54 protein-coding genes, 2 tRNA genes, 1 pseudogene and 1 riboswitch are annotated in these 55358 nt (G+C 57.7%); of the genes and pseudogenes, 34 read left to right on the top strand and 23 right to left on the bottom strand.

What is annotated here, in order from left to right; all coding sequences use genetic code 11:
• The first annotated feature begins 21 nt into the window (after nucleotides 1-21).
• On the top strand, nucleotides 22-960 hold the full coding sequence (locus AB4Z35_RS20820; protein ID WP_442099116.1) for a LysR family transcriptional regulator: 939 nt from the start codon (nucleotides 22-24) through the stop codon (nucleotides 958-960).
• A gap of 3 nt (nucleotides 961-963) precedes the next feature.
• On the opposite strand, the gene AB4Z35_RS20815 is transcribed toward AB4Z35_RS20820, so the two are convergent.
• Both AB4Z35_RS20815 and AB4Z35_RS20810 read right to left on the bottom strand, forming a co-directional pair.
• Nucleotides 964-1329 carry a 5-carboxymethyl-2-hydroxymuconate Delta-isomerase gene (locus AB4Z35_RS20815; protein ID WP_442099114.1) on the bottom strand — a complete coding sequence of 122 codons (366 nt, stop codon included), beginning with the start codon at nucleotides 1327-1329 and terminating at the stop codon, nucleotides 964-966.
• A gap of 57 nt (nucleotides 1330-1386) precedes the next feature.
• Complete coding sequence (locus AB4Z35_RS20810; RefSeq protein ID WP_442099113.1) at nucleotides 1387-2313, bottom strand: LysR substrate-binding domain-containing protein; 927 nt, start codon at nucleotides 2311-2313, stop codon at nucleotides 1387-1389.
• Between the two features lie 358 nt (nucleotides 2314-2671).
• Here AB4Z35_RS20810 and AB4Z35_RS20805 point away from each other — a divergent pair, with 358 nt between their 5' ends.
• The 4 genes from AB4Z35_RS20805 (at nucleotide 2672) to AB4Z35_RS20790 (ending at nucleotide 8649) form a co-directional block, all read left to right on the top strand.
• The gene (locus AB4Z35_RS20805; protein WP_442099111.1) at nucleotides 2672-4213 is read left to right on the top strand and encodes a tyrosine-type recombinase/integrase; all 1542 of its coding nucleotides are present in this window, start codon (nucleotides 2672-2674) and stop codon (nucleotides 4211-4213) included.
• Between the two features lie 1914 nt (nucleotides 4214-6127).
• Nucleotides 6128-7387 (top strand): primase-helicase family protein, encoded by a 1260-nt coding sequence (locus AB4Z35_RS20800; protein ID WP_442099110.1) that lies wholly within the window; start codon nucleotides 6128-6130, stop codon nucleotides 7385-7387.
• Nucleotides 7388-7701: 314 nt separating this feature from the next.
• Nucleotides 7702-8202: a hypothetical protein gene (locus AB4Z35_RS20795; RefSeq protein ID WP_442099109.1), complete on the top strand. Its 501-nt coding sequence runs from the start codon at nucleotides 7702-7704 to the stop codon at nucleotides 8200-8202.
• 174 nt (nucleotides 8203-8376) lie between these two features.
• A complete protein-coding gene (locus AB4Z35_RS20790; RefSeq protein WP_442099108.1) occupies nucleotides 8377-8649 on the top strand; it encodes a hypothetical protein in 273 nt (90 codons plus the stop codon).
• Between the two features lie 333 nt (nucleotides 8650-8982).
• Here the strand turns inward: AB4Z35_RS20790 and AB4Z35_RS20785 are convergent, their stop codons facing one another.
• On the bottom strand, nucleotides 8983-9942 hold the full coding sequence (locus AB4Z35_RS20785) for a hypothetical protein (RefSeq protein ID WP_442099107.1): 960 nt from the start codon (nucleotides 9940-9942) through the stop codon (nucleotides 8983-8985).
• Between the two features lie 22 nt (nucleotides 9943-9964).
• On the bottom strand, nucleotides 9965-10168 hold the full coding sequence (locus AB4Z35_RS20780; protein WP_097139791.1) for a hypothetical protein: 204 nt from the start codon (nucleotides 10166-10168) through the stop codon (nucleotides 9965-9967).
• Nucleotides 10169-10271: 103 nt separating this feature from the next.
• On the opposite strand from AB4Z35_RS20780, the gene AB4Z35_RS20775 reads away from it, so the two are divergent.
• The 3 genes from AB4Z35_RS20775 (at nucleotide 10272) to AB4Z35_RS20765 (ending at nucleotide 12062) form a co-directional block, all read left to right on the top strand.
• Nucleotides 10272-10490, top strand: coding sequence for a helix-turn-helix domain-containing protein (locus AB4Z35_RS20775; RefSeq protein WP_442099105.1), 219 nt, complete (start codon nucleotides 10272-10274; stop codon nucleotides 10488-10490).
• A gap of 399 nt (nucleotides 10491-10889) precedes the next feature.
• On the top strand, nucleotides 10890-11597 hold the full coding sequence (locus AB4Z35_RS20770) for a recombinase family protein (protein WP_442099104.1): 708 nt from the start codon (nucleotides 10890-10892) through the stop codon (nucleotides 11595-11597).
• A 246-nt stretch (nucleotides 11598-11843) separates the two neighbouring features.
• Nucleotides 11844-12062, top strand: coding sequence for a hypothetical protein (locus AB4Z35_RS20765; protein WP_442099103.1), 219 nt, complete (start codon nucleotides 11844-11846; stop codon nucleotides 12060-12062).
• 129 nt (nucleotides 12063-12191) lie between these two features.
• Here AB4Z35_RS20765 and AB4Z35_RS20760 read toward each other — a convergent pair whose 3' ends face one another.
• Nucleotides 12192-12545 (bottom strand): NUDIX hydrolase, encoded by a 354-nt coding sequence (locus AB4Z35_RS20760; RefSeq protein ID WP_442099101.1) that lies wholly within the window; start codon nucleotides 12543-12545, stop codon nucleotides 12192-12194.
• A gap of 207 nt (nucleotides 12546-12752) precedes the next feature.
• Here AB4Z35_RS20760 and AB4Z35_RS20755 point away from each other — a divergent pair, with 207 nt between their 5' ends.
• Entirely contained in the window at nucleotides 12753-12944 is a 192-nt protein-coding gene (locus AB4Z35_RS20755; RefSeq protein ID WP_097139784.1) for a DUF1508 domain-containing protein, read from the top strand.
• A gap of 88 nt (nucleotides 12945-13032) precedes the next feature.
• On the opposite strand, the gene AB4Z35_RS20750 is transcribed toward AB4Z35_RS20755, so the two are convergent.
• From AB4Z35_RS20750 to dapA, 5 genes are all read right to left on the bottom strand, one after another.
• Nucleotides 13033-13122: transfer RNA gene (locus AB4Z35_RS20750), tRNA-Ser, on the bottom strand.
• A gap of 83 nt (nucleotides 13123-13205) precedes the next feature.
• The gene (gene purC, locus AB4Z35_RS20745) at nucleotides 13206-13919 is read right to left on the bottom strand and encodes a phosphoribosylaminoimidazolesuccinocarboxamide synthase (RefSeq protein ID WP_007944067.1); all 714 of its coding nucleotides are present in this window, start codon (nucleotides 13917-13919) and stop codon (nucleotides 13206-13208) included.
• A gap of 28 nt (nucleotides 13920-13947) precedes the next feature.
• Entirely contained in the window at nucleotides 13948-14706 is a 759-nt protein-coding gene (locus tag AB4Z35_RS20740) for an MBL fold metallo-hydrolase (RefSeq protein WP_007984759.1), read from the bottom strand.
• Nucleotides 14707-14710: 4 nt separating this feature from the next.
• Nucleotides 14711-15826 carry an outer membrane protein assembly factor BamC gene (gene bamC / locus AB4Z35_RS20735; RefSeq protein ID WP_442099098.1) on the bottom strand — a complete coding sequence of 372 codons (1116 nt, stop codon included), beginning with the start codon at nucleotides 15824-15826 and terminating at the stop codon, nucleotides 14711-14713.
• A gap of 17 nt (nucleotides 15827-15843) precedes the next feature.
• A complete protein-coding gene (dapA, locus tag AB4Z35_RS20730; protein WP_007996203.1) occupies nucleotides 15844-16722 on the bottom strand; it encodes a 4-hydroxy-tetrahydrodipicolinate synthase in 879 nt (292 codons plus the stop codon).
• A gap of 328 nt (nucleotides 16723-17050) precedes the next feature.
• On the opposite strand from dapA, the gene AB4Z35_RS20725 reads away from it, so the two are divergent.
• Both AB4Z35_RS20725 and AB4Z35_RS20720 read left to right on the top strand, forming a co-directional pair.
• Nucleotides 17051-17611: a glycine cleavage system protein R gene (locus AB4Z35_RS20725; protein WP_007984753.1), complete on the top strand. Its 561-nt coding sequence runs from the start codon at nucleotides 17051-17053 to the stop codon at nucleotides 17609-17611.
• 10 nt (nucleotides 17612-17621) lie between these two features.
• Nucleotides 17622-18095, top strand: a complete 474-nt coding sequence (locus AB4Z35_RS20720) for a peroxiredoxin (protein WP_442099096.1) — start codon at nucleotides 17622-17624, stop codon at nucleotides 18093-18095.
• A 144-nt stretch (nucleotides 18096-18239) separates the two neighbouring features.
• Here the strand turns inward: AB4Z35_RS20720 and AB4Z35_RS20715 are convergent, their stop codons facing one another.
• The gene (locus tag AB4Z35_RS20715; RefSeq protein WP_442099094.1) at nucleotides 18240-19310 is read right to left on the bottom strand and encodes an AI-2E family transporter; all 1071 of its coding nucleotides are present in this window, start codon (nucleotides 19308-19310) and stop codon (nucleotides 18240-18242) included.
• Between the two features lie 31 nt (nucleotides 19311-19341).
• Nucleotides 19342-19581, bottom strand: coding sequence for a sulfurtransferase TusA family protein (locus AB4Z35_RS20710; RefSeq protein ID WP_442099092.1), 240 nt, complete (start codon nucleotides 19579-19581; stop codon nucleotides 19342-19344).
• A gap of 98 nt (nucleotides 19582-19679) precedes the next feature.
• Here AB4Z35_RS20710 and AB4Z35_RS20705 point away from each other — a divergent pair, with 98 nt between their 5' ends.
• Entirely contained in the window at nucleotides 19680-21113 is a 1434-nt protein-coding gene (locus AB4Z35_RS20705; RefSeq protein ID WP_007996209.1) for a M48 family metalloprotease, read from the top strand.
• A gap of 81 nt (nucleotides 21114-21194) precedes the next feature.
• Here AB4Z35_RS20705 and AB4Z35_RS20700 read toward each other — a convergent pair whose 3' ends face one another.
• The 4 genes from AB4Z35_RS20700 to rpoE all read right to left on the bottom strand — a co-directional run bounded on the left by AB4Z35_RS20700 (nucleotide 21195) and on the right by rpoE (nucleotide 24966).
• Entirely contained in the window at nucleotides 21195-22619 is a 1425-nt protein-coding gene (locus AB4Z35_RS20700; RefSeq protein WP_007996210.1) for a DegQ family serine endoprotease, read from the bottom strand.
• 178 nt (nucleotides 22620-22797) lie between these two features.
• Nucleotides 22798-23757 (bottom strand): MucB/RseB C-terminal domain-containing protein, encoded by a 960-nt coding sequence (locus AB4Z35_RS20695; RefSeq protein WP_442099090.1) that lies wholly within the window; start codon nucleotides 23755-23757, stop codon nucleotides 22798-22800.
• A gap of 8 nt (nucleotides 23758-23765) precedes the next feature.
• Entirely contained in the window at nucleotides 23766-24353 is a 588-nt protein-coding gene (locus AB4Z35_RS20690) for a sigma-E factor negative regulatory protein (RefSeq protein WP_007996213.1), read from the bottom strand.
• 31 nt (nucleotides 24354-24384) lie between these two features.
• Nucleotides 24385-24966 carry an RNA polymerase sigma factor RpoE gene (gene rpoE / locus AB4Z35_RS20685; protein ID WP_003172477.1) on the bottom strand — a complete coding sequence of 194 codons (582 nt, stop codon included), beginning with the start codon at nucleotides 24964-24966 and terminating at the stop codon, nucleotides 24385-24387.
• Between the two features lie 552 nt (nucleotides 24967-25518).
• Here rpoE and nadB point away from each other — a divergent pair.
• On the top strand, nucleotides 25519-27135 hold the full coding sequence (nadB, locus tag AB4Z35_RS20680) for an L-aspartate oxidase (protein WP_442099087.1): 1617 nt from the start codon (nucleotides 25519-25521) through the stop codon (nucleotides 27133-27135).
• Here the strand turns inward: nadB and AB4Z35_RS20675 are convergent.
• On the bottom strand, nucleotides 27104-27556 hold the full coding sequence (locus AB4Z35_RS20675; protein WP_442099085.1) for a protein YgfX: 453 nt from the start codon (nucleotides 27554-27556) through the stop codon (nucleotides 27104-27106). The two genes, nadB and AB4Z35_RS20675, sit on opposite strands and share 32 nt — an antisense overlap.
• Complete coding sequence (locus tag AB4Z35_RS20670; RefSeq protein WP_003184348.1) at nucleotides 27540-27794, bottom strand: FAD assembly factor SdhE; 255 nt, start codon at nucleotides 27792-27794, stop codon at nucleotides 27540-27542. Before AB4Z35_RS20670 ends, AB4Z35_RS20675 begins: the two co-directional genes overlap by 17 nt.
• 149 nt (nucleotides 27795-27943) lie before the next feature.
• Here AB4Z35_RS20670 and ygfZ point away from each other — a divergent pair, with 149 nt between their 5' ends.
• Together ygfZ and AB4Z35_RS20660 are read left to right on the top strand one after the other, a co-directional pair.
• Nucleotides 27944-28885, top strand: a complete 942-nt coding sequence (gene ygfZ / locus AB4Z35_RS20665) for a CAF17-like 4Fe-4S cluster assembly/insertion protein YgfZ (RefSeq protein WP_442099083.1) — start codon at nucleotides 27944-27946, stop codon at nucleotides 28883-28885.
• A gap of 27 nt (nucleotides 28886-28912) precedes the next feature.
• A complete protein-coding gene (locus AB4Z35_RS20660; RefSeq protein ID WP_442099081.1) occupies nucleotides 28913-29734 on the top strand; it encodes an HDOD domain-containing protein in 822 nt (273 codons plus the stop codon).
• A 114-nt stretch (nucleotides 29735-29848) separates the two neighbouring features.
• On the opposite strand, the gene AB4Z35_RS20655 is transcribed toward AB4Z35_RS20660, so the two are convergent.
• Nucleotides 29849-31237 carry a sensor histidine kinase N-terminal domain-containing protein gene (locus AB4Z35_RS20655; protein WP_442099079.1) on the bottom strand — a complete coding sequence of 463 codons (1389 nt, stop codon included), beginning with the start codon at nucleotides 31235-31237 and terminating at the stop codon, nucleotides 29849-29851.
• Nucleotides 31230-31901 carry a response regulator gene (locus AB4Z35_RS20650; RefSeq protein ID WP_007979804.1) on the bottom strand — a complete coding sequence of 224 codons (672 nt, stop codon included), beginning with the start codon at nucleotides 31899-31901 and terminating at the stop codon, nucleotides 31230-31232. The genes AB4Z35_RS20655 and AB4Z35_RS20650 overlap by 8 nt, the downstream gene beginning before the upstream one ends.
• 237 nt (nucleotides 31902-32138) lie before the next feature.
• Here AB4Z35_RS20650 and AB4Z35_RS20645 point away from each other — a divergent pair, with 237 nt between their 5' ends.
• Genes AB4Z35_RS20645 through AB4Z35_RS20625 form a run of 5 tightly spaced genes read left to right on the top strand, consistent with a single transcriptional unit; the run spans nucleotide 32139 to nucleotide 37619 of the window.
• Nucleotides 32139-33428, top strand: coding sequence for an OprD family porin (locus tag AB4Z35_RS20645; protein ID WP_442099077.1), 1290 nt, complete (start codon nucleotides 32139-32141; stop codon nucleotides 33426-33428).
• Nucleotides 33429-33467: 39 nt separating this feature from the next.
• Nucleotides 33468-34445 carry a Bug family tripartite tricarboxylate transporter substrate binding protein gene (locus AB4Z35_RS20640; RefSeq protein WP_007996223.1) on the top strand — a complete coding sequence of 326 codons (978 nt, stop codon included), beginning with the start codon at nucleotides 33468-33470 and terminating at the stop codon, nucleotides 34443-34445.
• Nucleotides 34446-34503: 58 nt separating this feature from the next.
• Nucleotides 34504-34962 carry a tripartite tricarboxylate transporter TctB family protein gene (locus AB4Z35_RS20635; protein ID WP_007996224.1) on the top strand — a complete coding sequence of 153 codons (459 nt, stop codon included), beginning with the start codon at nucleotides 34504-34506 and terminating at the stop codon, nucleotides 34960-34962.
• Nucleotide 34963: 1 nt separating this feature from the next.
• Nucleotides 34964-36478 carry a tripartite tricarboxylate transporter permease gene (locus AB4Z35_RS20630; RefSeq protein ID WP_007996225.1) on the top strand — a complete coding sequence of 505 codons (1515 nt, stop codon included), beginning with the start codon at nucleotides 34964-34966 and terminating at the stop codon, nucleotides 36476-36478.
• Nucleotides 36471-37619, top strand: coding sequence for an AbrB family transcriptional regulator (locus tag AB4Z35_RS20625; protein WP_442099074.1), 1149 nt, complete (start codon nucleotides 36471-36473; stop codon nucleotides 37617-37619). The genes AB4Z35_RS20630 and AB4Z35_RS20625 overlap by 8 nt, the downstream gene beginning before the upstream one ends.
• On the opposite strand, the gene ung is transcribed toward AB4Z35_RS20625, so the two are convergent.
• On the bottom strand, nucleotides 37520-38212 hold the full coding sequence (gene ung / locus AB4Z35_RS20620; RefSeq protein WP_007996228.1) for a uracil-DNA glycosylase: 693 nt from the start codon (nucleotides 38210-38212) through the stop codon (nucleotides 37520-37522). The two genes, AB4Z35_RS20625 and ung, sit on opposite strands and share 100 nt — an antisense overlap.
• A gap of 132 nt (nucleotides 38213-38344) precedes the next feature.
• On the opposite strand from ung, the gene AB4Z35_RS20615 reads away from it, so the two are divergent.
• Complete coding sequence (locus AB4Z35_RS20615) at nucleotides 38345-39457, top strand: enoyl-CoA hydratase/isomerase family protein (RefSeq protein WP_442099072.1); 1113 nt, start codon at nucleotides 38345-38347, stop codon at nucleotides 39455-39457.
• Between the two features lie 129 nt (nucleotides 39458-39586).
• Here the strand turns inward: AB4Z35_RS20615 and AB4Z35_RS20610 are convergent, their stop codons facing one another.
• The gene (locus AB4Z35_RS20610) at nucleotides 39587-40030 is read right to left on the bottom strand and encodes a hypothetical protein (RefSeq protein ID WP_442099070.1); all 444 of its coding nucleotides are present in this window, start codon (nucleotides 40028-40030) and stop codon (nucleotides 39587-39589) included.
• Between the two features lie 167 nt (nucleotides 40031-40197).
• Nucleotides 40198-40473 (bottom strand): hypothetical protein, encoded by a 276-nt coding sequence (locus AB4Z35_RS20605; protein WP_442099068.1) that lies wholly within the window; start codon nucleotides 40471-40473, stop codon nucleotides 40198-40200.
• A 282-nt stretch (nucleotides 40474-40755) separates the two neighbouring features.
• A riboswitch (guanidine-I (ykkC/yxkD leader) is annotated at nucleotides 40756-40856 on the top strand.
• A gap of 60 nt (nucleotides 40857-40916) precedes the next feature.
• Between AB4Z35_RS20605 and AB4Z35_RS20600 the strand changes: the two genes are divergently transcribed.
• The 13 genes and pseudogenes from AB4Z35_RS20600 to AB4Z35_RS20540 all read left to right on the top strand — a co-directional run.
• On the top strand, nucleotides 40917-41984 hold the full coding sequence (locus AB4Z35_RS20600) for a putative urea ABC transporter substrate-binding protein (protein WP_442099066.1): 1068 nt from the start codon (nucleotides 40917-40919) through the stop codon (nucleotides 41982-41984).
• Between the two features lie 15 nt (nucleotides 41985-41999).
• Nucleotides 42000-42815, top strand: coding sequence for an ABC transporter permease (locus AB4Z35_RS20595; RefSeq protein ID WP_442099064.1), 816 nt, complete (start codon nucleotides 42000-42002; stop codon nucleotides 42813-42815).
• Nucleotides 42812-43600 (top strand): ABC transporter ATP-binding protein, encoded by a 789-nt coding sequence (locus AB4Z35_RS20590; RefSeq protein ID WP_442099062.1) that lies wholly within the window; start codon nucleotides 42812-42814, stop codon nucleotides 43598-43600. The genes AB4Z35_RS20595 and AB4Z35_RS20590 overlap by 4 nt, the downstream gene beginning before the upstream one ends.
• 13 nt (nucleotides 43601-43613) lie before the next feature.
• Nucleotides 43614-44339, top strand: a complete 726-nt coding sequence (locus AB4Z35_RS20585; protein ID WP_442099060.1) for an urea amidolyase associated protein UAAP1 — start codon at nucleotides 43614-43616, stop codon at nucleotides 44337-44339.
• Between the two features lie 11 nt (nucleotides 44340-44350).
• Nucleotides 44351-44992 (top strand): urea amidolyase associated protein UAAP2, encoded by a 642-nt coding sequence (locus AB4Z35_RS20580; RefSeq protein WP_007996701.1) that lies wholly within the window; start codon nucleotides 44351-44353, stop codon nucleotides 44990-44992.
• A 304-nt stretch (nucleotides 44993-45296) separates the two neighbouring features.
• The gene (gene uca / locus AB4Z35_RS20575) at nucleotides 45297-48938 is read left to right on the top strand and encodes an urea carboxylase (RefSeq protein WP_442099057.1); all 3642 of its coding nucleotides are present in this window, start codon (nucleotides 45297-45299) and stop codon (nucleotides 48936-48938) included.
• 25 nt (nucleotides 48939-48963) lie between these two features.
• Nucleotides 48964-50742, top strand: coding sequence for an allophanate hydrolase (gene atzF / locus AB4Z35_RS20570; protein ID WP_442099055.1), 1779 nt, complete (start codon nucleotides 48964-48966; stop codon nucleotides 50740-50742).
• Nucleotides 50743-50933: 191 nt separating this feature from the next.
• Complete coding sequence (locus tag AB4Z35_RS20565) at nucleotides 50934-52427, top strand: sensor domain-containing diguanylate cyclase (RefSeq protein WP_442099053.1); 1494 nt, start codon at nucleotides 50934-50936, stop codon at nucleotides 52425-52427.
• Nucleotides 52414-52632 carry a cysteine-rich CWC family protein gene (locus tag AB4Z35_RS20560; protein WP_007996694.1) on the top strand — a complete coding sequence of 73 codons (219 nt, stop codon included), beginning with the start codon at nucleotides 52414-52416 and terminating at the stop codon, nucleotides 52630-52632. The genes AB4Z35_RS20565 and AB4Z35_RS20560 overlap by 14 nt, the downstream gene beginning before the upstream one ends.
• A gap of 33 nt (nucleotides 52633-52665) precedes the next feature.
• Nucleotides 52666-53358, top strand: coding sequence for a pseudouridine synthase (locus tag AB4Z35_RS20555; protein WP_442099051.1), 693 nt, complete (start codon nucleotides 52666-52668; stop codon nucleotides 53356-53358).
• A 313-nt stretch (nucleotides 53359-53671) separates the two neighbouring features.
• On the top strand, nucleotides 53672-54556 hold the full coding sequence (locus AB4Z35_RS20550; RefSeq protein ID WP_442099049.1) for an alpha/beta fold hydrolase: 885 nt from the start codon (nucleotides 53672-53674) through the stop codon (nucleotides 54554-54556).
• A 181-nt stretch (nucleotides 54557-54737) separates the two neighbouring features.
• A tRNA-Gly gene (locus AB4Z35_RS20545) sits at nucleotides 54738-54811 on the top strand.
• Between the two features lie 221 nt (nucleotides 54812-55032).
• Nucleotides 55033-55197: pseudogene (locus AB4Z35_RS20540) on the top strand (transcriptional regulator); the annotation flags it as partial.
• Between the last annotated feature and the right edge of the window lie 161 nt (nucleotides 55198-55358).

Here is a 55358-nt window from a genome sequence, read left to right as displayed (position 1 = left end):
GGGCACAGCGAGACGCAATGGATGCTGAACAGTAATTCGCTTAGAAAACTCGACATGCAGGACCTGATGGTGTTCGTCGCCGTGTACGAGCAAAACAGCGTCACCGGCGTATCCGAGACGCTTTGCGTCAGCCAGTCCACGGTGAGTTACTGCCTGAAAAAACTGCGCACCTGTTTCGAGGACGAACTGTTCATCAATACCCGCACCGGTGGCATGCAGCCCACCTGCAAGGCCGGCACGATGTACCCTCACGTGCTGAAAATCCTGGAAAGCATCAACCTGTGTCACGCCGGCTCACCGACGTTCGACCCGGGCCTGCAACCCGTGACTTTCAACATCTGCGCACCGGAGTATTTCGAGCAACTGATCCTGCCGCGCTTGTTGAAAACCTTTGACCTCGCCGATCTTCCGGTGATGGTCAATGTGTTCAAACTCGAAGCCGATATCCCTGCCCAAGCGCTGCGCGACGGCAGCCTCGACCTGGTGATGTGTTTTGGCCCGAACTTTCATCGCAGCCACGTCGATTTCAAATCGATGACGTTGCTCGAAGACGATCTGGTCTGTGTTTTCGACAAGCGCGCCACGCCGGCGGAACCACGCTTGAGTCTGCAAACCTACGTCGAACGTCGACACGTGTTCCCGACACCCTGGACGTCCGCCACCAACATGGTCGACGGCTGGCTTGCGCAACAGGCACGACAGCGCCAGATTATCGCGCGCGCCAACAGCTACAGCGCAGCGCTGAAGCTGATTACCGGAACCGACTATGCCCTTACCCTGCCCCGCCGCATCCAGCAACTACTGGCCAGCGCAGACACCTTCAATCACTGCGAAGCACCCGAAGGCTTGCCGGGTTTCACTCTCGATATGCAGTGGAGCCAAGGCGTTGATCAGGACAGCGCCAACACCTGGCTACGAGAGCAAGTGATCCAGGCCTGCACCGAGCAGGAAACGGCCTGATATTCAGTTGCTGATGGCGGTCTTGCTGTAGGAATCGCGATCGATATCGAGAATTTCCACGCACAGCTGAACCTCAATACCGCTCGGCCATTCGCACAACTCCCGAACCACCTCCAGCAGGCTTTCGGAGAGCTGCTGCTTGATCTGTGCGGAACGACCACTCAACAGCGCCAGCTTCACATGCACGAACGCCCGCTCAGCCAGTGCCGTGCCAACCTTGAACGTCTCGACCTTGACCGCACGGCTCTTGATGTCGAATTCGGCAGCAAACTGACCGGAAGCCACCAGCGTATTGTTCAACCGCATCAATGCCACATCGGCATTCAGATCAGTCAGGTTGGCGGTGTATTCCATGTGCAGGTGAGGCATGAGTCGGTTCCTGTCAGTGGGTGGAAAGGTCGTACATATAACACAGCGCCGCCCTGTTCATTCGGGCAGCGGCAAAACGGCACGCTCACTCATGAACGCCTCCAGGCGCGAACGTAACCAGCGCTCGGCAGGGTCGGTATCGACATGACTGAGCCAGACCATGGACAAATCCAGGGTGGGCGTCTTGATCGGAAAGGGTTCCTTGAACAGCATTCCCGATGCAGCCATCGCCTCGGCGGTGTAGTCCGGCAGGCTGGCAATCAGGTCCGTCCCGGCGAGCAGGGCCGGCAACGCACTGTATTGCGGTACCGAGAGCACCACCTGGCGCGTGCGGCCGATTTCCGCCAGCCACTCGTCGGCGTAGCCGCTGACGTTGGCGGTATGGGACACCAGCACGTGCGGTCGCGCGCAATATTCATCGAGGGTCAGCAGTGTGTCTGAGGCATCGGCGCGCAAAATGCTGGGCTGGATGTGCCGCAGCAACTTGCGCTTGGCATTGGCCGGCAAGCCACGAGTCTGGCTGATACCTACCGTGATATCGCCGGACGCCAGCAAGTCGGGAATCCGCCAGTAATCGACATGCTGCACCACAAACACCACGTTGGGCGCTTCCTGGCGCAAGACTCGCAGCAATGGAGGCAACAGCCCGAACTCGACATCGTCGGACAACCCGATGCGGAACGTCATCGTGCTGCTGGCCGGGTCAAAATCATGGGTCAGGCTCAAGGCCACGGACAGGGAGTCCAGCGCCGGCGACAGGTGCTTGATGATTTCCTCTGCCCGCGCTGTCGGCTCCATGCGATGACCAACGCGTATGAACAGCGGATCATTGAACATTGCACGCAAGCGGTTGAGGGCAGAGCTGATGGTCGGCTGACCGAGAAACAGCTTCTCCGCCACCCGAGTGACATTACGCTCAAGCATCAGCGTTTCGAATACCACCATCAGGTTGATATCCGCCTTGCGAAGTTCGTTGCGATTCATCCACTGCCCCCGATCCCCAAATCTGCTGACAGTTTAGGTAGCTGGTGCGACTGCCGTCTATCCAACTCAGGTTCAATAGCCTGATGCGGTTCACGTTTAAGCAACCGGATTTCCTTGATCGAGGTCTGTTCGCGGCCCCCCTTGATCAGATGTCGGCAGCGATAGCCCACTGAAAAAGCTTCAGAAACGAAAAAGCCCCGTAACTTTTCAGCTACGGGGCTTTTTCTATGTAATGGCGGAGAGATAGGGACTCTCGAAAACCACCCACCAACCCCAGAAACCACGGCATTACAGGGCCTTAAACTCGTATAGTAGTAGAAAATAGTAGTAGAATCAGCCCCTCATCCGAGGGCGACTCATGGCAGACCATATTTTCCAGAAGAAAGGCGAATCCACTTGGTATGTACGTCTCGACATTCCTAAAGACGTGCAGTTAGCCTTTGACAATCGCAGGGTGCTAATCCAATCGTTGAAGACAGGCCTACGCTCTGAAGCCATGGAACGCCGCCTAGCTTGGCTCGCAAGATGGAAAGCAGATATCAATGCTGCCAGAGACAGGAAGCTATCAGAGCGGGATGAATGGAAAGAGGAAATCCAAGAGCTGACCCGACGAAATCAAGCAAGCAAGGCAAAATGGATTCCTACGCTGTTTGCTCCCCGCTCAAAGGATAATGCTCCACCAGCAGATGTCTTGGCATACACGCAGTCCATTGCTCCAATTCTCAAGGAGCTTTACGAAGGCGGCATGGAAGGTCCGGTTGCAGCATTCATTGAGACCTACAACGAATACCTCGAAGGCTTAAAACACAAGATGTCGCCGGGTGAAGGTGCCGAGCTTGGGGTGAAAATCTCAGATGCTTTTGCCAAGCTTCACATGGAAATCACAGCCGAGTATTACGACCTGTCGCCGGATGAGCGTCAGGACATGCAAGAGCTTGCCGCCGATCCTCAAAGCTATAGGCCCAAGTCCCCTATTACGCCTGCCCGTATTAAGAAGCTCAGAGCCTTCTTAGAGAAGGTCGGTAAAGACCCGAAGACAATTGACACTCTGGTAAAGCGTGTAGAGCTATTCAGTGCCTATGTACGTGAGAAAGGGCTACCGATTAGCTTTGACCTCGTGTCTGCTTACCTGGACCAGCTAACTGACGCTAAGGGCGTGCCACTTACCTCTAAGACCAAGAAGCAGCATATATGGGCAGGTAACACGTTCTGGAAATGGGCCATCAAATATGATGAAGACTGGCGTCAGCAGTACAAAGGCCAGCCCTCTCCATTTGAAAAGCACGACCTACCCGTGGTCAAAGGTGAGTCAGTCAGTTGGGCTGTATTCACTCGTACGGACGTAGAGCGATTGCATGTCGCAGCCTTGGAGAAGGAAGACAAGCCACTGGCTGACCTGATTGTTCTAGCAGCCTACACAGGGGCAAGGCTTGAGGAGATAGGCCGAGTCCACCGCGACACCATCACCCTCAAAGATGGCGTACCGATTGCGTTCTCAATTTTAGAGAGCAAAACAGACGCCGGCGTCCGTCAGGTTCCAATCCATACCGCCATTGCCCCGCTTGTCCAGTCGCTACTAGATGCATCAGAAGACGGATACCTGCTAAAAGGTCGAGCGCTTGGGGAAACCAACAAATATGGCAACCGACTAGATGCTGTAGGAAAACGCTTTGGACGTCTAAAGACTGCTGCAAAATTTGATAAATCATTTGTGCTGCACTCAATTCGCAAAACCGCGATCACTGAGGTGCATCGGGCTGGAGCAGATGTTTCAGTGATGCCTGCATTGTTTGGTCATGAAACCGGAATGATCACCTTCGACCTATATTCGGCAGGGCCAAGCCTTGAACAAAAGGCCAAAGTGATTGAGCTACTTTCGTACAAATTTGATTTGGCGTGATACCTCCCTCATAGCACCCTGCAAATTGATTCAGGGCAGATCGTTACGAAATTGAACAAGGGGCCGTGCTTTTAAACGTATGCAATCACGGTATTTCGGGGGAGTTTTTAAGGGTTGGAGACGTTTCCAGCTTAAACCCGTGTCCGTGGTTGGTTTTGAGGTTAACGTCGTTTTGAAGGCCAGTTCTTCCGCCGAAACTTTATTTTGACTAATTCATTCCCGCAACTTGTTTAATACTGTAGAATAGACGCCCTCGCTAGTTTTTCTTTCGTATTGGCGGGCCTTTTTGTGGTTTGGCTAGATACTTGTCCTCAAGAAGTGGTTACACAGTCGCCGTTACAAAGCATGACGGTGCATGCATGAAGTTGCCGACGCAAGTCGGTTCCGGTGAGGCTGCGGGTGATTGAGCTTGTCAAGTCAGTCAGGGAGCCGGACTACCATCTAACCTTGTGTTAGGTACAGCCTATAAGCTGTGATCATTCTCGTCTCAAGTGCAGAGCAGGCCCTAGCCTATGGCACTGGATCAGAAGGTTGTGTAGACCTTGGAGATAAGGCTCTGCTCTTTTGAGTATTCCTATCCCCCTGGGGAAGTTCTACCAATTTTCTGAACTCAGTGCAGAGTATCTATAACAGATTTACAATCTCTACTCTTCACAACATCCAAATACACTTATAATTCAAACAAGCCTATTAATTGTCGTGCATTAGCAATTAGTTGTCGCACTTAGATAAGCAATTAAGAATTAAGTTTGATATCCTATCTTCATTGGTAGCTATGCCAGCTCCACCAACATTCAAACTACACACAAATCACACTAACACACAACTGTACTGCTAATATAAATGCAACTTTCTGCAACTGTACCTATACAATTGTCAGTTTTATTTGATAGTATTAGATAACAAATAAGAGAAAGCGGGCCTGAAAGAAAAAGAAACGCACTTCTATTTGATAGTTAATCAGCTTCACCCTCTCGCATACCTCTCTTTCCAAACAGAACTACCATAACCGGCATCTTCCACCATTGGTGGCCGCATTGGTCGTTCGCAAGTCCGAGTCTACCTCCTCGGCATTAAAGGTTGAATAGCTATTTACTGTTCAACCTTTTCTATTAAATACCAACCCACAATTTAAGGTTTTCATTTCGCCTTGTTGTGGGTTTTTTGTGCATTAAATTTCTTACTCTTGAATATTCCAAAACAATAATGGACGGCACCGTAATATCTATGAAATTGATAAAACAATGTAAATGGTGTGGAAGTGAAATGCTAACCACACGAAACACTAAGATTCTCTGCTCTCAGAAATGCCATAACCAGATGCATTATTGGCGACATAAAAACCATCCCGGAGAAGGACCAGCCGTAGCATTCAAATCTATTGATAACTGGTTGCGTGAAGGAACACATCCAAACCCAAATCATCCTATCAACGTAAGGGAGGAACTAAAAATTACGCCTGACGATTAACAACCAAAGCTGTAGCTGCACAAACAATAATTAAACGCTGTGAAGCCAATACGGCAAACAAAAAGGAAAATAGAAATGAACGAATGTTTAGTCTGTAACAAAAGCTTTGATCCTACCGACAAACGCCACAAATACTGTAGCAACCTATGCGTCGTCAAAGTTTACTCCTTACGTAAGAAGGTGCGACTTCAAATCAATGCAGCGTTGAAGCTTCTGAAGACTCCTGATGACATCAAGGACTTCGACAACTCACTACAAGACGTACTGGAAGGAGTGTTGCAATGAGGACAAACCTTAACCAACGCTCCAGCTCTGAGTTGCTTGAAATCATGCAGCACTATGGCTACACATCAACCAATCACACACTAAACATAATTATTTCTACATTATACGAATCACTATTTAATCCATCCCATAAAAACCCATCAGATGAGGTGAACACCAATGACAAACGCAGCACCAGCAATCGATAAAAAAGCAATCGAAGCGCTAAAGAAACGCTTTATTCTTGTACCATCTAAAAGTCAATCCGCTCAGTTTCGGGACTTAATTACAAACACTGATCAAGGGTATGCCGGAATCCTTCGTGACTTCTATAAGAAGAATGGGGGGAACAGTGATGTTGACCCGGCGTATCTACTTGGCTGTTTGGATTTTGCATATGGTGAAGGCTTTCAACCCAATGGCCCGCGCTTTCTACCGGGCTCTCTCGTAAACACTTGGATACCTCACAAGCATCAGTTTTCAGGCCAATGTGTAAAAGCTGAAGAGGTTGCCCCCTTCCTTGAGTATATGGAAAGGATGTTTCCGGTTCTGGCTGAGCGTGAATATATGTTGTGGTGGATCACGCATGCCGTTATCAAACCAGAGCAAAAGATAGTATCCACTCCCGTGCTTCGCTCAAAGCAGGGCATTGGTAAGACGTTCCTAGTGGGTACGTTGCTCAGAGGGATCATGGGGCCGAGTGCTGACGTTTGTGGCCTGAGCGATATCGTAGGCACCTTCCAAGACGCTTTGATCGGCAAGACTGTCCTTCTCCTGGACGAATGCTACGTAGATAAGCGCCGCACCACCAATGTCCTGAAGGTCTATCAGAGTAACGAAACAATCATGGTAAATCGTAAACATCTGCCCACCATTACCATCGATAACAAGCTCAATTTGATTGTGGCAAGTAATGATTATGATCCAATTTATTTTGAATCATCGGATCGCCGCTTTTTCTTTCCTCAGTTTATTGAATACAAGGTTAGCCAAGCTGAATCAAAGCAATTCATTGGTATGTTCGCGGACTGGTTAAAATACGGCGGCTATCAGAAGGTGCGTGACTATCTAGAAACAATAGACCTGAAGGCTTTCAGCCCTTATGACCCAGCGATCATGACCGAGTCTAAACAAGCTCGATTAGGCTGGTCTTTGGAAGATAAAATTTCTGAGCAAATTGAGCAGCTAATAGAATCTGAGACGGTGGTTAATGTAGCATTGGTTAAACAGCAGCTAACAGATGTTGAAAGCCGCCAGCCAATATCAGACCGCAAGATTGCTGCTATTCTTGAGCAACTTGGATGCATGAGCAGACGCATTACCGCTGGAGTTCTTCACATTACTCCTTTTGGGGTGAGCCAAGGCTTTTCCAAAGAAACAGCGCCAAAGCAGTTAGAAGAAGAATTGAAGAAAGCTAAGATTAGGTCTCAGGCGTTCTAATCTATGCAGCTTCTATGTATGTTATGTAGGATTGAATGTATGGTTTATGAACATCCTACATGGCTGTACGCCACATATCTAAAGGGGGCTGTAGCTTTATGTAGGTTATGTAGGGTCGCTAAGCGTTATCTATATAATAGATTACAGTAAGTCAAAAGAGCGCAGCGAATTTGACGCAAGGGATCTTCGATAGAAGTCCCGCAAGATGTTTCTCCCGCCTTTCCAAAGACAATTTAAATAAACAGTATTCGCTCCTAACAAGAGCAAATCAACGGACGCTATTGTCCAAATAAAACTAAAAGGTAATAAAAATTATGACAGCCACTAAGACCAAAGTAACCATCCCCGCTTCCTTCTCACAAGAAGAGTTGGATCTTCGGAAAGAAAAAGCCAAATACAATTACGTCAACGGGTATGTTCGCCGATCAGAATACGGCTCTTCCTTTGTATTGGAAAGCTGCTTTACGTTTCATGCCCAGACTTTGGAATTGTTCGTAGATGGGTTGATGCAGCTAGCACTCAACGGGCAAGCTCGCCACCAATACAGCAACATCGTCAGTGGCGTAGGCTATCACTCTGCCCACGTGTATAAGACAAAGGAAGAGCAAGATGAAGATCTTCAAACAATCCTTAAGGAAGTGGAAGAAAACTATCTGAACGAGCTTGCCGAAGAGAAACAGAAACAAATCGAGGCACTCGCAGAGCAACACCTGCAAACACACCTGCGAAAAGAGGCAGAGAAAAAAGAGAAAGAACTCTCATCTCTGAAAACCAAATACCTTCAAGAGGCTCAAGATTTCTTTAAAGATAAATAATTAAGCAGGTATATAAGACTGTCATCTGTGCAAGCATTTTCTCCACCCGAGCATCACAACACCTGATTGTATGCCGCTGATACCGAGTCAATGCTTAGCACGGGGTCGCCTCGCCCTTGTATATACAACTAAAATACAACAAACCAACCTCAAACATTTTTAACAAGGATTTTTATGCTAGCCGATACAAAAAAGTGTCGTCTGAACACAACCCTTTTGACTTTTAATGCAATCGCTCTCCTGGTCATTTGTTTTCTTCTCCATGAACTTCGTCCCTTGCAAACAGATCCAGCTGCGATTCAAGACAGAATTACAAATCTGAATATTTATTCAGAGCAAAGACACAACAACCTTTCTGCCAGTCATGATCAGTTAAAGAACGATCTAGAAAGCCGAATGGGGATTCTCGAAAATCGAGTAAAACTTCTGCAAGGTCGTATCCAGTGACCTATTTCTATTGGTTTATATTGAAGGCTTCAGCAGACAGCCCAAACAGCAACACAAAGCCTTCTATCGACTCGTTCTCACCGGTTAGAGAGCAATGGCAGTACCTGGAGCACACCGGGCGTTGGTCAGTGCAGATCGAGTCTGAAGTCCCTCCTAGCCAAGCCGTAGGTTTATATTACGACCTTACGGCAATGTCACGTAGCTGGATCAACGGTGCCGTGTTCGTTAATGGCATAGCCGTTGGTGGGCCTTGGGACTCAGAGGCATTCCCTGCATTTGTGGCGGGATATGCACTCACTTATGCTCAATCCCTTCTCAACCCATTGTGAGTAATTAAATACGGTAGCGAATCAAATAGAATATGAACAAAGCGCACCAAAGCACGACATCCGCCACAGCTAGAGCAATTGCTTGACTAAGCCATGGTTGAGCCGCCATGCGAGCATACGTAGTTGCCCCGGCGAGTATAGTCAATAAGACGGGACCACCTATCACTGCCAACCATTGCCAGAAATCGGATAGACATTGCCATCTGAATTTCAAATCCGTAAGGAGCGGTAATCGGGTAGTTGTGAACTCTTTTTTCGTTATTTCATAAGCAACGCTTCGCTCTTCAGCTTCCTTGGCAGCGAGTTGAAGATATGCTTTTTGTTTGGCCGACTTTTCTTGTAGAAGATTTACAGTTGCGGTTTGTTCGCGAAGGGAGTCTTGAATGTTTTTGGGAGATGATCCGTAAGCATTTATCAAATCTCTCAGCTCCCTGAATCTGTCAGCATAACCCGAGTGAGCCAAGACGGACCAAGCATAGCCAGGCCCCGTGATTTGCAATTCCACTTGTCGCGTGTCTACCTGTTGGACATGGGTACTAACTTTACTTTTCCGTGTCGCCAACACACCAGCGGCAGCCCCCAATGGCCCAAAAATCAGGCCGCCGACAATGCCGCCACCTAACCCACTCTTGCTGGTACTGCTGACGTTGCTGACATGTTGCAGACTGCCATGCATTATCATTTCGGCTTTTGCCTTCTGAATACTCCCTTTATAACCGGGAATACTCAGCCAAAATTCAAAAACCTCTATGTCAGGCGCTGAAGCAAGCTTTTTTCCTCTACCGGATTTGAGCTCATCTAAGCGACTGGCCGCATACTTCAGCTCTTCACCTACCGCCGCTACAGTGCTAGTGATTTCACGATGTTTTGCATTGGCTTCCTTGAGGTTGATTTTCTTCGAACGCATATCTGTGCGAAGCAGCATTGCAGAGTCTTGCCGAAGCTCAATTTCTTGGCTGTCCATCAATCAATTCCTTGTGTCTTGATTAACGCAATCCCTTCGATGCAGTAATTTTCTTCAGCTCGTCATAAATCCCGCTAAGGACAAGCCAGAACCCAGCCATCACCGCTCCAGCTATGAATCCACCGATTGCCCCCCATTCGCCATAGATTGCGTAACCCGCGAACGCAACGGCAACAATGGCAAAGTAACAAAGGTAGTCGTTGAGTCTAATGATGCCGTCCTTCATCCCTGTTTCTCCTTCATCTGCTGACTGAGTAGCAGGTGATCTATTCAGTCAATGTCACGATTAGTGTGTTCACGATTAGAGCACATCAGCCCACGATACGGGAATGCCTTCTCCCTCCCTCCGCCATCGCTTCGGCCATCGAATTCGTGAGCTTCGTCTTGCTACCGGCATGACTCAAGAAGCCTTCGCGGACAAGTGCGGGTTCGCTAGGACGTACATGAGCCGCATTGAAACCGGTGGAGCCAATCCAAGCTTAGACGCTATCAAGGTTCTCGCTGACGCGCTGGAAACCGAGTTGTCTGAGTTGTTCAAAAACATCTAACCCCTGCCTGCCCACTCCGATACTGCACCGCTGGTCTACGCTTGCACCTTCCATCCTAAGAAGACAAGCGGCCTCCAATGAGTAAATTCGCGGTATTAGATGACTACTGTGTAAAGGTCGAATCAGGCCACCCCCGTCAAATTGCTGAAGCTATGGCAGGCCTTTCTCTAATTGTCCCGCTCAAAGGCATAGACCCCGAGTGGAATGTCTACGCATGTACTGACCAACAGGAGGCGGAACTGTTGGGACTACAAACCTATGAAGAGGAATCGGCATACTGCAAAGAGCGGCTTGAATGGTTGATCGGGTTCTCCCGCCCCTAGCCATATCATTCCATTGACGTTCGTCAGCGTTATGATATGATGGACCCATCAACAGGAATTGACGGGAATTACCACCATGAAAGTAGTCAGCTATCTTCGAGTCAGCACAGTCAAGCAAGGCGAGTCGGGCTTGGGTCTGGAAGCTCAGCGTGACTACATCGCCCTTGCAGCTAAGGCGAAAGGCTGGGAGATCATCGCGGAATTCGTCGATACAGCATCGGGCACGATAGCGCCAACGGATCGCCCTGAATGCATCAAGGCAATGAATGCTGCTAAAGAGACAGGTGCAATCCTCGTAGTGGCAAAACTTGACCGTATCTCTCGTGATGTTGAACACATTGCGGGCCTGATGAAACGGGCTTCCTTCAAGGTTGCGACGATGCCCGACGCCGACGCTTTCCAACTCCACATTTACGCCGCACTCGCACAGCAGGAACGAGAGTTCATCAGCCAACGCACCAAAGACGCTCTAGGCTCGCTGAAGCAACGTGCTGAAAATGGAGATGTATCGGCTCAGGCCAAGATTGAACGGCGTGATGCTGGTCGTAAGGAGGCTCATAAGGTTGGACCTAAGGCAGCAACAGCAGCCAAGGTAGAGAAGGCAGACGTTTACGCTCAGACTGTTAAAAACCACATCAAGGCGGCAAGCTTCGACGGAATCAAAACTCTTGCAGGGGTAGCAGCCTATCTCAACAATCAGTCGATCAAGACTAGCCGTGGTGCTGAGTTCACCCCCATGACAGTGAGCCGATTGGTTCAACGTCTCGGCATCACCTTCCCCTAAGTCGAAACGGGCTATTACAAGGGCCTTTACACCCTTCTGAGGCGCTCTAGCGTCTCGCCCCTCTCTGAGTCAGGGGTAGCCTCAAACGCCCTCAAAGCCACGATATTTCTACATCGCATTGATGATATTACTTCGCATTTGTATTTGGCCTTAACGATGGTGCCCTAGCGCCAAGATTTGCGAATACCCAGCCCTCTTCTAAGCTAGCTACCATCGAAACGTCACAAGCATGCAAGGGAAGGCGCCATGGCTCACGAAGTAAAGATCAATCTTCAATCTATGCTGGTGCAGCGTCAGGACGTAGAAATTGAAGTGAAAAAAGATGGTGGCAAGCTCGGCACTATTCTCATAAGCCAGGGCAACATCGAATGGCTGCCATCAGGCAATCATGTAAATAAATACAATCTCACCTGGACTCAGTTCTCTGACTTTATGGCAGAGCACGGCATGCCAAAGAGGATGTAATGTTTCCTCTTCGTATGTGAGCCCTGCGTGCAGGGCTCTCTTGACAGCCCTCACGCTGAGGAGATGTAGGCATCAGGAAGGTGTGTTGTCCGGACGGTTACGCTCTGGGAGCTATTGCTTGGCGAGGTTCTAGGCGTACGACTTTACTATCGACTTGGTTGCTGGACTGGATTTAAGGTCGTTAACATTTTTGGCGGGCTTCCATTTACAAGCCGCAATCTCGTTCTGTGGAGATGCTTCGTCCGAGGCCCCGACGACGGTCATAAACACATGATGCAGGATTTTGTCTTTTTCAAATTCAGCTAAAAAAACCATATCTTGAGCTACAAGCCCGGTTTCCTCGCATAACTCGCGAATAGCCGCTTGCTCAGGTGTTTCGCCTTCCTCGACCTTTCCACCGGGGAGAGCCCATCTCGAATTTTGTTTGCGAACGTAGAGAACACTATCATCTCGCTTGCAAATCACTGTTGCTCTCACTTTCATGGTTTACCCCAACACTCACCGTCTAGTCACGGTCGGCTTTCACACTGCATTTTAGATTATGAAGACCAGGCATCTCGCCCCGTCACAATTTCTTCACATTCAAAATTAAGCATTAGATGTGCCAATGGCGGTGGGGCTTGCCCGAAACCAAGACTCGCCTACGCTTCACGCTGGACATGGTGTCCGCCTGAATAGAAGGAGTAGGAAATGGGTGAGGTTACGTATCCGTGCTACTGGCAGAAAAAAGACAACTCTAAACAGTGGTACTGGATCTATTACGCCAAAAATGGAGAAGCAATCGCTCGAAGCAGCGAGAGCTACGTGAATCGATCAGACTGCACTCACTCAATTAATCTGATGCAAAATTCATCTGCATCAAAGATCTTCTACACAGAGTAAATCTGAGGTGTTGAGTAGTAGAAATGAGTAGTAGAACCAGAAACGAAAAAACCCCGTAACTCATTGAATTACGGGGCTTTTCTATGTATGGCGGAGAGATAGGGATTCGAACCCTAGGTACCGGTGAAGGTACAACGGATTTCGAATCCGTCCCATTCGGCCACTCTGGCATCTCTCCAACGGCGCGCATCATAACAACACTTTCGCTGGAAGCGAACCCCCCAGGCGAAATATTTCTGTGCTTTCAGATGCTTGCGTCGATTAAAGCGGTACGCCCAGACGGTTGGCAACTTCTTCGTAGGCTTCGATGACATCACCGAGGCCCTGACGGAAGCGGTCCTTGTCCATTTTCTTGCCGGTGGCCTTGTCCCACAGACGGCAGCCGTCCGGGCTGAATTCGTCGCCCAGCACGATGGAACCATCGTGGAACACGCCGAATTCCAGTTTGAAGTCGACCAGCAGCAGGCCGGCGTCGTCGAACAGCTTGCTCAGGACTTCGTTGACCTTGAGCGACAGTTCTTTCATGCGAACCAGTTGCTCGGCGGTGCCCCAGCCAAATGCCACGACGTGGGATTCGTTGATGAACGGATCGCCCTTGGCGTCGTCCTTCAGGAACAGCTCGAAGGTGTAAGGGTTGAGCTTCATGCCCTCTTCGACACCCAGGCGCTTGACCAGGCTGCCAGCGGCATAGTTACGCACGACGCACTCGACCGGAATCATGTCGAGCTTTTTCACCAGGCATTCGTTGTCGCCCAGCAGCTTGTCGAATTGGGTCGGCACACCAGCAGCTTCGAGCTTCTGCATGATGAAGGCGTTGAACTTGTTGTTCACCATGCCTTTGCGGTCGAGCTGTTCGATACGCTTGCCGTCGAACGCCGAAGTGTCGTTGCGAAACAGCAGGATCAAACGGTTAGCGTCGTCGGTCTTGTAAACCGATTTGGCTTTGCCGCGGTAGAGTTCTTCACGTTTTTCCATGATGGGCTCCGCTTGCTAAGTAGATGGGCTAGGCGATGTGGCGCCAGTCGAGCCCTGAATCTTGATCGGCCAGTTGCAGCCAGTCCGGGTCGCACCCGAGGGTGTCGACAAAACATTGCCGGGCCAGCTGCGGCAGGTTGTTCTTGCTGCTCAGATGGGCCAGGACCAGGTGTTGCAGGTCTTTCCAGCCCAGCTCGGCCACCAGGAATGCCGCCTGATGGTTATTCAGATGTCCCAGTTCACCGCCCACCCGCTGCTTGAGAAAGTACGGGTAATGACCGCGAGCCAGCATGTCACGGCAGTGATTGGACTCGATCATCAACGCATCGAGGTCCCGATAGCCGTCCAGCACCTTGTCACAATACGAACCCAGGTCGGTCAACAGGCCGAAGCGCCGCTCACCGTCACTGAAAACATATTGCGTCGGTTCTTGTGCATCGTGGGCCACGGCAATGACACCGATGCTCAAGTCGCCGATTTGCAACTGCTCGCCGCCGGCCAGAAAGCCTGCGGGTTCAATCGGTTTGCGCATCCCGCGCAAGGTCCCGCGACTGAGGTAGACAGGCAGATTGTAGCGCCGAGACAGCAAGCCCACGCCATGCACGTGGTCGGCATGTTCGTGGGTCACGAGTATCGCGCTCAGCTGCGCTGGGTTCACACCCAGGCGCAGCAGGCGTTTTTCGGTTTCCCGCAGGGAGAAACCACAATCCACCAATACGTACGTATCAGCGCTGGCTATCAGCGTGCCGTTCCCTTGACTGCCGCTGCCGAGAACGGCAAAACGCATAGGATCAGCCCAGGTTGTCCTGAATCTTGCTCAACACTTTACGCGCCACGTCTGCTGGCGCCACGGTGTTGATGTTTTTCTCGACGGTGACCTGGACGTTCTCGCCAACCTTGCTCAGGCGAACCTGATAACGCTCGGCGCGGGCGTCAAGCTCTTCCTTGCTCGGCGCACTGCCGAACAGGCTGCTGAAGAAGCCTGGCTTGTCGTCTTTCTTCTCGGCTTTTTCGGCCAGGTTGATGTAGTACAGGCCCAGGCTGCGGTTGATGTCTTCAACACGCCATTCGCCTTGTTCCAGCGCACGACCGACGCTCGACCAGGCACGATCCAGGTCGGTACCGACGTTCAGCACAGGGTTGCCGCTGCCGTCCTCGCTCAGGCTGACACGACCTGGCGCATCGAAATCACGCGATGCCAGCATGGAGACCGAACCGCCCTTCTCCGAAATACGGCTCATGCTCGCGAGCATGTCGTCGACCAGTGCCGCGTCCAGGCCAGTGTTGACCGAACGGTTGGTGAAGGCCACGTCAGCGGTGCTGCCGGCAGGACGCTCGGCGCTGACCACATAGACTTCACTGGTGTTGCGCTGCACGCCCGGCTCAATGCGCACCCGCACGCGGGTTTCGCTGTCTGTGCCGACACCGGCCGCGCTCAGGCGCTTGGCCATGGCCGCGGACAGTTCGTCGGAATGCTGCCAGGTCGTGGTGAATTCGCCGGTTTGCGGACGCTGTTCATCCAGACGGAAACCGTTGTCCTGGAAGAACTGAACGGCCACAGGCCAGACTTCAGCCGGCGGGTTCTGCGCCAGGATGGAGCTGGAGCCGCCGCTCTTCTGCAGGGAATAGGCACTGGCATCGGCACCCGCCGTCAGCGGCTGCGGCCGAGGTACGACGTATTCGCCCTTGACGGTGTCATCGGCCACGTTGCGCGGGATCGGCAACAGCGGATCCAGACGCTTGGCGGTACGGACATCCTGCGGTACTTGCATCGGTGCAGTCTGTTGCGCTTCCAGGTAATCGCTACCACGGTCACGGAAATAACCTTCCGGGCCCCAGATCCATCCGCAGCCACTGGTGCTGGAGATAATCAAGGCAAGTGCGGAAAGTCCGGCCATTCGCTTCATGCGTTGTACTTCCTCAATTAAACCAGGACGCCGCACTGGCGCAGGGCCGTGCGCAGCGTTTCGTGACAGGGTGCGCTCAGCCAGGTCAACGGCAGGCGAATGCCTTCGTGCATCAGGCCCATTTCAACCAAAGCCCACTTCACCGGAATCGGGTTGGCTTCGATGAACAGGTCCTTGTGCAGCGGCATCAGTTTTTCGTTGATTGCCCGTGCAGTCTCGGCATCCCCCTTGAGGGCGGCCTCACACAGATCGGCCATTTCACGCGGAGCGACGTTGGCGGTAACGGAGATGTTGCCCTTGCCGCCCATCAGGATCAGCTCGACGGCAGTCGGATCATCACCGGAAAGGACGATGAAGTCCTTGCTTACGCCATCGAGGATGGCTTTGGCGCGCTTGAGGTCGCCGGTCGCTTCCTTGATACCGATGATGTTCGGCACGGTGGACAGGCGGATCACGGTTTCGGCCTGCATGTCGCAGGAGGTGCGGCCGGGAACGTTATAGAGAATCTGCGGGATGTCGACCGCTTCGGCAATGTGCTTGAAGTGCAGGTACAGGCCTTCCTGGGTCGGCTTGTTGTAGTACGGCACGACCAGCAGGCAGGCATCGGCGCCGGCTTCCTTGGCATTGCGGGTCAATTCGACGGCTTCGCGGGTCGAATTGGCGCCGGTACCGGCAATCACCGGAATGCGACCATTGACCTGCTTGACTACCGCCTTGATGACGGCGATGTGTTCATCGACATCAAGGGTTGCCGACTCGCCGGTGGTACCGACGGCGACAATGGCATGGGTGCCGTTTTCAAGGTGGAAGTCCACGAGTTTGCTGAGGCTGTCCCAGTCAAGACGCCCCTGTGCATCCATGGGTGTGACCAGTGCCACCATACTGCCCGCAATCATGAAACCGCTCCTGCCGGAAAAAGAGAGCCGTAATGGTACTGGCGCCAAGATGCTTGCACAAGCGAAGTACTGTGCTGCCGCCATTCCCCTTGGCGCCGGTTTTCGCTACCCTTCAGACTTTGATCGGTACGGACAAGCTCGTCCGTCGGGTTTCAGCCTCCATTTTCGGCATCACAAGCCCTGATCCAGCGTTGCCGCCTCTCGCTCCCGCCCTGCCGGAGCACGTTGCAACCTGCCGCTTGGGGTTTTCTGAATTCGCATCCGCAGGCTGGCTCCCGGCAAAACGCCCTTTGGACGTATCGACCGCTCATCGCTTTAGGAATGCTGCATGTCCACCCCCACAGTTCGCGAACAATTCCTTGTTATCAGTGCCCTCGGCGCCAACCCCATGGAGCTGACCAACGTCCTGTGCCGCGCCAGCCATGAAAACCGCTGCGCCGTTGTCACCTCTCGCCTGACCCGGCATGGCGAATGCAGTGCGCTGGTGCTGGAAATTTCCGGTAGCTGGGATGCCCTGGCGCGCCTGGAAGGCAGCCTGCCAGTGCTGGCCAAGCGGCATGCGTTCACGGTGAACGTGGTGCGCAGCGCCGCCCTGGAAAACCGCCCCCAGGCCCTGCCGTACGTCGCTTATGTCAGCTCGGCCTACCGCTCGGACATCATCAACGAGCTGTGTCAGTTCTTCATGGACCACAATGTCGAACTGGAAAACCTGACCTGCGACACCTATCAGGCTCCGCAGACCGGCGGCACCATGCTCAATGCCACGTTTACCGTGACCTTGCCGCCTGGCGTGCAGATCAGCTGGCTGCGCGATCAGTTCCTGGATTTTGCCGACGCGCTGAACCTCGATGCCCTGATCGAACCCTGGCGCCCACAGAACCCAATGTAAGGAAGCTTTCATGGCCGTTGCCATCGACCAACCGGTTGCCGATTTCGAAGCCCCCGCCACCAGCGGGCAGACCGTCAGCCTCGCCGGCCTGAAAGGCAAGCAGGTGGTGATCTACTTCTACCCCAAGGACAGCACGCCGGGCTGCACGACCGAGGGGCAAGGCTTTCGTGATCAGTATGCTGCGTTCAAGGCCGCCAATACCGAAGTGTTCGGCGTGTCTCGCGACAGCCTGAAATCCCACGAGAACTTCAAGTGCAAGCAAGAATTCCCCTTTGAGCTGATCAGCGACAAGGACGAAGCCATCTGCCAGCTGTTCGACGTGATCAAGCTGAAAAAGCTCTACGGCAAGGAATACATGGGCGTGGATCGCAGCACGTTCCTGATCGACGCCAAAGGCGTGCTGCGTCAGGAATGGCGCGGTGTGAAGGTACCAGGGCATGTTGATGCGGTTCTGGCGGCGGCTCAGGCCCTCGACAAAGCCTGATTCATATAGCGCCTATCCGGACGCTTTCGCGGGCAAGCCCGCTCCCACATTGGACCTTGTTCGCCTGAACAACTCGGTCAACTGTGGGAGCGGGCTTGCTCGCGAAGGCGTTCCGACGAAGAGGCCATCAGCCTCACCGAAGAATTAAAGCAGCGGCGCCACTTCCGGCTCTTTACGCGGCCAGGCATCCAGCACCGCCTTGAACAGCGTCGCCAGGGGAATCGCAAAGAACACGCCCCAGAAGCCCCACAACCCGCCAAACAGCAGCACCGCACAGATGATCGCCACCGGGTGCAGGTTGACCGCCTCCGAGAACAGCAATGGCACCAGCACATTGCCATCCAGCGTCTGGATGATCCCGTAGGCCGCCATCAAGTAAATGAACTGATCGCTCCAGCCCCACTGGAACAGTGCAATCAGAAACACGGGAACGGTCACCACCACGGCGCCGACATAAGGCACCACCACCGAAATCCCTACCAGCAATGCCAGCAGCGCCGCGTAGTTGAGCTCAAGAACAACAAAGGCGATGTAGGTCACGCCACCGCAAATGAAGATTTCGATGACCTTGCCGCGAATGTAGTTGGCGATCTGCCGGTTCATTTCATGGGCGACCCGGGTGATCAACGCCCGTTCACGGGGCAGGTAGCCGCGCACCCACTGGCCGATCATGGCCCGATCCTTGAGGAAGAAAAACACCAGGATCGGCACCAGCACCAGGTAGATCATGATGTTCACAAGCAATGGCAGGCTCGACAGCGAGAACGTCAGTGCCCACTGACCAAACTTGCCGATTTCGCCCCGCGCCACTTCGATGGCCTGAAGCACTTGCTCATCAGACACCAGATGCGGATAGCGCTCCGGCAGCAGCAGCAACAGTGACTGCCACTTGGCGAGCATGCCGGGCAACTCGTTGAACAGGGTGATCAGTTGATGCCAGAGCAATGGCACGACAACCACGATGAATACCAGCAACAACCCCATGAACAATGCAAAGACCAACCCCACCGCGACCCCGCCCGGCACCCGCAGGCGCTCGAGGGTCACCACCAGCCCCTGCATCAGGTACGCCAGCACCATCCCGGCGAGCACCGGCGCCAGCATACCGCCCAGGGTCAATACGGCGGTGAACGCCAGAAACAGCAGAACAGCCAGCACCACCGCTTCTTCATCGGAGAAATAGCGCTGAATCCAGTCGCGTAACACTTTGAACATCAATAATCCTTAGGAACAAACGCAGCCGATTTCAGGCTTTTTTCAACCAGTAGCGGTAAACACCCGCGTCATCTTCTTCACGAAGCAGGGTATGACCGGCCAATCGGGCAAAGGTGCGAAAGTCGCGCTGCGAACCCGCATCAGTGGCGATGACCTTGAGTACCGCACCACTGTCCAGCCGGTTGAGCTCCATCTTGGCCTTGAGCAACGGCAACGGACAATTCAGGCCACTGGCGTCCAGTTCAACGTCATGCTCTACAGCGTCGGTCATTGCATCACTCCGGGTCAGGTGGTTGAGTTGCCTAGAATATCTGGTCGCAACGCCGGTGTCCGGCTACAGTAAGGTCTTTGTCGACTAAGGCTTTGTGCATGACATTTCTGCGCCCTACCCTGCTGACGCTCGCTTGCCTGCTCGCCTCACCGGGCTTCGCCGACGACCTGCCGTCACTCGGCGACGCCAGTTCTGCCATTGTCTCACCGCAACAGGAATACCAGCTCGGCCGCGCCTGGCTGGCAATGTTGCGCAGTCAGGTTTCGCAGCTCAACGATCCACAACTCAAGGATTACGTGGAATCCAGCGTTTACCGACTGGTGGAGACCAGCCAGGTCACTGACCGGCGCCTGGAATTCATCCTGATCAACAGCCCGCAACTCAACGCCTTTGCGGCGCCGGGCGGGATTGTCGGGGTTAATGGTGGTTTATTCCTGAATGCCCAGACCGAAGGCGAATACGCCTCGGTACTGGCGCACGAATTGGCTCACTTGTCGCAGCGCCACTTTGCCCGGGGCGTCGAAGCGCAAAAACGCATGCAAGTGCCGATGATGGCGGCATTGCTGGCCGGGATCGTGGTTGCAGCCGCCGGCGCCGGTGACGCAGGGATCGCGGCCATTGCCGGCACACAGGCAGCGGCCATTCAGGAACAGCGGCGCTTCTCCCGTCAGAACGAACAGGAAGCCGACCGTATCGGCATTCTCAATCTGGAAAAGGCCGGTTACGACCCCCGGTCGATGCCCACGATGTTCGAGCGTCTGATGCGCCAGTACCGCTACGATGCCAAGCCACCGGAATTCCTGCTGACTCACCCGGTCACCGAATCGCGTATCGCCGACACCCGCAACCGCGCCGAACTGGCACCACAGGGCGGTATCGAAGACAGCATGCGTTATCAACTGATCCGCGCGCGCGTCCAACTGATCTATGAAGAAACCCCGGGGCTCGGTGCCAAGCGCTTCCGCGCCCTGCTCGACGAGAACCCGAAAAACGACGCGGCGCGCTACGGCCTGGCGATTGCCCAGATCAAGGGCGGACAACTGAACGAAGCCCGGGAAAACCTCAAGCCGCTACTGGCCAAGTCACCCAACGAAATCATCTACAACCTGGCTCAGGTCGATCTGGACATCACCAATAATCGCCTGCCGGATGCCCAGTCCCGGGTTGACCGGTTGATGACCCAGTACCCTGGCAACTATCCGCTGAATCAGGTGCGCGTCGACCTGCTGCTCAAGCAGAACCGCGCTGGCGATGCGGAGAAAGCCCTGGAAGGCCTGCTCAAGTCTCGCCCGGATGATCCGGACGTGTGGTATCAGGTTGCCGAGACGCGCGGCCTGTCGGGCAATATCATCGGCCTGCATCAGGCTCGCGCCGAATATTTTGCGCTGGTCGGGGACTACAAACAGGCCATCCAGCAACTGGACTTCGCCAAACGCAAGGCAGGCAGCAACTTCCCGCTGTCTTCGCGGATCGACGCGCGGCAACGCGAGCTGATGGAACAGGAGCGCATGATCAAGGACATGATGGGCTGACGCCCCCCGGAGACAAAAAAAATCCGGACAAAAAAAACCGCCTCTCTCGAGGCGGTTTTTTCTATTCAACCAACAACCGGGCTATTCAGCCAGTTTGAAGGTGATGAAGCTCGCACGCCCCTGACGCAGTACCCGCATCGATACCGAGCGGTTCTTTGGCAGCGCCTTGGCGATGTCCGCGAACTCCTTGGTGGAACCGATGGCCTGGTTGTTCAGGTGGGTGATCACATCACCCGGCTGCAAGCCGATCATGGCGGCAGGACCGTCCTGGACTTCCTTGATCACCACACCACCTTTGAGGTCGAAGGTTTTCTTCTGTTCGTCCGTCAGCTCGACCACGGAGACACCGAGGCGATTGCTGCTGCGCTCGATGCTGGATTTTGGCTCGGCGCCCAGCTCCTTACCTTCTTCCGGAATGGCACCAACGGTCAGCTCGACATTCTTGCGCTTGCCGTCACGAATCACTTCCAGATTGGCTTTTGCACCAGCCTTCAATGCGCCAACGAGGTGCGGCAGGTCGGCCGACATAACGATTGGCTGACCGTTCATGCTCAGGATCACGTCGCCCACTTGCAGGCCACCCTTGGCAGCCGGGCCATCATCCTGGATCTGGGCAACCAGCGCACCCGCCGGTTTTTCCAGACCGAACGACTCGGCCAGGTCCTTGCTCACTTCCTGAATCACGACACCCAGCCAGCCACGGCTGACCTTGCCACCGGATTTCAGCTGATTGGAAACATCCATGGCCACGTCGATCGGGATAGCAAACGACACACCCATGAAGCCACCGGAGCGGGTATAGATCTGCGAGTTGATCCCGACCACCTCACCGTTCAGGTTGAACAGCGGGCCGCCCGAGTTACCCGGGTTGATCGGCACGTCGGTCTGGATGAACGGCACATAGTTTTCGTTCGGCAGGCTGCGACCAACGGCACTGACGATGCCTTGGGTCACCGTGTGGTCAAAGCCGAACGGCGAACCGATCGCGACAACCCATTGGCCGGCCTTCAGGTCCTGGGATTTACCGAGCTTCAACACCGGTAGATCCTTGCCTTCGATTTTCAGCAGCGCCACATCGGAACGTGGATCAGTACCGACCAGCTTGGCTTTCATTTCGCTACGATCAGCCAGGCGAACGAGGATTTCGTCAGCATCGGCGATCACGTGGTTGTTGGTCAGGATGTAGCCATCGGAAGAAATGATGAAACCCGAACCCAGGGAGGTTGCCTCACGCTGACGGTCGCGAGGTGAACGGGATTGTGGTGGCATGCCCCGTTCGAAGAATTCGCGCAGCATCGGCGGCAAACCTTCGAGGTCGGGCATTTGCTGGCTGACTTTGCGATCCGGCAGCTTTTGCGTGGTACTGATGTTCACGACCGCAGGCGAAGCCTGTTCGACCAGTTGCGTAAAGTCAGGCAGTTCGACCGCTTGGGCGGTGACCGCCTGACCGAGCACCAGCACGGTGGCAATAATGGAAAGGTAGGACTTCAAGCGTGGTATCGACATACGGCTCCCGTTACGACGAGCAGGGTTAAGCGATATGGAGCAAGGAACACCGGGAACAATACGCCGGTATTTTTGTTCCGGGAACAACAAACAAGGCCAGAGCCGAGGGGCTCTGACCTATAAGAAATTTACGGGCTTTTTGCAAATTGAAATGCTCACGAAACATTTCGAATTCAGCTCACTGCTTGGTTGCAGCGGCGTCGGTACGCATCGAAAGCGCTATCCGTTCAGCAGTACCGACCGGTATCTCGCCGACGACAGTCACCATCATGTCACCCTGTGCCGTGGTCAAGCGCCGGGAAACCGCAACGGTCGGCCCCAACTGAGTGCGGGTATCAGTGACTGTTGCGCCGTTCAATGGTTCGAGGAATACCGAAAAGCGCGTCAGGCCATCGTCATACATGAGGCTGTTGACCTGGGTCTTGGTTTCCGGATCCTTGCGAGCGGTGCTGCTGGTCAGCTCGAAGCCGGGCGGCAACCAGTCGGAACGCCAGACCTGGGCAGACTTGACGGCAGAAGCCTTGTCACTCTCGAGGTTGACCGGCTTGCAATCATTAGTGGCCTGCAGGTCTTTTTCGGAAGGAACGTCGGCGGTATCCAGTTGCGTGAACTGGAAGCGCTCCAACAACCGCCCCTTGTCGTCCAGTAGCAAGGACTTCAAAGGCAGGCCGGTCTCTTTGTCCAGATGCAGTTCAAAACCGTAGCGGTGCTGATCGCGGGGTGTCAGCGATACGATCACCGCCGAACGCCCGGCGACACGCGACTTGCCGATGACGGCGAGGTCATACCAATTCTTGAGCTTTTGAGGATCGAGTGCACGGGCAGCGGAGTTCGGGGAGTCCCCAAGCCCTGCTATCAACGTGCCGCTGACGCATTGGGTTTGCCCATCAATGCGAACGACTTCCTGAGCGGAACCGTCGAGCTGGATCAATCGCTCGCGGACGTTTCCATCCTGGACGCGGTGCCAGATGTTATGGGTAGAAAAACTACCGTTACGCTCGTAGACGAAAGTACCCTGAAAGCTTTGCTGTTGCTCTGCCTGGCCCAGGCGGGTCAACCAGTCCTGGGCATCATCGGCCTGGGCTGGAACGATGAACCAGCCGCTGAGCAGAAGCGAAAGTAGAGGTATGGCGCGCATGATCCTCCTTAACGGTTTTCCAGACTTGCGGCACGAGCGTACGGCAGAGCGCTCTCAGTGCCTTTCAGTGCAGCCTGTTGTGCATGTTGGCGCAAGTAACCTGGCAGACGCTGATCGTGCCAGCCTGGCTGACCTTGCAAAACGCCGTTGGCCATTGGGCCAGTAGCTTGCGAACTCTCATTGTAGCCTGCCAGAACAGCAGGGCCTTTTACTTGAGGAACGGCCAGCGCGGGTTGACTGGATTGCTGGGCCAATTCGACACCGGCGATCTCATCCTGGTTGTACAGACGCACACCGGCCAGCACCGCCAGGGTCACGGAAGCTGCGACCGCCAGACGACCCAGGCTGCGCCATGGACCACGGGAAGGTTTTGCCGGTACGGCTTCGTCAGCCAGGGCAGCAGAAACAGCCGCAGCGATGTCCAGACGTGGAAGCAGCAGATCCTTGTGCATCACTGCCCGGGCGATCTGATAACGAGCCCATGTTTCACGGGTTTCAACATCGTCACAGGCATTCAATACCCGACGCAATTCCAATTCGTCCGCTTCGTTATCCATCACTGCGGACAGCGATTCCTGCAGGGCTTCACGACTCATGGCGTTCCTCTCTTGGCTGTCGCCGCTGTCTTTAGTTTTCCTGCAACAACGGCTGCAGGGCTTTGTCGATGGCCTCCCGGGCGCGGAAAATCCGGGAGCGCACGGTGCCTACCGGACATTGCATGACACTCGCAATGTCCTCGTAACTCAGACCATCAAACTCACGTAAAGTTAAAGCCGTACGCAAATCTTCCGGCAGTTGCTGAATGGTTCGATGGACGGTGCCTTCGATCTCATCCCGCAGCAAAGCCCGTTCTGGCGACTCGAGATCCTTGAGGCCATGATCGCCATCGTAGAACTCTGCATCCTCGGAACTGACATCGCTATCCGGCGGCCGACGGCCGCGTGAAACCAGATAGTTTTTCGCCGTGTTGATGGCGATGCGGTAAAGCCACGTATAAAACGCGCTGTCTCCGCGAAAATTTCCAAGTGCACGGTACGCCTTGATAAAGGCTTCTTGTGCCACATCCTGGGCTTCATGGGTGTCGTGCACGAAACGCACGATCAACCCGAGAATTTTGTGCTGGTATTTCAGCACTAGCAGATCGAAAGCACGCTTGTCGCCGCGTTGAACGCGCTCGACCAGTTGCTGATCCTCTTCCTGGGTTAGCATGAACACTCCTCGATGAGCTCGGAGGAGGCTTGCAGAACTAAACGACTAGACTTGCAAACATAGACTCGGGCTTTTCGCAAAAGTTCTCCCCCTCCAGGCAAGTTTCCTGCGGGCTCTGATTTGGCACGCACGAAAAGCGCAGCGCGAGTTGACCCGGCTGCGCGAATAATCTTGTCATCGGTTTCCTGGGCAAGGATCGAACTGCAATCCCGCACTGAAGCCGACACTGTCCCTTGTTTCAGGCAACCGTCTATTGATCTTGGCACTTTGGCAAAAGTTCCAAATATTTATAGCTGTGCCGACCCGACATTGTGCAACCGTGTAGGGAAAAAGACTGTTAAATCGGCGATACAGTCATTCTCGCGCCCAACGGGCAGAAAAACATCCGACGAAGCGTCCGATATTTTGCGTCACAGTAGTTTCACAATGCCATGCTGGCTCGGGTATTGTGCCGCTCCCCCCCTCTATATACTAGTGGGCTGTGCTGCTGCCTTGACTCGCCTGTCCAGCTGCACCACCCCCGACCCGGGTCGCTTTGAGCGGAATCCTGAAATGAGCCAACAGTTTCAACACGATGTTCTGGTAATTGGCAGCGGTGCTGCCGGCTTGAGCCTTGCGCTGACCTTGCCCGGTCATTTGCGCATTGCCGTTCTGAGCAAGGGCAACCTCGCCAATGGCTCGACTTTCTGGGCCCAGGGCGGCGTTGCGGCCGTGCTGGATGACACCGACACCGTTGAATCCCATGTCGATGACACGCTCAATGCCGGCGGCGGCCTGTGTCATGAGGACGCCGTGCGCTTTACCGTCGAGCACAGCAAGGAAGCGATTCAATGGCTGATCGACCAGGGCGTGCCCTTTACCCGTGACGAACAGTCGGGTAACGAAGATGGCGGGTTCGAGTTCCACCTGACCCGCGAAGGCGGTCACAGCCATCGACGCATCATCCACGCCGCCGATGCCACCGGCGCTGCCATTTTCACCACCCTGCTCGACCAGGCCAGGAAACGACCAAACATCGAACTGCTGGAACAGCGGGTCGCGGTTGACCTGATCACGGAGAAACGCCTGGGACTCGAAGGTGATCGCTGCCTCGGTGCCTATGTACTCAATCGCGGCACCGGCGAAGTCGACACCTATGGCGCGCGCTTTGTGATCCTCGCCTCAGGTGGCGCGGCCAAGGTTTACCTGTACACCAGTAACCCTGACGGCGCCTGCGGCGATGGCATCGCCATGGCCTGGCGCTCGGGCTGCCGGGTGGCGAACCTGGAATTCAACCAGTTCCACCCCACTTGCCTGTATCACCCGCAAGCCAAGAGTTTCCTTGTCACCGAAGCCCTGCGGGGCGAAGGTGCGCACCTGAAGCTACCCAACGGCGAACGCTTCATGCAGCGCTTCGATCCACGGGCCGAGTTGGCGCCACGGGACATCGTCGCCCGGGCCATCGACCATGAAATGAAGCGCCTGGGCATCGATTGCGTCTATCTGGACATCAGCCACAAGCCCGAAGCCTTCATCAAGACGCACTTCCCGACGGTGTACGAACGCTGCCTGGAATTTTCCATCGACATCACCAAACAACCGATTCCGGTGGTACCGGCGGCGCACTACACCTGCGGCGGCGTGATGGTCGACCAACAGGGCCGTACCGATGTGCCGGGGCTGTACGCCATTGGCGAAACCAGTTTTACCGGCCTGCACGGCGCCAACCGCATGGCCAGCAACTCACTGCTGGAATGTTTCGTTTATGCCCGCTCGGCGGCCGCGGACATTCTCGAACAACTGCCCCGGGTTCCGCTGCCAGCCCCCCTTCCCGCCTGGGATGCGAGCCAGGTCACCGATTCCGATGAAGACGTGATCATTGCGCACAACTGGGATGAGCTGCGGCGATTCATGTGGGACTACGTCGGCATCGTGCGCACCAACAAGCGCCTGCAACGGGCACAACACCGCGTGCAACTGTTGCTGGATGAAATCGACGAGTTCTACAGCAACTACAAGGTCAGCAGGGATTTGATCGAACTGCGCAACCTGGCCCAAGTGGCCGAGCTGATGATTCTGTCAGCCATGGAGCGCAAGGAAAGCCGTGGCCTGCATTACACTCTCGACTATCCGAACATGTTGCCGGTCGCGCTGGACACTATTCTGGTGCCGCCCACCTACGTCGGCTGAATTTGAGCCGTACCCGCAGGCGTCGGTGCACATCCGCCGCCTGCGCATCCCGGGGCACGCAAATGGCCCTGACCCGGCGCTCGCCACGCAGACGAAAACGCAACACCACAATCAACGGCAGCGCCAGGCTGTCCGGCCTTAATTGCACGGGCTGCCAACCCTTGGCCCGACTCCACAACTGCCAGCCATCGGCATCGCGCCGCAAGCCGCAAAATGCCTGCGGGTGCGTCAGCAGGATTTGCCGGGGCAACAGCCAGACTCCGTGAGCCACGCACAGCACGATGCCGAGCGAGCTGGCCCAGAGCGGAATTGACAGTAAAAACAACGAACCCAACGCGAACAGCTGGGCCAAAAGATACGCCGCCAGCAATTGCCGTGAGGCATGCCAGCGGCATTCGAACGAATTACTTGGGCTGGACACGGTCCAGGATCATGCGAACCATGCGTTGCAGTTCAGGATCTTCGGATTCGCTGCGTTCCATGAACCAGCCGAACATGTCCTGATCTTCGCATTCGAGCAACCTGACGTAGCAGGCGCGATCAACCTCGTTGAGGTGCGGGTAAACCTCTTTCACAAACGGCACCAGCAACACGTCAAGCTCGAGCATGCCGCGGCGGCTGTGCCAGTAGAGGCGGTTCAGTTCAACATCTTCGACCATGGAGCGCTCCTCAAATAGGCCGCAAGTATACAGGCCCGCGCCCGGTCGAACAGTCGGCTTTGGTCGGGCACCGGTGATCCTTTGTGAACTACCCATTTCCAAGGCGTCCCCTTATGATGTCCGCCAGACTCTTTACCCTGCGATGACCCATGGCCGATTCTGCTTTTTTCTGCACCCTTTCTCATGAGGGTGTTCTCGCGGTCCGCGGCGCGGACGCCAGCAAATTCCTGCAAGGCCAACTGACCTGCAATCTCGACTACCTGAGCGATTCCCGGGCCAGCCTCGGTGCGCGCTGCACCCAAAAAGGCCGGATGCAATCGAGTTTCCGCATCCTGCTCGAAGGGGACGGTGTAGTCCTGGCCATGGCCACCGAATTGCTCGAACCACAACTGGCGGACCTGAAAAAGTACGCGGTGTTTTCCAAGTCGAAACTGACCGACGAAAGTGCCGCCTGGGTCCGCTTCGGCATTGACCATGGCGACGCCGCACTGGCCAGCCTCGGCCTGGACCTGCCGGCAGAAACCGACAGCGTCGTGCGCAACGATGGGTTGATTGCCATCCGTGTCTCGCCTGAGCGCGCCGAGTTGTGGGTCGCCGCAGGTCTTGCCGATGCGGTCAAGAGCAAGCTATCGGCGTTGCTGAGCGAAGGCGATCTGAATCAATGGCTGCTGGGTCAGGTCCGCGCAGGGATCGGCCAGGTCATGCCGGGAACCCGCGAGTTGTTCATCCCGCAGATGCTCAACCTGCAAGCGGTCGGTGGCGTGAGTTTCAAGAAAGGTTGCTACACCGGGCAGGAAATCGTCGCGCGGATGCAGTACCTGGGCAAACTCAAGCGCCGCTTGTATCGCCTGCAACTGGCTGCCAGCGAACTGCCTGAACCGGGTATACCGCTGTTTTCCCCAACCCACGGCAGCTCCATCGGCGAAGTGGTGCTGGCTGCCAGCGCCGGACAGAACATTGAACTCCTGGCTGTGTTGCAAGCCGAAGCAGCAGAAAGTGGAGACATCCACCTGGGCGCGCTCGAAGGGCCGTCCTTGCAGCTGCTCGACCTGCCTTATGAACTGGACCGCGATCGCGAAATCCAGCAATAACGGCAGCACTTGGCCTAGAGAGACTAAATGAGCGAGCTGGCGGAAAAGGTCCAACAGGATTTGGTTGAGGCCATCAATAACGATGACCTGGTTCTGCCAACGTTACCGGAAGTGGCCCTGCAAATCCGCAAGGCCGCAGAAAACCCGGAAGTCAGCGTCAGCACCCTGAGCAAAGTGATCGGCCGTGATACCGCGCTGTCGGCACGCCTGATCAAAGTGGTCAACAGCCCACTGTTGCGCGCGACCCAGGAAGTGACCGATCTGCATACCGCGATCACCCGCCTGGGCATCAACTACAGCTGTAATCTGGCGATCGGCCTGGTCATGGAGCAGATTTTCCATGCCCGCTCCGACGCGGTGGAACAGAAGATGCGCGATGTCTGGCGTAAAAGCCTGGAAATCGCCGGCGTCAGCTACGCCTTGTGCCGCCGCTACACCCGACTCAAGCCCGACCAGGCGGCCCTTGGCGGGCTGGTGCATCAGATCGGCGTGCTGCCGATCCTGACCTACGCTGAAGATCACTATGAGCTGCTGTCCGACCCGGTCAGCCTCAACCATGTGATCGACCAGATTCATCCGCTGATCGGCGAAAAACTGCTCAGGGTCTGGGAATTTCCCGACATGCTGGTGCAAGTGCCGCGGCTATACCTGAACTTCCAACGCCAGTCTGCGCAGGTCGATTATGTGGATCTGGTGCAGGTGGCCAGTCTGTATTGCCACAAAGATACTGACCATCTGATCTCGAGCATCGATCCCTTCAGCGTACCCGCTTTCGTCAAGCTCGGGATCGATCCGGACAACACGGCGATGTGTGCCGATCTGGAAGAAACGCGCTCGATGTTTTACTGATCAAAGACCGCGTCGCCCCCATCGCGAGCAAGCTCGCTCCCACATTTGATCTGCGGCGACTCGGTTCAATGTGGGAGCGGGCTTGCCCGCGAAGGGGCCTGAACAGACGCTGCATCAATCCCCTGCAACAAAGCTCACCCGCACCTTCAATCCCGCGTGCTCGCCATCGTGCAGGCTGATCTGGGCCAGATGCGCGCGGCAGATCTCACCGACAATCGCCAAACCTAATCCCGAACCGGCCACTTGCTGATTGCGTCGGTAAAAGCGCTCGAATACCCGGCCGCGCTCCTCCAGAGGAATGCCGGGACCATCATCTTCGACTTCCAGCACGGCGGGCGCCGAGACGCGCAAAATCACGTTGCCACCCGGCGGCGTGTGGGCCAGTGCGTTATCCACCAGATTGCTCAGCAGCTCGTTCAATAGCGTCGGCTCGCCCCGCAGCCAGACGGGTTCATCCGCCTCCAGCGCCAGCGCGATACCGCGCTTGTGCGCCAACGGCGCCATGGCCATGCCCAGCTCCCGGGCCAATTGACTCAGGTCCAGCAACTGCGCGCCGCCCTCGGCAATCGCCCTGGCACCATTTTCGACCCGCGCCAGGGAAAGCAACTGATTGGCCAGGTGGGTCAAGCGATCAGTACCCTGGGCCGCGGTCTCCAAAGTGCTGCGCCAGGTATCGGGCTCGGCTGAGCGCATGCCCAGTTCCAGTCGCGCCTTGAGCGCCGCCAGAGGCGTACGCAGTTCATGGGCCGCATCGGCGATGAATTGCGCCTGTTTCTCGAACTGTCCGCGCAGGCGCTCGGTAAAGTGATTGAGTGCACGCACCAACGGCCATAATTCGCGTTGCACTTCCACCAGAGGCAAGGGGCGCAGATCGTCCGGCTGGCGTTCTTCCACCGCCGTGCGCAAGCGCTCCAGCGGGCGCAATGCGGCACTCACCGCAAACCACACCAGCATCAATGCCCCGACTGCCAGCATACCCAGGCGTAACAAAGTATCCGCCGCCAGACTGCGGGCCATGCTCACTCGCGCTTCATCGGTTTCTGCTACGCGTATTTCCGCCATGCCGTTCATGTTCGGCTCGCTCACGGGTTTGAGCAGGCTCACCACGCGCACGTTCTGCCCGCGATACTGGGCGTTGTAAAAACGTGCCAGCGCCGGATAGTCATCGGTGCGCGGCGTTCCCGGCGGTGGCGCCGGCAGATTTTCGTAACCGGAAATCAGCTTCTGATTGATGTCGTTGACCAGGTAGAAAATCCGCCCGGCGCTGTCGTAGGCAAACGTATCGAGGGCCACATAGGGCACGTCGGCACTCAGGGTGCCGTCGCGCTGGGAGATGCCAGCGGCGATGGTCCGCGCCGAGGCCAGCAAGGTGCGGTCATAGGCCGTGTCGGCGGCTTCGCGACCGTTCCAGTAGGCGCTCAAGCCGCTGGCCAGCATCAACACCACCAGCAACAAAGCCAGGTTCCACAGCAACCGCCAACGCAGGCTGCTGGGCTTATGCATCGCGGCTTTCCAGCAAGTAACCGAGGCCACGGAAGGTCACGATGGCGACCGGCTGGCCGTCGAGTTTCTTGCGCAGGCGGTGCACGTAGATTTCGATCGCATCGGGACTGGCCTCTTCATCGAGCCCGAACACTTGGGAGGCCAGTTGTTCCTTGCTCATCACCCGGCCGGGACGCGCAATCAGGGCTTCGAGTACAGCCTGTTCGCGGGAGGTCAGGGTCAGCAGCTCTTCGCCGAGGGTGAAACGCCGGGTTTCCAGGTCATAGGCCAGCACACCGCAACGCTGAATGCGCTCACCGCCCAGCACACTGCGGCGCAGCAAGGCTTTGACCCGGGCTTCAAGCTCGGTCAGTTCGAACGGCTTGGCCAGGTAATCGTCGGCGCCGAGGTTCAGGCCGTGGACGCGATCTTTGACATCGCTGCGCGCGGTCAGCATCAACACCGGCAGGTTCTTGCCCCGCGCCCGCAAACGCGCCAGCACTTCGAAACCATCCATGCGCGGCAAGCCGACGTCGAGGATCGCCATGGCGTATTCCTCGCTGCCCAGCGCCAGGTCGGCCGCCACGCCATCGTGCAGCACGTCCACGGTCAGCCCGGTGCTCTTGAGCGCCTGGGCGACACTTTCGGCGAGCTGCAGATGGTCTTCGACGAGCAGGACACGCATGGATCTTTACCTCATTCCGGGATGGTCGACGCCATTCTCTGGCGCGAAGTTTACAGCCGCAACCGCCGCTGTGAAGCCCGAAAACCGTGAAAGTCAGCTGAAAGGTTAGCGAAAGGTTAGCCCGTTACAGTCCGGCTACGGACAGTTTCGACTGCCGTCGCTGCCGCCACACAGCGATACGAAAAACGCCTCGAAGCGTTTTCGACAAATAAGAACAATAAACGGAGTAAGTCATCCATGCAGTCCCTGCAGACCCAGGCTATCGCGCCTGCCCGCCTCTCCCGTTTCAGCCACACTGCGCTTGCCAGCGCTGCCGCCCTTGCCGGCTTTTCACCATTGAGCCAGGCCGCATTCTTCGAAGACAGCTCGGCCACTTTCGAAACCCGCAACATGTACTTCAATCGCGATTTTCGCGACGGCACCAGCGCCCAACAGTCCAAGCGTGACGAGTGGGCCCAGGGCTTCATGCTCAATCTGAAATCAGGCTACACCGACGGCACCGTGGGGTTCGGTGTCGATGCCCTGGGCATGATGGGAGTCAAGCTCGATTCGAGCCCGGATCGTACCGGTACCGGCCTGCTGCCGACCGACGATGGGCGAGCCGTCGACGAATATTCCAAGCTCGGCCTGACCGGCAAAATGAAAATCTCCGCCAGCGAGCTGAAAATCGGCAGCCTGATTCCGGAATTGCCGATCCTCAAGGCCAACGACGGGCGCATCCTGCCGCAGACCTTTGAAGGCGGCATGCTGACCTCCAAAGAGATCAAGAACCTGACCTTCACCGGCGGGCGCCTGGACAAGGCCAAGGATCGCGACAGCACCGACTTCGAGGACATTGCCCTCAACAACAAGAACAGCCGTTTCGCTGGCACCGTGGCCGGCAAGCACTTTGACTTTGGTGGTCTGGACTACAAGTTCACCGACAAAATCACCGGCAGCTACCACTTCGCGCAACTCGATGAAGTCTACAACCAGCACTTCCTCGGTTTGATCACCTCGCAGCCATTCGGCCCCGGCACTTTTGCCAGCGACCTGCGGTTTGCCATCAGTGACGACCAGGGCGAGGCCCGTGGCGGCAAGATCGACAACAAATCCCTCAACGGTCTGGTGAGTTACGCCTTGAGCGGGCACAAGTTCAGCGCGGGCTACCAGCACATGTCCGGTGACAGCGCATTCCCGTATGTGGATGGCAGCGACCCGTACCTGGTGAACTTCGTACAGATCAACGACTTTGCCGGCGCCGAGGAGCGCTCCTGGCAAGCGCGCTATGACTTCGACTTCGTCACCCTCGGCGTCCCCGGCCTGAGCTTCATGAGCCGTTACGTGAGCGGTGACAACATCAAGCTCAAGAACGGTGACGAAGGCAAAGAGTGGGAACGCAACTCCGAGATTAAATATGTTGTACAAAGCGGCGCACTCAAGGATGTCGCCGTGCGCTTGCGCAATGCCACCTACCGCTCCAACTACTCTGCTCGCGATGCCGATGAAGTGCGTCTGCTGGTGAGCTATAGCGTTGCCCTTTGGTAATTCAGTACGTCGATAACAACAACTCCCAAGGAGACTTGAATGAACCTGTCAATGCGTAAACTAGCCCTCGCCGCCAGCGTCCTGCTGTTCACCGGCCAAGCGCTTGCCGAACCCAAACGCCCGGAATGCATCGCCCCGGCCTCGCCCGGCGGTGGTTTCGACCTGACCTGCAAACTGGCGCAAAGCGCGCTGGTCAACGAAAAACTGCTGACCAAACCGATGCGCGTGACCTACATGCCCGGCGGTGTCGGCGCGGTGGCGTACAACGCGGTGGTTGCCCAGCGTCCGGCGGATGCCGGCACCCTGGTGGCATGGTCAAGCGGTTCGCTGCTGAACCTGGCCCAAGGCAAATTCGGTCGCTTCGATGAAAGCAACGTGCGCTGGCTGGCCGCCGTCGGCACCAGCTATGGCGCCATCGCGGTGAAAAGCGATTCGCCTTACAAGACTCTGGACGATCTGGTCCAGGCACTGAAGAAAGATCCGAGCAAAGTGGTGATCGGTTCCGGCGGCACCGTCGGCAGCCAGGACTGGATGCAAACCGCGCTGATCGCCAAGGCCGCCGGGATCAACCCGCGCGACCTGCGTTATGTTGCCCTTGAAGGTGGCGGTGAAATTGCCACCGCCCTGCTTGGCGGCCACATCCAGGTCGGCAGCACCGACATCTCCGACTCCATGCCACACATCCAGAGCGGCGACATGCGGTTGCTGGCCGTGTTTGCCGAGAAGCGTCTGGACGAGCCGGAAATGAAAGACATCCCGACCGCCAAAGAGCAAGGCTACGACATTGTCTGGCCGGTGGTGCGCGGCTTCTACCTCGGGCCAAAGGTCAGTGACGAAGACTACGCCTGGTGGAAAGACGCCTTCGACAAACTGCTGGCCTCGCCTGAATTCGCCAAGCTGCGCGATCAGCGTGAACTGTTCCCGTTCGCCATGACCGGCCCGGAACTGGACACCTACGTGAAGAAGCAAGTCGCGGACTACAAAGTGCTGGCCAAAGAGTTCGGCCTGATCCAGTGATCGCCTCTGTCTAGCGGCTGCGGCTCCGTTTTGCGGGGCCGCGGCACAGGAGTTTTCCATGCTCTTACAACGCATTTTTGCTTCGGTGCTGTTACTGGTCTGTCTCGGCCTGGCACTGATGGCGTGGCCGTACCAAGCGGCTTTTTCCTACGAACCGGTGGGGCCTCGGGCCTTTCCACTGCTGATGCTTGGCCTGATGGGCTCAGCGCTGTTGTACATGGCGTTCCGTCCGGCACCGATCAAGCACAGTGCCGACGAGCCGCCGCTGGATCGCGAAACCCTGACCAAGATCGGCATCTGCGTGGTGCTGTTGCTGGTGTTCGCGGGCACCTTCGAACCGCTGGGTTTCATCGTCGCCAGCATCCTGATCGGCGTGCCCATGGCCCGTCTGTATGGCGGTCGCTGGGTGCCAAGCATCGTGATCATCAGCCTGATGGCCGTCGGCCTCTACCTGCTGTTCGACAAGTTGATGGACGTGCCGCTGCCTTTGGGTGTGCTCGACGTTCTGGAGAACTGATATGGATACTCTTGGCTATTTGGGTCAGGGTTTCGGCGTCGCGCTGAGCCCGTATAACCTGGTGACTGCACTGTGCGGCACCCTGATCGGTACCGTGGTCGGCCTGTTGCCGGGCCTGGGGCCGATCAACGGCGTGGCACTGTTGATCCCGATCGCATTCGCCCTCGGCCTGCCACCGGAGTCGGCACTGATCCTGCTGGCGGCGGTGTATCTGGGTTGCGAATACGGCGGCCGGATCAGCTCGATCCTGCTGAATATCCCGGGCGAAGCGTCCACCGTGATGACCACCCTCGATGGTTACCCGATGGCACGCAAAGGCCTGGCCGGTGTAGCGCTATCGCTGTCGGCATGGAGCTCGTTCATCGGTGCCTTTATCGCAACCTGCGGCATGGTGCTGTTCGCCCCGCTGCTGGCGAAATGGGCGATTGCCTTCGGCCCGGCGGAATATTTCGTACTGATGGTGTTTGCGATTGTCTGCCTCGGCGGCATGGCCGGTGACCGTCCGCTGAAGACGTTCATCGCGGCGCTGATCGGTCTGTTCCTGTCGACCGTCGGCATCGACGCCAACAGCGGTGTGTATCGCTTCACCGGGGACAACATCCACCTGACCGACGGCATCCAGTTCGTCGTGCTGGTGCTGGGCCTGTTCTCCATCAGCGAAATTCTGCTGCTGCTGGAAAAAACCCACCACGGCCAGGAAGCGGTGAAAGCCACCGGGCGCATGATGTTCAACTTCAAGGAAGCGGCGTCGGTGTTCGTGGTGAACATCCGTTGCGGCGTACTGGGTTTCATCATGGGCGTGTTGCCGGGTGCCGGTGCGACCCTGGCCAGTGCCGTGGCCTACATGACCGAAAAACGCATGGCTGGCGCCAAGGGTACTTTCGGCCAGGGCGACATGCGCGGCCTCGCCGCTCCGGAAACCGCCATCGGTGGCGCAGCTTGCGGTGCGCTGGTGCCGATGCTGACCCTCGGCGTTCCAGGTTCCGGCACCACGGCGGTGATGATCGGCGCGCTGTCGCTGTACAACATCACTCCGGGGCCGCTGCTGTTCCAACAGCAACCGGACATCGTCTGGGGCCTGATCGCTTCGTTGTTCATCGCCAACGTGATGCTGGTGATCCTCAACATCCCGATGATCCGCATCTTTACCCGCATCCTCGCCGTGCCGAACTGGGCACTGGTGCCGGTGATCGCGATCATTACCGGGATTGGTGTCTACGCGGTGCACGCTACAACGTTCGACCTGTTCCTGATGATTGGCATCGGCATCTTCGGTTATATCCTGCGCAAGCTGGACTTCCCGCTGTCGCCGGTATTGCTGGGCTTCATCCTCGGCGGCCTGATGGAACAGAACCTGCGCCGCGCCCTGTCGATCTCCAACGGTGCACTGGAAATCCTCTGGTCGAGCCCGATCACCTTCGGTTGCTGGATCCTGACGGCGATCATGCTGCTGATGCCGCTTATCCGCATCTGGCGCAAACGTTCGGCCGCGCAACGCGCTATCGCCGATGTCTGACAGGTCCCCCTTCAAACTCTGGTGGGGAACCCCGCTGGTCGGCCTGCTTGGCGGTTACCTCGCCAGCCAGGTCGGCTGGCCTTTGCCGTGGATGGTCGGCTCGTTACTGGCGATCATCCTCGTGCGCTGCCTGACACCCTGGCAATTGGCCGAAATCCCTGGCGGCCGCAAGTGCGGCCAGTGGATCGTCGGCATCGGTATCGGCCTGCACTTCACCCCGGTGGTGATGGAGCAGGTGCTGAGTCATTTCGGTCTGATCTTCTTCGGTGCGTTGGTCACCAGCCTGTCGGCGGTCGTCGGCGTGTGGCTGATGCGCCGTACCGGTGAAGATCGCGCCACGGCGTTCTTTTCCAGCATGCCCGGCGGTTCCGGGGAGATGGTCAACCTCGGCGCCCGCAATGGTGCGGTGCTCAGCCGTGTGGCGGCGGGGCAGAGTTTGCGGGTGTTGGTCGTGGTGCTCTGCGTGCCGGCGGCGTTCAAGTATTTGTTGGGCGATGGTGCCCCGGTTTTACATGCCAACGCTGTGGACTGGCGCTGGCTGGCCCTGCTGTTCCCCGCTGGCGCTTTGGCGGCCTGGATCTGGGAACGCCTGCGGCAACCCAACCCCTGGCTGTTCGGGCCATTACTGGTCAGTGCGGCCGTCAGCATCGGCTGGGATCTGCACATCGGCTTGCCCAATGGCGGTAGCCAGATCGGCCAATGGTTGATCGGCAGCGGTCTGGGCTGTCACTTCAACCGGCAGTTTTTCCGGCGTGCGCCATCGTTCATGGGCCGCACCCTGATCGGCACAGTGTTGACCATGCTGATCGCGACCGTAGCAGCCCTGGGTTTGAGTGCGCTGACCCACCTGGATCTGCGCTCACTGACATTGGGCATGATGCCCGGCGGCATTGCCGAGATGAGCCTGACGGCGGAAACCCTGCAACTGTCGGTGCCGCTGGTGACGGCAATGCAGGTGATGCGGTTGTTGTTTGTGCTGTTTCTGGCGGAGCCCCCTGTGGGAGCGAGCTTGCTCGCGATGGGGCCAGTCAGGTCAACCAATCAAACCGGCGGCAACCGCCACTCGATCGGCGTCTCGCCATTCTGCTCAAGAAACTTGTTGGTGCGGCTGAAGTGCCCGCACCCGAGGAAGCCGCGATAGGCCGATAGCGGTGACGGGTGCACCGAAGTCAGCACCAGGTGCTTGGTGGCATCGATCAGTTTCTGCTTACTCTGGGCATGGGCACCCCACAGCATGAACACCAGGTGCGGTTGCTGCTGGCTGACCACTTCAATGACCCGATCGGTGAAAAACTGCCAGCCCTTGTCCTTGTGCGCATTGGCATTGGCGCGCTCGACAGTCATGGTGGTGTTGAGCATCAACACGCCCTGATCGGCCCAGCTCTGCAAGTAGCCATGGTTGGGGATGTCGATGTTCAGGTCGCGTTTGAGCTCTTTGTAAATGTTCACCAATGACGGTGGCGCCGGCACGCCGGGTTGCACCGAAAAGCACAAACCATGGGCCTGGCCCGGGCCGTGATAAGGATCCTGACCGAGAATCACCACTTTGACCTTGTTCAGCGGCGTGGAATTGAGCGCGTTGAAAATCATCGGCCCCGGCGGATAGATTTCCTTGCCGGCCGCCCGCTCCTGTTGCAGGAAGTTTCGCAACTCTGTCATGTAGGGCTGGTCGAATTCGGCACGCAGTGCCTCCTTCCAGCTCGGTTCGAGTTTGATACGGTCGTCAGCAGTCATGGTCATACCCGGCAAAAACAATGGGGCGAACCCTAGGAAAGCGCACCACGCTTGTCAATTGATCTGACGCAGATCCGGCACTTTCCTACACTGCGATCATACTTAACCTTCAAATTCCCGATCGAGGTCACGATGAATCTGCACTTCGAAGAACTCACCGGCACCGACGGCGCCCGCATCGGCATCGCCAGCCTGGATGCCGAAAATTCCCTGAACGCCCTGTCCCTGCCGATGATCAACGCCCTGCGCGACCGCATGGCGGCCTGGGCCAAGGACCCGCAGATCGTCTGCGTGCTGTTGCGCGGTAATGGCCCCAAAGCTTTTTGTGCCGGGGGTGAAGTGCGCAGCCTGGTCGAAGCCTGCCGCGCGCAAGCCGGGGAAGTGCCGCCACTGGCCGCGCACTTTTTTGCGGCGGAATATCGCCTGGACTTCCACCTGCACACCTACCCCAAACCGCTGATCTGCTGGGGCCATGGCTATGTGCTGGGCGGCGGCCTGGGGTTGTTGCAAGGGGCGAGCATTCGCATCGTCACACCGAGCAGCCGGCTGGCAATGCCCGAGATCAGCATCGGCCTGTACCCGGACGTTGGCGCCAGTTGGTTTCTGTCGCGCCTGCCCGGCAGGCTCGGGTTGTTCCTGGGCCTGACCGGTGCGCACATGAACGGCCGCGATGCCATCGACCTGGACCTGGCGGATCGTTTCCTGCTCGATGAGCAGCAGCCGGAATTGATCGAAGGCCTGTTGCAATTGAACTGGCAGGAACAGACCCCCATGCAGCTCAACAGCCTGCTCAAGGCCTTACAACAGGAAGCCGTGGCGCAGATGCCCGAAGCCCAGTGGTTGCCGCGCCGTCAGCAGATCGATGAGCTGCTGGATGTCAGCGACGTGCGTTGCGCCTGGAAGGCCATCAGCGCCTTGCGCGATCACAGCGATCTGTTGCTGAGCCGCGCGGCCAGGACCATGAGCGAAGGCGCACCGCTGACCGCTCATCTGGTGTGGGAGCAGATCGTCCGTGCCCGGCACCTGTCGCTGGCCGAAGTCTTCCAGATGGAATACACCCTGAGCCTCAACTGCTGTCGTCATCCGGAATTCAGCGAAGGCGTACGTGCCCGGTTGATCGACAAGGATCAGAAGCCGCACTGGCATTGGCCGGACATCAACAACGTGCCGGACGCGGTGGTAGAGGCGCATTTTCACAAGGCGTGGGAAGGCCGGCATCCGTTGGCGGACTTGTCAGAGTATTAAAGTCCGGACATAAAAAATGTGGGAGCGAGCTTGCTCGCGATGAAGGCGTGTCAGTAGAAATCAATGTTGCCTGACACTCCGCCATCGCGAGCAAGCTCGCTCCCACAGCAATTGTATTTAACTGAATGATTAGCGGTGATTACCCCGCCAGTTGTGATCGCCGCGTTCGCCACGATGGTTGCGCCAGTCATGGCCGCGAGAGTCATTGTTCCAGCCCCCGCGGTTACGGCCGTCCCAGCCATGGTTCTGATGCATCCGGTAATCCCCCCTATATGGCTGGTAGTAACGCGGAGCGGGCTGGTAATAGCGCGGTTGATACATCCGCGGCTGCGAGTAATAGCGCGGTGTCGGCTGGTAATACCGCGCTGGCGGCATGTAATACCGGGGCGACGGTGTGTAGTAACCATTGGAATAGTAGGAACTCCCCCCGGCGTAATAGTTTGGCGCAGGCGAGGTATAGACTTCGGAACTGTAGTAACTGCCTCCTTCGTCGTAGTAAGGCACGCACCCACCAAGGGACAATCCCGACACAGCAAGCAGAAGAATTCGCCGCAGCTTATTTTGACAGAGCATGGCGGCCTCCTGGACCGCGGGTGAGCCACACCAGCGACGCTGGCAAGCGACAGTCAAATATTCGGTGACTGTCGAAAGATCAGACATCGAATTCGGAATCTGGTGCGCTCTTGAAACAAGTGGAAACATCTGGCCGATGAAAGGTTTTTCATCCATTCACGCCCTGATTAACGGTGGCCACCGTAATATCCACCGCCATGATATCCACCTCCGTAATGCCCCCCGCCGTTATAGCCGTGGCCCCCGTAGTAACCGTGCCCACCATGGTAATAGGAGCGATAACCACCGTAATAACGTGGGCCGTAATAGCCGCCGTAGTAATAAGGCGAGTAGTAACCCGGGTAGTAATAAGGTGTCCCGTAGACGTCGGCAGGACTGTCGTAGTAATAGCAGCCAGACAATCCAAAACCGAGCACTGCACCAAACAACAAACGACGCAACATGACGGCCTCCGTAAAGACCAGTGACAGCAGTCGGAACAGACCGGCTGACATCTGTTTTGACTGGTAAATCTCTGCCAAGTGCAACGTCGCACCCACCTTCGGATCAGCGGCGGATACGTTCCAATGCGGTGCGCTTGCGCACCATCACAAGGCAGTCCGCCTTTCCGGTCAAACCCGTCGTCCTTCCTGTCCCCCACGCTAGAGCGTTCGGACCAACTTGGCACGCCTCTCGCTTTACCAAAACCGTGCAGGAGTCACCACAGGTTCGCGGCACCACAATTTGCAATGGCTGACTAGGGTTCCGGCTCGCAATCGCGAGTGACTGGTCCGAGAGTCGGCGACCTCCAGTTGAGGTTACACGGCGGGACAAAAGCCCGGGAGACAAGCCACCGTTCACGGTGCCGCTGCCGTCCTGTCCGTCCTTGATCAACTGGAGAACCACCATGTCCCAGCTTCGTTTACCCGCCCTGCTCGCCGCTGCGTTCGCGGCCCTCGTGAGCTTCTCGTCCCAGGCCGCCCAGAAAGACCACTTCAGCGTGTGCTGGACCATCTACGCCGGCTGGATGCCGTGGGAATACGCCGGCAGCCAGGGCATCGTCGATAAATGGGCGAAAAAGTACGGCATCAAGATCGACGTGGTGCAGCTCAACGATTACGTCGAATCGATCAACCAGTACACCGCCGGCCAGTTCGACGGTTGCACCATGACCAACATGGACGCGCTGACCATTCCGGCCGCCGGCGGCGTCGACAGCACTGCGCTGATCGTCAGCGATTTCTCCAACGGCAACGACGGCATCGTGCTCAAGGGCGAAGGCAAGAAAGTCGCCGACCTCAAGGGCATGGACGTCAACCTGGTAGAACTCTCGGTCTCCCACTACCTGCTGGCCCGGGCCCTGGATTCGGTGGATCTCACCGAGAAAGACCTGAAAGTGGTCAACACCTCCGACGCCGATATTTCCGCCGCCTTCAACACCGATCAGGTCAACGCCGTCACCACCTGGAACCCGATGCTCTCAGACATCAAGGCCAAGCCCGGGGTGAGCGAAGTGTTCAACTCCAGCCAGATCCCCGGCGAAATCATGGACATGATGGTGGTCAACTCCCAGACCCTCAAAGACAACCCGGCCCTCGGCAAGGCGCTGACTGGCGCCTGGTTTGAAGTGGTCGAGTTGATGAACGCGAGGAACGCTGCGGGCAAAGCCGCACTGGAACACATGGCCAAAGCCTCGGGCACCGACCTGCCGGGTTTCCAGGCACAACTGGACACCACCAGACTGTTCGCCACGCCCAAGGAGGCCCTGGCGTTCAGCACCAGCAAGCAACTGCAGGACACCATGCGCAAAGTCGCCGAGTTTTCCTTCCAGCACGGCTTGCTGGGTGAAGGCGCCAAGGACACCAGCGCAGTCGGCATGGCCTTCGCCAACGGCGTGACCAGCGGCGACAAGGGCAACCTCAAGCTGCGCTTCGACCCGAGTTACGTGCAGATGGCCGCCGACGCCAAGCTGTAAAAAGAGGACTTGGCCATGCGCCTGATCAACCTTCACCCGGACCGCCCGAGTCGCCTGCTGTTGGTGATCCTGCCGTTCGCCCTGGTGCTGTTTGCCTACTTCACGGGCTCGGCCGAGCGACTGGCGGACAACCCCAATGACAAGCTGCTGCCCAGCGCCGTGCAGATGACCGATGCGGTGAAACGCCTGGCGTTCGTGGCCGACACCCGCACCGGCGAATACCTGCTCTGGCAGGACACGGCGTCCAGCCTGCAACGTCTGGCCATCGGCCTGGGTATCAGCGCCTTGGCCGGGCTGTGCCTGGGCATCGCCGCCGGTACCCTGCCGCTGTTCGGTGCGCCGTTGTCACCGTTGCTGACGGTGCTGTCGATGGTGCCACCGCTGGCGATCCTGCCGATCCTGTTCATCGTCTTCGGCCTGGGGGAATTGTCGAAAGTGATGCTGATCGTCATCGGCATCACCCCGGCCCTGGCCCGTGACCTGGAACAGCGCGCCCGGGAAATTCCCGTGGAGCTGCTGATCAAGGCCCAGACCCTCGGTGCCTCGACCTGGACCCTGATGTTGCGGGTGGTGCTGCCGCAACTGCTGCCACGGTTGTTGATCTCGCTGCGCTTGATGCTCGGCTCGGCGTGGCTGTTCCTGATTGCCGCCGAGGCCATCGCCTCTACCGACGGCCTCGGCTACCGGATTTTCCTGGTGCGCCGCTACCTGGCTATGGACGTGATCCTGCCGTACGTGGTGTGGATCACCCTGCTTGCCTGGCTGATGGATTGGGGCCTCAAACACCTGACCCAGCGTGCGTTCCCCTGGCACCAAGGGGCCGCCAAATGAGCTTTATCACCGTTAAAAACGTCTGGCAGCAATACGCCGATCAGGTGGTGCTCGAAGGCCTGAACCTGAACGTCAACGAAGGTGAGTTCTGCACACTCGTCGGCGCTTCCGGTTGCGGTAAATCGACCTTCCTGCGCCTGCTGCTCGGCCAGGAACGCGCCAGTCGCGGCGAGATCCTGCTCGACGGTCAGCCCTTGGCCGGTGAGCCGGACGCCAGCCGTGGCGTGGTGTTCCAGCGCTACTCGGTGTTCCCGCACTTGAGCGTGCTGGACAACGTTGCCCTGGGCCTCGAACTGCCACGCTCACCCTTGCTCGGACGCCTGTTCGGCAGCGCTAAAAAAGAGGCCCGCGAACAGGCTTCGGTGTTGCTGCACAAAATCGGCCTCGGTCACTCGCTGGACAAGTACCCGGCGCAGCTTTCCGGCGGCATGCAGCAACGACTGGCCATCGCCCAGGCACTGATCATGAAACCCCGCGTGCTGTTGCTCGACGAACCGTTCGGTGCCCTCGATCCGGGCATCCGCAAAGACATGCACGCCTTGCTGCTGGAGCTGTGGCGCGAGACGCAACTGACGGTGTTCATGGTCACCCATGACCTGTCCGAAGGCTTCAACCTCGGTACGCGCCTGCTGGTGTTCGACAAGGTCCGCCTCGATCCGCACGCCCCCGGCGCCTATGGCGCGCGCATCACCTACGACATCCCTTTGAACAGCGACCGCCGCGCCACCCGTGCCGCCGTCGACGCCTTGCCGACTCCATTGGCGGGCACGCTTCGTATCGCTTAGAGGATTTTTCACAATGACTGATTCGACCCACCTGTTCCCGCCCTTCGCCGAAGAAATGCTCCCCGGCGGCGGCCATCGCTCTTTTGTGCTCAAGCGCGGCCAACTGCTGCGCCTGACCGACCTGCGCGGCGGCGCCAACGTCAGCCTGACGTTGCTCAATGCCAATGAAAAAACCGAACGCCTTAACCTGCCCGACAGCCTCAAATGCCAACACACCGCCAAGCTCACCGCCGGCCATTGCCTGTACTCGGACATGGGCCGCGTGCTGGCCGCCATCACCGCCGACACGTGCGGCTGGAGCGACAGCCTGGGCGGCGTGCTCTGCGCTGAAGAAGTCGCAGAAAAGTACGGTGCAGGTCGCTACCAGGAACTGCGCAACGGCTTCTTCCGCAACGGTACCGACAACCTGTTGGTGGAGCTGGGCAAGTGGGGGCTGGGTCTGTCCGACCTGCTGATGACCCTCAACCTGTTCAGCCGCGTGAACGTCGACGACGCCGGGCGCTTCCACTTTGTCGAGGGCAACTCCAAGGCCGGCGACTACATCGAGTTGTACGCGCCGATGGACACCCTGGTGGTGCTCACCGCTCTGCAACACCCGATGGACCCGACGCCGGGATACGCACCGAAACCGCTGAAGCTCAGCTGGATGAACGCCGACGCCAGCGTCGCCGAACACTGCCGCACCTCGCGCCCGGAAAACGAGCGCGGCTTCATCAACACCGACCGTTTGTTCGCCTGAGGATCGCTGCCATGTCACTCGCAATCGCCACCGCTCCACAGTCGCCTGAAACCGCGGTCTACCGCGCCACCATCCCCGCCGGCGAACCCTGGCTGATGGAGGTCAAGGCCGGCCAGACCCTGCGCATCCTCGATCTGGAAGGCAATCAGGCGGTCGATACGCTGTTCTACAGCGTCGCCAATCCCAAGGAGCGCTACGACGTACAGCGCACCTTGCGCCGGCAGAACAGCGTGTACCTGAGCACCGGCAGCGTGCTGTATTCCAACCTCGGCAAGCCGATGCTGACCATCGTCGCCGACACCTGCGGGCGTCACGACACCCTCGGCGGCGCCTGTGCGCAAGAGAGCAACACCGTGCGCTACGCCCTGGAAAAACGCTACATGCACAGCTGCCGCGACAACTACCTGCGCGCCTGTGTTCACGATGGCCGCCTGGGCAAGGGCGACATCGGGCCGAACATCAACTTTTTCATGAACGTGCCGGTCACGGCTGACGGCGGACTGACCTTCGAAGACGGGATTTCCGCACCGGGCAAGTACGTGGATCTGCGTGCGGAGATGGACGTGATCGTGCTGATCTCCAACTGCCCGCAATTGAACAACCCGTGCAACGCCTACAACCCCACTCCTGCGGAGCTGCTGGTATGGAACTGAAACTCCCGAGACTGCGCCGCTGGTTATTTGCCTTGTGCCAGGCCCGTTCAGGGCAGTGCATCAAACAGCAAGAACACTGATTAACCCTGTGGGAGCGAGCTTGCTCGCGATTGCGTCGACACAGGCTCCATTGAAGTCGACTGACACTCCGCCATCGCGAGCAAGCTCGCTCCCACAGGGGGCGGCGGTGGTTTTGAAATTTGTGACTCTGCCATCGGGGACGACCCCGGCGACTATCGAAAAACTGCGGGACGGCCCGCATCCCAGTCGAGGCTGATGCGCTATCGCCTCCGGGGGTTATGCCATGTTCGAAAAAGTCCTGATTGCCAACCGTGGCGCCATTGCCTGCCGCATCCTGCGGACCTTGCGCGAACTGCAAGTGCAGGGTGTCGCCGTCTACTCCGAGGCCGATGCCGCCAGCCTGCACATCCTGCAAGCCGACGAGGCCCACAGCCTCGGTGAGGGCGCGGCCGCCGCCACTTACCTGGCGGTCGAAAAGATCCTCGCCATCGCCAAAACCAGCGGCGCCACCGCGATCCATCCCGGCTACGGCTTTCTCTCGGAAAACGCCGCGTTCGCCGAAGCCTGCGAAACCGCTGGTATCGCCTTCATCGGCCCGACGCCAGAACAACTGCGGGTGTTCGGCCTCAAGCACACCGCTCGCGCCCTGGCCAAACAACACGGCGTGCCGATGCTTGAGGGTACCGAACTGCTCGACAGCCTCGATGCCGCGCTGCAGGCCGGTGAACAGGTCGGCTACCCGGTGATGCTCAAGAGCACCGCCGGCGGTGGCGGCATCGGCATGCGCGTGTGCCGCAGCGCGGCCGAGTTGAGCGAATCCTTCGAAGCCGTCAAACGCCTCGGGCAGAACAATTTCAGCGACGCCGGTGTGTTCATCGAGAAGTACATTCAGCGCGCCCGTCACCTGGAAGTGCAGGTGTTTGGCGACGGTCGCGGCGAGGTGATCGCCCTCGGCGTGCGCGATTGCTCGGTGCAGCGCCGCAACCAGAAAGTCCTCGAGGAAACCCCGGCGCCGAACCTGCCCGACGGCATGGCCGATGAGTTGTGCGCGGCCGCGATCAAACTGGCCAAAGCGGTGAATTACCGCAGCGCCGGCACTGTGGAGTTCGTTTTCGACAGCGATGCCCGGCGTTTCTACTTTCTGGAAGTGAACACCCGCTTGCAGGTGGAACACGGCGTCACCGAACAGGTGTGGGGCGTCGATCTGGTGCGCTGGATGGTGCAACTGGCGGCCGGTGATCTGCCGCCGCTGAGCGATCTGGCAAAGGGTTTGAAACCGGAGGGTCATGCGATTCAGGCGCGGTTGTATGCCGAGGATCCAGGGCGCGATTTTCAACCCAGTCCGGGCTTGCTAACCGCCGTGGACTTCCCGGTGGCCAATGGCATTCAACTGCGTATCGACACCTGGGTCGAGGCTGGGTGCGAGATCCCGCCCTACTTCGACCCGATGATCGCCAAGGTCATCAGTTGGGCTCCGACTCGCGAAGAGGCCACTGCGGATCTGCATCAGGCACTAGGTGCCAGCCTGCTCTACGGCGTGGAAACCAACCGCGACTACCTGCGGCAGATTCTGCTTGATGCGCCCTTCGCCAGCGGCCAGCCGTGGACCCGTTGTCTGGAAGGCCTGGTCTATCAGGCCAACACGTTCGAGGTGCTCAGCGCTGGCACCCAGACCAGCGTTCAGGACTATCCCGGCCGCCTCGGTTACTGGGCGGTCGGCGTGCCACCATCGGGGCCGATGGACAGTCGGGCGCTGCGTCTGGGTAACCGTTTGCTGGGCAATGACGAAGGCGCGGCGGCACTGGAGATCACCATGAGCGGACCGTTGCTGCGCTTCAATTGCGAAGCGGTAGTGGCGGTGACCGGGGCGCAAATTCCACTGACGATGAACGGTGAAGCCGTTGCGATGAACACGACGCTGCTGGTTCCGGCTGGTGCTACGTTGAGCCTCGGCACAATTGCCGGTGCAGGGGCCCGCAGTTATCTGTGCCTGCGGGGTGGCCTGCAAGTGCCAGACTATCTGGGCAGCAAAAGTACCTTCACCCTCGGTCAGTTTGGCGGCCACGGCGGTCGCGCCTTGCGTGCCGGCGACGTGCTGCATGTACCGGCCTTGAGCGATCGCAGCGCCGGTCAGCTATTGGCTGAAAATCAGCTCAACGAGTTGCCCGGCGTACGGCAAATCCGCGTGATCTACGGTCCGCACGGCGCCCCGGAATACTTCACCGAGCACTACATCGACACATTCTTCGCCACGCAGTGGGAAGTGCATTTCAACTCCAGCCGCACGGGCGTCCGGTTGATCGGACCAAAACCGGAATGGGTGCGTGCCGATGGTGGCGAGGCGGGTTTGCATCCATCGAACATTCACGACAATCCGTATGCGATTGGTGCGGTGGATTTCACCGGGGACATGCCGGTGATACTCGGCCCGGATGGCCCGAGCCTTGGCGGGTTCGTGTGCCCGGTGACGGTGATCGAAGCGGATCTTTGGCAACTGGGGCAGCTCAAGGCTGGGGACAAGGTGCAGTTCATTCCTGTCGACCTCAAGACCGCCCGCACCCGGGCCTTGAAATGGGATACCCCCTGTGGGAGCGAGCCTGCTCGCGATGGTGTGTCAGCCACTCTGATGTCGACAGACACACCTTCGCGAGCAGGCTCGCTCCTACAGGGGGTTGTGTCGCCTGTGGTGCTGGATATCGGGCAGGGGGATACGCGGCTGGTCGCAAGACTGTCCGGCGATACACACCTGCTGCTGGAAATCGGCGCCCCGGAACTCGATCTGGTCCTGCGTTTCCGCGCCCACGCCCTGATGCAGGCACTGGAAAGCAAAGACCTGCACGGCGTGATCGACCTGACGCCGGGCATCCGTTCGCTGCAAGTGCACTACCAGCCCGAGCAACTGCCACTGTCCGACCTCCTCGGCATCGTTGCCGGCGAATGGGACGCCGTGTGCGCCGCCAAAGACCTGCAAGTGCCCTCGCGCATCGTGCATCTGCCGCTGTCCTGGGACGACCCTGCGTGCCAGTTGGCCATCGAGAAATACATGACCACGGTGCGCAAGGACGCGCCGTGGTGCCCGAGCAACCTGGAGTTCATCCGTCGCATCAACGACCTGCCGAACCTCGATGAAGTACAACGTACAGTGTTCGACGCCAGTTACCTGGTGATGGGCCTGGGCGACGTCTACCTCGGCGCACCGGTCGCCACCCCGCTCGACCCGCGCCATCGACTGGTGACTACCAAGTACAACCCGGCGCGCACCTGGACCGCGGAAAACTCGGTGGGCATTGGTGGCGCCTACATGTGCGTCTACGGCATGGAAGGCCCCGGCGGTTATCAGTTTGTCGGGCGCACGTTGCAGATGTGGAACCGCTACCGCGAAGTCGCCGCGTTCGATGGCAAACCGTGGTTGCTGCGGTTTTTCGACCAGATCCGTTTCTACCCGGTCAGCGCCGATGAACTGCTGCGCATCCGCAGGGATTTCCCCCTTGGGCGCTTCGACCTGAACATCGAGCACAGTCAGTTGAATCTGGCGGATTACCAGGCGTTTCTGGCGCAGGAAGCCGAGACCATTGCCTCATTTCGCGATCAGCAAAAAGCTGCGTTCAACGCCGAGCGTGAACGCTGGATCGCCAGTGGCCAGGCGCATTTCGACAGTGAAGAACTGGCCCCGGAGGCCACCGAAGAGGCGCCGCTGGCCAGCAGTCAACAAAGCGTCGACAGCCACATCGCCGGCAACCTCTGGCAGGTTCAGGTCGAGACCGGCAGCCGCGTCGAGGCCGGTGACGTGCTGGTGATCCTGGAGTCGATGAAGATGGAAATCCCCCTGCTCGCCCCGATGGCCGGCGTGGTGCACGAGATTCGCGTGCAACCGGGTTCGGCAGTACGTGCCGGACAGCGCGTCGTGGTGCTGGAACTCGACTGAACCCATTTTAAAAAGGACTCACGCCATGAACATCAATCTGCAACTCGACGCCCTGCGCAGCACTTATCGCGACGGTCGCACCACGCCACGACAATTGCTGCTGCAACTGCGGGACAAAGCCGCCGCGCTGAACCCGGACTATCACCTGTTCATCCACCTGCTCAGCGCCGAAGAACTGGAACCTTACCTCGCCGCCCTCGACGGCCGCGACCTCGACAGCCTGCCGCTGTATGGCGTGCCGTTCGCGATCAAGGACAACATCGACCTGGCGGGCATTCCGACCACCGCGGCGTGCCCGGCATTTGCCTACGTGCCGGAGCGTTCAGCGACCATCGTCGAACAACTGCTGGCCCTCGGTGCGATTCCGTTGGGCAAGACCAATCTCGACCAGTTCGCCACCGGGCTCAACGGCAGCCGTTCACCGTACGGCGCGTGCCCCAACAGCGTGTTGCCGGAGTATCCGTCGGGCGGCTCCAGCGCCGGTTCTTCGCTGGCGGTGGCGCTCGGGGTCGCGAGTTTTTCCCTGGGCACAGACACTGCCGGCTCCGGGCGCGTGCCGGCGGCGTTGAACAATCTGGTCGGCATGAAAGCCACCAAAGGCCTGATCTCGACGGCTGGCGTGGTACCGGCCTGTCGTACGCTGGATTGCGTCACCACCTTCACCGCCACGGCGCGCGAGGCCAGTCAGTTGCTGACGCTCACCGCACGCCTGGACCCACGGGACGAATACAGCCGCAGCAACCCGTTGTGGAACGACGGCTCGGCGTTCGGTACACCGCGCCCGTTCCGTTTCGGCGTACCCCGTGCACAGGATCTGCAATTCTACGGTTGCCCTGAAGGCCCGCTGTTGTTCGGTGATGCCATCGACCGCCTCAAGGCCTTGGGCGGCGAAGCGGTGGAGCTGGATCTATCGCCGTTCCTGGAGGCCGCACGTTTGCTCTATGAAGGCCCGTGGGTAGCCGAGCGCTACAGCGTGGCCGGTGAGTTGATGGCGCAAAATCCCGAGGCCGTGTTGCCCGTGATTCGCGCCGTATTGGCCAAGGCGCCTGCCGTCGACGGCGTGCAAACCTTCCGCGCCCAATACCGGCTGCAAGCGCTCAAGGCCCTGTGCGACACAGCGCTGGAAGGCCTTGATTGCGTCGTCACACCGACCATCGGCCGCCCGGTGACACTGGCGGAACTCGAGGCCGAACCGGTGCTGCGCAATTCGCAACTGGGCTACTACACCAACTTCATGAACCTGCTCGATTACGCTGCCGTTGCCGTACCCAGCGCGTTCATGGACAACGGCCTGCCATGGGGTGTGACGCTGTTTGGGCGAGCCTTTACCGATCAGTACCTGTTGAGCGTGGCGGATGCCTTGCAGCGCCAGCAAGGTCTGGCCGCACCCGCTCCGGTGACGGTTGCACGTCATGATCGGGCACGACTGGTGGTCTGTGGTGCGCACCTGGACGGGTTGGCGCTGAACTGGCAGCTCAAGCAGCGCGGTGCCCGGTTGCTGGAGTCGACATTCAGCTCGCAGGATTATCAACTCTATGCTCTGGCCGGTGGCCCGCCGTTTCGTCCAGGCATGGTCCGCGTGAAGGATGGCGGCGTAGCGATTGCAGTGGAAGTCTGGGAGTTGCCCAGTCGTGAACTGGGTTCGTTCCTGACCGGGATTCCGGCGCCGCTGGGGTTGGGCAAGGTGCAACTGGCGGATGGGCGCTGGGAGAGCGGGTTTATCTGCGAGGCGTATGGGCTGGAGGGCGCGGTGAATATCAGTCATTTGGGCGGGTGGCGGGTCTACCTGAAAAGTCTGCGTTGATCTCTAGATTCGCGGGCAAGCCCGCTCCCACAAGGACCGCGCTGTACCTGTGGGAGCGGGCTTGCCCGCGAAGGCGTCGGCTCAGGCACCACAGCCCTTGATGCTTGCCGGTTCATTCTGCAAATGCCGCAGTTTTTCCCCCGCAGTGCCATTAGAATGCCTGCCATCGGACCACTGCCAACGGAACTGTCATGCCGCTTCGCTCGCCGCTGTATTCTCAACGTTCGTTGGTTCTCACGCTGGTCGCATTGCTGGGCGCAGGCTTTCTCGCTACCTCCTTTCTCAGTTACTACGCCTCCCGGGCATCGATCCGCGACAACATCGTCAACACCGAACTGCCGCTGACATCGGACACGGTCTATTCGGAAATCCAGAAAGACCTTGTCAGGCCGATCCTGATTTCCTCGATGATGGCCCGCGACACCTTCATGCGCGACTGGGTGGTCAACGGTGAAAAAGATTCCGACCAGATGACCCGTTACCTCAACGAGGTCATGACCCACTATGGCGCCTACACCGCGTTCTTCGTCTCCAACACCAGCCTGACCTACTACCACGCCAAGGGTGTGCTCAAACAGGTCAAGGCCACCGAACCCCGCGATGCCTGGTACTTTCGCGTGCGGGACATGAAGGATCCGTACGAGATCAACGTCGACCCTGACCTCGCCAACAAGGACGACCTGACCTTCTTCATCAACTACAAGGTCTACGACTACAACGACCGATTCATCGGTGCGGCCGGGGTTGGCCTGACCGTCGACGCCGTGATCAAGCTGATCGACAAGTACCAACAGCGTTATCAGCGCAGTGTGTACTTCGTCGACAACTTCGGGCGCCTGGTGCTCACCGGCGCCGAAGGGGGTCCGCAGGGTGCACGCATCGGGCAGAAACTCAGCGAACTCGACAGCATGAAAGACCTGGTCAGCCGACTGCCCCAACCCCACAGCGGCAGCTACGAATACTCTGTGCAGGGCCAGGGACATTTCCTCAACGTGCGGTTTATCCCGGAGCTGAACTGGTACCTGTTCGTCGACAAACGCGAAGACAGCGCCCTCGGTGAAATCCGCCAGTCGCTGTACCTCAACCTGCTGATCTGCCTGTTGGTCACACTGACCGTACTGGCCCTGCTCAACCGGGTGATCAAGCGCTATCAGGACAAGATCCAGGCCCAGGCCATCCTCGACAGCCTGACCGAACTGCCCAACCGTCGCGGCTTCGACCTGCTGGCCGCACAGGCCATGCATGAAGCCCGGCGCGAGCCCAAACCGCTGACCGCTTTACTGCTGGACCTTGACCACTTCAAGGCGTTGAACGACACCTATGGCCACCTGGCCGGCGATCAGGTACTGATCGGTTTCGCCCGGGATCTGGAAAGTTGCCTGCGGCACTCCGACATCGTCTGCCGCTGGGGCGGTGAAGAGTTCATCGTGCTGCTCAAGGACACCGACGGTAAGACCGGCTTGATGATTGCCGAGAAAATTCGACAGCACGTGGAACAGCAGCGCTATGCCTACAACGACAAAGCCTTGCAACTGACCGTGAGCATCGGCCTCACCACCCTGCAGCCCGATGACACCTTGCACAGCCTGCTGTCACGGGCGGATCATGCGATGTACCGGGCCAAGCAAACCGGCCGTAACCGAACCTGCGTGGAAAAATCTCACTCCAGTTATGAACCAGTCTGACCTCTGCCCCGCCTGCGGCGCCCCCAACGATTGCACCCTGGCCGACCCGCGAACCGCCGACCGCGCCTGCTGGTGCTACGGTGTCAGCATCGACCCGGCCGTACTCCAGGCACTGCCGGTGGAACTGCGCAACGCCTCGTGCCTGTGCCCGCGCTGCGCCGAAGTCGAGGCGCAGTTGCAAGCAGCGCCCGAGTCGATCAAGTAAGATGCGCGCCCCTTTCTTCACTGATCCTTAGTCATGCGTGTCGACCGATTCCTCAGCAACCTGCCTCGTTTCAACCGAAAGCAGGTACGCCTGTTACTGGTGGAAAAACGCGTCAGGGTTGACGGAAAAGTTGTCAGCGACCCGCACGCTGAAGTCCGCGAATTCAGCCGCGTCGAAGTCGACAATGACGTGCTGCAAGTCGGTAAACCATTGCGCCACTTCATGCTGCACAAGCCCGCCGGATGCGTCAGCGCCACTCGGGATCCACAGCACCCGACCGTGCTCGATTTGATCCATGAACCGGACAAGGACGAATTGCACATCGCCGGACGCCTGGACTTCAATACCACCGGCCTGATGCTGATCACCAATGACGGCAGCTGGTCGCGGCGCCTGACCCAACCGCAGACCAAACTGCCGAAGGTCTATTACGTCGAAACCGAGCAGGACATCGGCCCCGAATACGCCATCAAGTTCAGCCAAGGGCTGTACTTCGCCTTCGAAGACCTCACCACGCAACCCGCCGGGCTGGAGCTGCTCGGGCCAAAGTCTGCACGCCTGAGCATCGTCGAGGGCCGCTATCACCAGGTGAAGCGCATGTTCGGCCACTTCAACAACAAGGTGATGCGCCTGCACCGCGAGCGTATGGGACCGTTGGTGCTCGACGACAGGTTGAAACCGGGCGAATACCGCCCACTGAGCGATGAAGAGATCGGCTTGATCTAAACACACGACCGCTCAGCAGAAAGTTGTCGAACAATTTACCAGCGGCACTTGCGCAATGATGTGACCCCTGCTTGAATCAGGGCGTCGGCCGAAATGTGACCGATGAGTCACCCCATACTTCTAAGAAACTTTTTGCCGGTAGGAACCCTTGGGTTCCGGCCTCATCCGGCAGACTGCCCGCCAATAACAATACCCGTCGACCGGACTGCAATGGATCGACATGGGCCTCTCAAATTCCAGGCGTATGCCTACCTGTCACAAAGCTCGTGCAATCTCTTTTGCGCGCATACCCGCTTGCCAGGAGTCTTATGACATGAGGCCAGAAATCGCTGTGCTGGATATACAGGGTCAGTATCGGGTTTACACGGAGTTCTATCGCGCAGACGCCGCAGAGAAGACCATTATTCTGGTCAACGGCTCGATGGCCACGACTGCGTCGTTTGCACAAACCGTGAAAAACCTCCATCCGCAGTTCAACGTCGTCTGCTACGACCAGCCCTACGCGGGCCGGTCAAAAGCCCACAACCTGCATGAGAAAATGCTCACCAAGGAAATCGAAGGGCAGATCCTGCTTGAGCTGATCGACCACTTCGCCGCCGAACACGTGCTGTCGTTTTCCTGGGGCGGTGCCGCGACCATGATGGCGTTGTCGCAACGGCCACGGCGCATCGAAAAAGCCGTGATCAGTTCGTTCTCCCCGGTGATCAACGCGCACATGCTCGACTACCTCGAACGCGGCGTCGAACACCTCGGCAACCTGGACGGCGACCGGGTCGGGCACCTGGTGAACGACACCATCGGCAAACACCTGCCGTCGTTGTTCAAGCGCTTCAACTATCGCCACGTCAGCTCCCTGGCCGAACATGAGTACGGGCAGATGCACTTCCACATCAACGACGTGCTGCACAGCGATCGCCAGTGCTACCTGCACGCGGCGAAGAAAATCGACGTGCCGGTGCTGTTCATGAACGGCGAATGGGACGAATACACCGCCGCCGAAGACGCCCGGTTGTTCGCCAGCCACGTGCAACACAGCACCTTCAGCACCCTCCAGGCCACCGGCCACTTTCTCGACATGGAACACAAAGCCGCCTGCCGAGACAGCCGCAACGCACTGATGGGGTTCCTGAAACCTTCGCAACACGAAAGCCGACCGCGTTACCACCACGTCCAGGACCACCATGCATTGGCAAGCTGAAGTAGCGTCATCGCGAGCAAACCCCGCCCTGCTGCGTTAAACGTATTCTGCAGGCGCGAGGTTTGCCCGCGATCGACCGTCATGTGGTCCAGTTTTTTTTGTCATATCTGCGTTAAACCCGCCCCACGTAAAGAAAAACTTCAAATCGTCGGCCGTATCTGGTACAAAGGCAGCGCTCTGAGCGGGTGTCGTATAATGGCATTACTCCAGCTTCCCAAGCTGATAACGAGGGTTCGATTCCCTTCACCCGCTCCAATCAATTTCAGTCTCACGTCAAAGTGGTTTTGACGGGGGATGCAGAGTCAGAAAAAACCGGTCCAAGTGGCCGGTTTTTTTATGGGCGGGATTTGGGTTTTTCTTCTCGTTGAATGCTTCAGAGGAATTGAAAAGACACAAAAAATGCTCCCTTCCTTCGTTGTCGCAATTGCGGCAGGGCTGTATTCAACGCTAGTACCCACGCCCACGGAGACCGTGTGATGAACATTAAACCTATTCACAGCCAAGAAGACCTGGCCACCGCACTGGCTCGCCTGGAGCAGTTGTGGGGGGCAGAAGGCGGTTCACCTGAGGGCGATGAACTGGAAATTTTGGCGATGCTCATTGAAAAATATGAAGACGAACATTATCCGATGCAGCCCTCAGTCCAGGTTGTCTGACCGGAGATGCCGAGAAAGAAAAAACCGGCCCAAGTGGCTAATGCCAGTCAGTTAAGCAATTTCAGCCGCAACACCCTTTGTAGCAGCTGCCGAGCCCGCGAGGCTGCGTTCGACTGCGAAGCAGTCGTAAAACAGCCATTGCGGTA

Source organism: Pseudomonas sp. KB_15, from assembly GCF_052114525.1.
Lineage (GTDB): Bacteria > Pseudomonadota > Gammaproteobacteria > Pseudomonadales > Pseudomonadaceae > Aquipseudomonas.
This window is presented reverse-complemented; position numbering and strand designations above follow the sequence as displayed.

What these genes read in the sequence shown, in the direction of transcription:
- AB4Z35_RS20820 (WP_442099116.1), top strand. Translation starts at nt 22, where the DNA reads ATGCTGAACAGTAATTCGCTTAGAAAACTCGACATGCAGGACCTGATG.
- AB4Z35_RS20815 (WP_442099114.1), bottom strand. Translation starts at nt 1,329, where the DNA reads ATGCCTCACCTGCACATGGAATACACCGCCAACCTGACTGATCTGAAT.
- AB4Z35_RS20810 (WP_442099113.1), bottom strand. Translation starts at nt 2,313, where the DNA reads ATGAATCGCAACGAACTTCGCAAGGCGGATATCAACCTGATGGTGGTA.
- AB4Z35_RS20805 (WP_442099111.1), top strand. Translation starts at nt 2,672, where the DNA reads ATGGCAGACCATATTTTCCAGAAGAAAGGCGAATCCACTTGGTATGTA.
- AB4Z35_RS20800 (WP_442099110.1), top strand. Translation starts at nt 6,128, where the DNA reads ATGACAAACGCAGCACCAGCAATCGATAAAAAAGCAATCGAAGCGCTA.
- AB4Z35_RS20795 (WP_442099109.1), top strand. Translation starts at nt 7,702, where the DNA reads ATGACAGCCACTAAGACCAAAGTAACCATCCCCGCTTCCTTCTCACAA.
- AB4Z35_RS20790 (WP_442099108.1), top strand. Translation starts at nt 8,377, where the DNA reads ATGCTAGCCGATACAAAAAAGTGTCGTCTGAACACAACCCTTTTGACT.
- AB4Z35_RS20785 (WP_442099107.1), bottom strand. Translation starts at nt 9,942, where the DNA reads ATGGACAGCCAAGAAATTGAGCTTCGGCAAGACTCTGCAATGCTGCTT.
- AB4Z35_RS20780 (WP_097139791.1), bottom strand. Translation starts at nt 10,168, where the DNA reads ATGAAGGACGGCATCATTAGACTCAACGACTACCTTTGTTACTTTGCC.
- AB4Z35_RS20775 (WP_442099105.1), top strand. Translation starts at nt 10,272, where the DNA reads ATGCCTTCTCCCTCCCTCCGCCATCGCTTCGGCCATCGAATTCGTGAG.
- AB4Z35_RS20770 (WP_442099104.1), top strand. Translation starts at nt 10,890, where the DNA reads ATGAAAGTAGTCAGCTATCTTCGAGTCAGCACAGTCAAGCAAGGCGAG.
- AB4Z35_RS20765 (WP_442099103.1), top strand. Translation starts at nt 11,844, where the DNA reads ATGGCTCACGAAGTAAAGATCAATCTTCAATCTATGCTGGTGCAGCGT.
- AB4Z35_RS20760 (WP_442099101.1), bottom strand. Translation starts at nt 12,545, where the DNA reads ATGAAAGTGAGAGCAACAGTGATTTGCAAGCGAGATGATAGTGTTCTC.
- AB4Z35_RS20755 (WP_097139784.1), top strand. Translation starts at nt 12,753, where the DNA reads ATGGGTGAGGTTACGTATCCGTGCTACTGGCAGAAAAAAGACAACTCT.
- purC (WP_007944067.1), bottom strand. Translation starts at nt 13,919, where the DNA reads ATGGAAAAACGTGAAGAACTCTACCGCGGCAAAGCCAAATCGGTTTAC.
- AB4Z35_RS20740 (WP_007984759.1), bottom strand. Translation starts at nt 14,706, where the DNA reads ATGCGTTTTGCCGTTCTCGGCAGCGGCAGTCAAGGGAACGGCACGCTG.
- bamC (WP_442099098.1), bottom strand. Translation starts at nt 15,826, where the DNA reads ATGAAGCGAATGGCCGGACTTTCCGCACTTGCCTTGATTATCTCCAGC.
- dapA (WP_007996203.1), bottom strand. Translation starts at nt 16,722, where the DNA reads ATGATTGCGGGCAGTATGGTGGCACTGGTCACACCCATGGATGCACAG.
- AB4Z35_RS20725 (WP_007984753.1), top strand. Translation starts at nt 17,051, where the DNA reads ATGTCCACCCCCACAGTTCGCGAACAATTCCTTGTTATCAGTGCCCTC.
- AB4Z35_RS20720 (WP_442099096.1), top strand. Translation starts at nt 17,622, where the DNA reads ATGGCCGTTGCCATCGACCAACCGGTTGCCGATTTCGAAGCCCCCGCC.
- AB4Z35_RS20715 (WP_442099094.1), bottom strand. Translation starts at nt 19,310, where the DNA reads ATGTTCAAAGTGTTACGCGACTGGATTCAGCGCTATTTCTCCGATGAA.
- AB4Z35_RS20710 (WP_442099092.1), bottom strand. Translation starts at nt 19,581, where the DNA reads ATGACCGACGCTGTAGAGCATGACGTTGAACTGGACGCCAGTGGCCTG.
- AB4Z35_RS20705 (WP_007996209.1), top strand. Translation starts at nt 19,680, where the DNA reads ATGACATTTCTGCGCCCTACCCTGCTGACGCTCGCTTGCCTGCTCGCC.
- AB4Z35_RS20700 (WP_007996210.1), bottom strand. Translation starts at nt 22,619, where the DNA reads ATGTCGATACCACGCTTGAAGTCCTACCTTTCCATTATTGCCACCGTG.
- AB4Z35_RS20695 (WP_442099090.1), bottom strand. Translation starts at nt 23,757, where the DNA reads ATGCGCGCCATACCTCTACTTTCGCTTCTGCTCAGCGGCTGGTTCATC.
- AB4Z35_RS20690 (WP_007996213.1), bottom strand. Translation starts at nt 24,353, where the DNA reads ATGAGTCGTGAAGCCCTGCAGGAATCGCTGTCCGCAGTGATGGATAAC.
- rpoE (WP_003172477.1), bottom strand. Translation starts at nt 24,966, where the DNA reads ATGCTAACCCAGGAAGAGGATCAGCAACTGGTCGAGCGCGTTCAACGC.
- nadB (WP_442099087.1), top strand. Translation starts at nt 25,519, where the DNA reads ATGAGCCAACAGTTTCAACACGATGTTCTGGTAATTGGCAGCGGTGCT.
- AB4Z35_RS20670 (WP_003184348.1), bottom strand. Translation starts at nt 27,794, where the DNA reads ATGGTCGAAGATGTTGAACTGAACCGCCTCTACTGGCACAGCCGCCGC.
- ygfZ (WP_442099083.1), top strand. Translation starts at nt 27,944, where the DNA reads ATGGCCGATTCTGCTTTTTTCTGCACCCTTTCTCATGAGGGTGTTCTC.
- AB4Z35_RS20660 (WP_442099081.1), top strand. Translation starts at nt 28,913, where the DNA reads ATGAGCGAGCTGGCGGAAAAGGTCCAACAGGATTTGGTTGAGGCCATC.
- AB4Z35_RS20655 (WP_442099079.1), bottom strand. Translation starts at nt 31,237, where the DNA reads ATGCATAAGCCCAGCAGCCTGCGTTGGCGGTTGCTGTGGAACCTGGCT.
- AB4Z35_RS20650 (WP_007979804.1), bottom strand. Translation starts at nt 31,901, where the DNA reads ATGCGTGTCCTGCTCGTCGAAGACCATCTGCAGCTCGCCGAAAGTGTC.
- AB4Z35_RS20645 (WP_442099077.1), top strand. Translation starts at nt 32,139, where the DNA reads ATGCAGTCCCTGCAGACCCAGGCTATCGCGCCTGCCCGCCTCTCCCGT.
- AB4Z35_RS20640 (WP_007996223.1), top strand. Translation starts at nt 33,468, where the DNA reads ATGAACCTGTCAATGCGTAAACTAGCCCTCGCCGCCAGCGTCCTGCTG.
- AB4Z35_RS20635 (WP_007996224.1), top strand. Translation starts at nt 34,504, where the DNA reads ATGCTCTTACAACGCATTTTTGCTTCGGTGCTGTTACTGGTCTGTCTC.
- AB4Z35_RS20630 (WP_007996225.1), top strand. Translation starts at nt 34,964, where the DNA reads ATGGATACTCTTGGCTATTTGGGTCAGGGTTTCGGCGTCGCGCTGAGC.
- AB4Z35_RS20625 (WP_442099074.1), top strand. Translation starts at nt 36,471, where the DNA reads ATGTCTGACAGGTCCCCCTTCAAACTCTGGTGGGGAACCCCGCTGGTC.
- ung (WP_007996228.1), bottom strand. Translation starts at nt 38,212, where the DNA reads ATGACTGCTGACGACCGTATCAAACTCGAACCGAGCTGGAAGGAGGCA.
- AB4Z35_RS20615 (WP_442099072.1), top strand. Translation starts at nt 38,345, where the DNA reads ATGAATCTGCACTTCGAAGAACTCACCGGCACCGACGGCGCCCGCATC.
- AB4Z35_RS20610 (WP_442099070.1), bottom strand. Translation starts at nt 40,030, where the DNA reads ATGCTCTGTCAAAATAAGCTGCGGCGAATTCTTCTGCTTGCTGTGTCG.
- AB4Z35_RS20605 (WP_442099068.1), bottom strand. Translation starts at nt 40,473, where the DNA reads ATGTTGCGTCGTTTGTTGTTTGGTGCAGTGCTCGGTTTTGGATTGTCT.
- AB4Z35_RS20600 (WP_442099066.1), top strand. Translation starts at nt 40,917, where the DNA reads ATGTCCCAGCTTCGTTTACCCGCCCTGCTCGCCGCTGCGTTCGCGGCC.
- AB4Z35_RS20595 (WP_442099064.1), top strand. Translation starts at nt 42,000, where the DNA reads ATGCGCCTGATCAACCTTCACCCGGACCGCCCGAGTCGCCTGCTGTTG.
- AB4Z35_RS20590 (WP_442099062.1), top strand. Translation starts at nt 42,812, where the DNA reads ATGAGCTTTATCACCGTTAAAAACGTCTGGCAGCAATACGCCGATCAG.
- AB4Z35_RS20585 (WP_442099060.1), top strand. Translation starts at nt 43,614, where the DNA reads ATGACTGATTCGACCCACCTGTTCCCGCCCTTCGCCGAAGAAATGCTC.
- AB4Z35_RS20580 (WP_007996701.1), top strand. Translation starts at nt 44,351, where the DNA reads ATGTCACTCGCAATCGCCACCGCTCCACAGTCGCCTGAAACCGCGGTC.
- uca (WP_442099057.1), top strand. Translation starts at nt 45,297, where the DNA reads ATGTTCGAAAAAGTCCTGATTGCCAACCGTGGCGCCATTGCCTGCCGC.
- atzF (WP_442099055.1), top strand. Translation starts at nt 48,964, where the DNA reads ATGAACATCAATCTGCAACTCGACGCCCTGCGCAGCACTTATCGCGAC.
- AB4Z35_RS20565 (WP_442099053.1), top strand. Translation starts at nt 50,934, where the DNA reads ATGCCGCTTCGCTCGCCGCTGTATTCTCAACGTTCGTTGGTTCTCACG.
- AB4Z35_RS20560 (WP_007996694.1), top strand. Translation starts at nt 52,414, where the DNA reads ATGAACCAGTCTGACCTCTGCCCCGCCTGCGGCGCCCCCAACGATTGC.
- AB4Z35_RS20555 (WP_442099051.1), top strand. Translation starts at nt 52,666, where the DNA reads ATGCGTGTCGACCGATTCCTCAGCAACCTGCCTCGTTTCAACCGAAAG.
- AB4Z35_RS20550 (WP_442099049.1), top strand. Translation starts at nt 53,672, where the DNA reads ATGAGGCCAGAAATCGCTGTGCTGGATATACAGGGTCAGTATCGGGTT.